The organism is Chitinophaga varians, from assembly GCF_012641275.1.
GTDB lineage: Bacteria > Bacteroidota > Bacteroidia > Chitinophagales > Chitinophagaceae > Chitinophaga > Chitinophaga varians_A.
In genome coordinates this window covers 2,018,498-2,075,683 of the sequence record NZ_JABAIA010000001.1, presented here as the reverse complement: position 1 = coordinate 2,075,683, position 57,186 = coordinate 2,018,498, and the positions used below count along the sequence as shown (strand labels likewise).

At 48.7% G+C, this 57,186-nt stretch carries 59 protein-coding genes and 1 tRNA gene (1 of these 60 running past the window's edge); 30 read left to right on the top strand and 30 right to left on the bottom strand.

From position 1 onward, the window contains the following. On the top strand, positions 1–1,525 hold the final stretch of the coding sequence (locus tag HGH92_RS08430; protein WP_168870281.1) for a DUF6531 domain-containing protein. Its footprint begins 2,579 nt before the window's first position; 1,525 of the gene's 4,104 nt are visible here — the last part of the coding sequence; the start codon falls outside the window, past its left edge; the stop codon is at positions 1,523–1,525. A gap of 9 nt (positions 1,526–1,534) precedes the next feature. Then, entirely contained in the window at positions 1,535–2,656 is a 1,122-nt protein-coding gene (locus HGH92_RS08425; protein WP_168870280.1) for a hypothetical protein, read from the top strand. Here the strand turns inward: HGH92_RS08425 and HGH92_RS08420 are convergent. The 4 genes from HGH92_RS08420 to HGH92_RS08405 all read right to left on the bottom strand — a co-directional run bounded on the left by HGH92_RS08420 (position 2,653) and on the right by HGH92_RS08405 (position 5,455). After that, entirely contained in the window at positions 2,653–3,582 is a 930-nt protein-coding gene (locus HGH92_RS08420; protein ID WP_168870279.1) for a hypothetical protein, read from the bottom strand. The genes HGH92_RS08425 and HGH92_RS08420 overlap by 4 nt on opposite strands. Before the next feature lie 78 nt (positions 3,583–3,660). Next, on the bottom strand, positions 3,661–4,197 hold the full coding sequence (locus tag HGH92_RS08415; RefSeq protein ID WP_168870278.1) for a cysteine hydrolase family protein: 537 nt from the start codon (positions 4,195–4,197) through the stop codon (positions 3,661–3,663). Between the two features lie 202 nt (positions 4,198–4,399). After that, complete coding sequence (locus tag HGH92_RS08410; protein WP_168870276.1) at positions 4,400–4,987, bottom strand: Crp/Fnr family transcriptional regulator; 588 nt, start codon at positions 4,985–4,987, stop codon at positions 4,400–4,402. Positions 4,988–5,035: 48 nt separating this feature from the next. Continuing rightward, positions 5,036–5,455 carry a DoxX family protein gene (locus tag HGH92_RS08405; RefSeq protein ID WP_168870275.1) on the bottom strand — a complete coding sequence of 140 codons (420 nt, stop codon included), beginning with the start codon at positions 5,453–5,455 and terminating at the stop codon, positions 5,036–5,038. A gap of 111 nt (positions 5,456–5,566) precedes the next feature. Between HGH92_RS08405 and HGH92_RS08400 the strand changes: the two genes are divergently transcribed. The 4 genes from HGH92_RS08400 (at position 5,567) to HGH92_RS08385 (ending at position 8,298) form a co-directional block, all read left to right on the top strand. Further along, complete coding sequence (locus HGH92_RS08400; protein ID WP_168870274.1) at positions 5,567–5,950, top strand: winged helix-turn-helix transcriptional regulator; 384 nt, start codon at positions 5,567–5,569, stop codon at positions 5,948–5,950. Positions 5,951–6,037: 87 nt separating this feature from the next. After that, positions 6,038–6,559, top strand: coding sequence for a hypothetical protein (locus HGH92_RS08395; protein ID WP_168870273.1), 522 nt, complete (start codon positions 6,038–6,040; stop codon positions 6,557–6,559). Positions 6,560–6,685: 126 nt separating this feature from the next. Further along, positions 6,686–7,444 (top strand): hypothetical protein, encoded by a 759-nt coding sequence (locus HGH92_RS08390; protein WP_168870272.1) that lies wholly within the window; start codon positions 6,686–6,688, stop codon positions 7,442–7,444. Then, the gene (locus tag HGH92_RS08385; RefSeq protein WP_168870271.1) at positions 7,441–8,298 is read left to right on the top strand and encodes a nucleotidyltransferase domain-containing protein; all 858 of its coding nucleotides are present in this window, start codon (positions 7,441–7,443) and stop codon (positions 8,296–8,298) included. Before HGH92_RS08390 ends, HGH92_RS08385 begins: the two co-directional genes overlap by 4 nt. A 36-nt stretch (positions 8,299–8,334) precedes the next feature. Here the strand turns inward: HGH92_RS08385 and HGH92_RS08380 are convergent, their stop codons facing one another. The 7 genes from HGH92_RS08380 to HGH92_RS08350 all read right to left on the bottom strand — a co-directional run bounded on the left by HGH92_RS08380 (position 8,335) and on the right by HGH92_RS08350 (position 12,195). Then, positions 8,335–9,156, bottom strand: a complete 822-nt coding sequence (locus HGH92_RS08380; protein ID WP_168870270.1) for an SDR family NAD(P)-dependent oxidoreductase — start codon at positions 9,154–9,156, stop codon at positions 8,335–8,337. A gap of 34 nt (positions 9,157–9,190) precedes the next feature. Next, positions 9,191–9,685 (bottom strand): GNAT family N-acetyltransferase, encoded by a 495-nt coding sequence (locus HGH92_RS08375; protein WP_168870269.1) that lies wholly within the window; start codon positions 9,683–9,685, stop codon positions 9,191–9,193. 145 nt (positions 9,686–9,830) lie between these two features. Then, positions 9,831–10,031 carry a hypothetical protein gene (locus HGH92_RS08370; protein ID WP_168870268.1) on the bottom strand — a complete coding sequence of 67 codons (201 nt, stop codon included), beginning with the start codon at positions 10,029–10,031 and terminating at the stop codon, positions 9,831–9,833. 42 nt (positions 10,032–10,073) lie between these two features. Next, positions 10,074–10,454 carry a hypothetical protein gene (locus tag HGH92_RS08365; protein ID WP_168870267.1) on the bottom strand — a complete coding sequence of 127 codons (381 nt, stop codon included), beginning with the start codon at positions 10,452–10,454 and terminating at the stop codon, positions 10,074–10,076. Positions 10,455–10,829: 375 nt separating this feature from the next. Further along, positions 10,830–11,159, bottom strand: a complete 330-nt coding sequence (locus HGH92_RS08360; protein ID WP_168870265.1) for a hypothetical protein — start codon at positions 11,157–11,159, stop codon at positions 10,830–10,832. Between the two features lie 3 nt (positions 11,160–11,162). After that, entirely contained in the window at positions 11,163–11,543 is a 381-nt protein-coding gene (locus tag HGH92_RS08355; protein WP_168870264.1) for a DUF4267 domain-containing protein, read from the bottom strand. Positions 11,544–11,607: 64 nt separating this feature from the next. Continuing rightward, positions 11,608–12,195, bottom strand: a complete 588-nt coding sequence (locus tag HGH92_RS08350; protein WP_168870263.1) for a Crp/Fnr family transcriptional regulator — start codon at positions 12,193–12,195, stop codon at positions 11,608–11,610. A gap of 92 nt (positions 12,196–12,287) precedes the next feature. Between HGH92_RS08350 and HGH92_RS08345 the strand changes: the two genes are divergently transcribed. The 9 genes from HGH92_RS08345 (at position 12,288) to HGH92_RS08305 (ending at position 21,920) form a co-directional block, all read left to right on the top strand. Further along, entirely contained in the window at positions 12,288–13,115 is an 828-nt protein-coding gene (locus HGH92_RS08345) for a helix-turn-helix domain-containing protein (RefSeq protein WP_168870262.1), read from the top strand. A gap of 69 nt (positions 13,116–13,184) precedes the next feature. Then, positions 13,185–13,682 carry a DUF1772 domain-containing protein gene (locus tag HGH92_RS08340; protein WP_168870260.1) on the top strand — a complete coding sequence of 166 codons (498 nt, stop codon included), beginning with the start codon at positions 13,185–13,187 and terminating at the stop codon, positions 13,680–13,682. Positions 13,683–13,768: 86 nt separating this feature from the next. After that, positions 13,769–13,843: transfer RNA gene (locus tag HGH92_RS08335), tRNA-Pro, on the top strand. A 295-nt stretch (positions 13,844–14,138) separates the two neighbouring features. Continuing rightward, positions 14,139–14,978, top strand: coding sequence for a carboxylating nicotinate-nucleotide diphosphorylase (gene nadC, locus HGH92_RS08330; protein WP_168870259.1), 840 nt, complete (start codon positions 14,139–14,141; stop codon positions 14,976–14,978). A 479-nt stretch (positions 14,979–15,457) separates the two neighbouring features. Next, positions 15,458–17,542, top strand: coding sequence for a hypothetical protein (locus HGH92_RS08325; RefSeq protein ID WP_211092562.1), 2,085 nt, complete (start codon positions 15,458–15,460; stop codon positions 17,540–17,542). A 100-nt stretch (positions 17,543–17,642) separates the two neighbouring features. After that, the gene (locus HGH92_RS08320; RefSeq protein ID WP_168870258.1) at positions 17,643–19,106 is read left to right on the top strand and encodes a cytochrome c family protein; all 1,464 of its coding nucleotides are present in this window, start codon (positions 17,643–17,645) and stop codon (positions 19,104–19,106) included. A 414-nt stretch (positions 19,107–19,520) separates the two neighbouring features. After that, the gene (locus HGH92_RS08315; RefSeq protein WP_168870256.1) at positions 19,521–20,339 is read left to right on the top strand and encodes a helix-turn-helix domain-containing protein; all 819 of its coding nucleotides are present in this window, start codon (positions 19,521–19,523) and stop codon (positions 20,337–20,339) included. Between the two features lie 26 nt (positions 20,340–20,365). Then, entirely contained in the window at positions 20,366–21,163 is a 798-nt protein-coding gene (locus tag HGH92_RS08310) for an SDR family NAD(P)-dependent oxidoreductase (protein ID WP_168870255.1), read from the top strand. Between the two features lie 211 nt (positions 21,164–21,374). Then, entirely contained in the window at positions 21,375–21,920 is a 546-nt protein-coding gene (locus HGH92_RS08305; RefSeq protein ID WP_168870254.1) for an SRPBCC family protein, read from the top strand. Between the two features lie 78 nt (positions 21,921–21,998). Here HGH92_RS08305 and HGH92_RS08300 read toward each other — a convergent pair whose 3' ends face one another. From HGH92_RS08300 to HGH92_RS08280, 5 genes are all read right to left on the bottom strand, one after another. After that, on the bottom strand, positions 21,999–22,733 hold the full coding sequence (locus HGH92_RS08300; RefSeq protein ID WP_168870253.1) for a hypothetical protein: 735 nt from the start codon (positions 22,731–22,733) through the stop codon (positions 21,999–22,001). 131 nt (positions 22,734–22,864) lie between these two features. Next, a complete protein-coding gene (locus HGH92_RS08295) occupies positions 22,865–23,410 on the bottom strand; it encodes a hypothetical protein (protein WP_168870252.1) in 546 nt (181 codons plus the stop codon). Between the two features lie 173 nt (positions 23,411–23,583). Next, positions 23,584–24,219 (bottom strand): flavin reductase family protein, encoded by a 636-nt coding sequence (locus HGH92_RS08290; protein ID WP_168870251.1) that lies wholly within the window; start codon positions 24,217–24,219, stop codon positions 23,584–23,586. A 128-nt stretch (positions 24,220–24,347) separates the two neighbouring features. After that, entirely contained in the window at positions 24,348–24,878 is a 531-nt protein-coding gene (locus HGH92_RS08285; protein WP_168870250.1) for an OmpA family protein, read from the bottom strand. A gap of 550 nt (positions 24,879–25,428) precedes the next feature. After that, complete coding sequence (locus tag HGH92_RS08280) at positions 25,429–26,325, bottom strand: glycerophosphodiester phosphodiesterase family protein (protein ID WP_168870249.1); 897 nt, start codon at positions 26,323–26,325, stop codon at positions 25,429–25,431. Positions 26,326–26,469: 144 nt separating this feature from the next. Here HGH92_RS08280 and HGH92_RS08275 point away from each other — a divergent pair, with 144 nt between their 5' ends. Beyond that, positions 26,470–27,684 carry a serine hydrolase domain-containing protein gene (locus tag HGH92_RS08275; RefSeq protein ID WP_168870248.1) on the top strand — a complete coding sequence of 405 codons (1,215 nt, stop codon included), beginning with the start codon at positions 26,470–26,472 and terminating at the stop codon, positions 27,682–27,684. 55 nt (positions 27,685–27,739) lie between these two features. Here HGH92_RS08275 and HGH92_RS08270 read toward each other — a convergent pair whose 3' ends face one another. The 4 genes from HGH92_RS08270 to HGH92_RS08255 form a co-directional block, all read right to left on the bottom strand. Then, a complete protein-coding gene (locus HGH92_RS08270) occupies positions 27,740–28,282 on the bottom strand; it encodes a hypothetical protein (protein ID WP_168870247.1) in 543 nt (180 codons plus the stop codon). A gap of 3 nt (positions 28,283–28,285) precedes the next feature. Then, positions 28,286–28,759, bottom strand: a complete 474-nt coding sequence (locus HGH92_RS08265; protein ID WP_168870246.1) for an RNA polymerase sigma factor — start codon at positions 28,757–28,759, stop codon at positions 28,286–28,288. Positions 28,760–28,907: 148 nt separating this feature from the next. Next, positions 28,908–29,435 carry a DUF1697 domain-containing protein gene (locus HGH92_RS08260; RefSeq protein WP_168870245.1) on the bottom strand — a complete coding sequence of 176 codons (528 nt, stop codon included), beginning with the start codon at positions 29,433–29,435 and terminating at the stop codon, positions 28,908–28,910. Further along, the gene (locus tag HGH92_RS08255; RefSeq protein ID WP_168870244.1) at positions 29,432–30,169 is read right to left on the bottom strand and encodes a DUF4184 family protein; all 738 of its coding nucleotides are present in this window, start codon (positions 30,167–30,169) and stop codon (positions 29,432–29,434) included. The genes HGH92_RS08260 and HGH92_RS08255 overlap by 4 nt, the downstream gene beginning before the upstream one ends. 174 nt (positions 30,170–30,343) lie before the next feature. Here HGH92_RS08255 and HGH92_RS08250 point away from each other — a divergent pair, with 174 nt between their 5' ends. Next, positions 30,344–30,868: a YceI family protein gene (locus HGH92_RS08250; protein ID WP_168870243.1), complete on the top strand. Its 525-nt coding sequence runs from the start codon at positions 30,344–30,346 to the stop codon at positions 30,866–30,868. Between the two features lie 111 nt (positions 30,869–30,979). Beyond that, positions 30,980–32,230, top strand: coding sequence for a DEAD/DEAH box helicase (locus HGH92_RS08245; protein ID WP_168870242.1), 1,251 nt, complete (start codon positions 30,980–30,982; stop codon positions 32,228–32,230). Between the two features lie 6 nt (positions 32,231–32,236). Here HGH92_RS08245 and HGH92_RS08240 read toward each other — a convergent pair whose 3' ends face one another. From HGH92_RS08240 to HGH92_RS08225, 4 genes are all read right to left on the bottom strand, one after another. Beyond that, a complete protein-coding gene (locus HGH92_RS08240) occupies positions 32,237–32,863 on the bottom strand; it encodes a hypothetical protein (protein WP_168870241.1) in 627 nt (208 codons plus the stop codon). Positions 32,864–33,029: 166 nt separating this feature from the next. Further along, the gene (locus tag HGH92_RS08235) at positions 33,030–33,617 is read right to left on the bottom strand and encodes a YceI family protein (protein ID WP_168870240.1); all 588 of its coding nucleotides are present in this window, start codon (positions 33,615–33,617) and stop codon (positions 33,030–33,032) included. Positions 33,618–33,649: 32 nt separating this feature from the next. Continuing rightward, entirely contained in the window at positions 33,650–34,084 is a 435-nt protein-coding gene (locus tag HGH92_RS08230) for a DoxX family protein (RefSeq protein ID WP_168870239.1), read from the bottom strand. Between the two features lie 128 nt (positions 34,085–34,212). Next, complete coding sequence (locus HGH92_RS08225) at positions 34,213–34,665, bottom strand: MarR family winged helix-turn-helix transcriptional regulator (RefSeq protein WP_168870238.1); 453 nt, start codon at positions 34,663–34,665, stop codon at positions 34,213–34,215. A 142-nt stretch (positions 34,666–34,807) separates the two neighbouring features. Between HGH92_RS08225 and HGH92_RS08220 the strand changes: the two genes are divergently transcribed. Continuing rightward, on the top strand, positions 34,808–35,356 hold the full coding sequence (locus tag HGH92_RS08220) for a DinB family protein (protein ID WP_168870237.1): 549 nt from the start codon (positions 34,808–34,810) through the stop codon (positions 35,354–35,356). Here HGH92_RS08220 and HGH92_RS08215 read toward each other — a convergent pair. The 3 genes from HGH92_RS08215 to HGH92_RS08205 form a co-directional block, all read right to left on the bottom strand. Then, the gene (locus tag HGH92_RS08215) at positions 35,353–36,093 is read right to left on the bottom strand and encodes an SDR family NAD(P)-dependent oxidoreductase (protein WP_168870236.1); all 741 of its coding nucleotides are present in this window, start codon (positions 36,091–36,093) and stop codon (positions 35,353–35,355) included. The genes HGH92_RS08220 and HGH92_RS08215 overlap by 4 nt on opposite strands. A 98-nt stretch (positions 36,094–36,191) precedes the next feature. Further along, positions 36,192–36,701 (bottom strand): DinB family protein, encoded by a 510-nt coding sequence (locus HGH92_RS08210; RefSeq protein ID WP_168870235.1) that lies wholly within the window; start codon positions 36,699–36,701, stop codon positions 36,192–36,194. Between the two features lies 1 nt (position 36,702). Then, on the bottom strand, positions 36,703–37,074 hold the full coding sequence (locus HGH92_RS08205; RefSeq protein ID WP_168870234.1) for a transmembrane 220 family protein: 372 nt from the start codon (positions 37,072–37,074) through the stop codon (positions 36,703–36,705). 609 nt (positions 37,075–37,683) lie between these two features. Here HGH92_RS08205 and HGH92_RS08200 point away from each other — a divergent pair. The 6 genes from HGH92_RS08200 to eboC all read left to right on the top strand — a co-directional run bounded on the left by HGH92_RS08200 (position 37,684) and on the right by eboC (position 47,624). Continuing rightward, complete coding sequence (locus tag HGH92_RS08200) at positions 37,684–40,926, top strand: SusC/RagA family TonB-linked outer membrane protein (protein ID WP_168870233.1); 3,243 nt, start codon at positions 37,684–37,686, stop codon at positions 40,924–40,926. A 31-nt stretch (positions 40,927–40,957) separates the two neighbouring features. Continuing rightward, positions 40,958–42,730, top strand: coding sequence for a RagB/SusD family nutrient uptake outer membrane protein (locus HGH92_RS08195; protein ID WP_168870232.1), 1,773 nt, complete (start codon positions 40,958–40,960; stop codon positions 42,728–42,730). 119 nt (positions 42,731–42,849) lie between these two features. Then, entirely contained in the window at positions 42,850–44,367 is a 1,518-nt protein-coding gene (locus HGH92_RS08190; protein WP_168870231.1) for an FG-GAP repeat domain-containing protein, read from the top strand. A 396-nt stretch (positions 44,368–44,763) separates the two neighbouring features. Further along, positions 44,764–45,651: an EboA domain-containing protein gene (locus HGH92_RS08185; protein ID WP_317166382.1), complete on the top strand. Its 888-nt coding sequence runs from the start codon at positions 44,764–44,766 to the stop codon at positions 45,649–45,651. Between the two features lie 12 nt (positions 45,652–45,663). Then, the gene (locus HGH92_RS08180; protein WP_168870230.1) at positions 45,664–46,650 is read left to right on the top strand and encodes a TatD family hydrolase; all 987 of its coding nucleotides are present in this window, start codon (positions 45,664–45,666) and stop codon (positions 46,648–46,650) included. A gap of 53 nt (positions 46,651–46,703) precedes the next feature. Beyond that, positions 46,704–47,624: a UbiA-like protein EboC gene (eboC, locus tag HGH92_RS08175; protein WP_317166381.1), complete on the top strand. Its 921-nt coding sequence runs from the start codon at positions 46,704–46,706 to the stop codon at positions 47,622–47,624. A 68-nt stretch (positions 47,625–47,692) separates the two neighbouring features. On the opposite strand, the gene HGH92_RS08170 is transcribed toward eboC, so the two are convergent. Both HGH92_RS08170 and HGH92_RS08165 read right to left on the bottom strand, forming a co-directional pair. Further along, entirely contained in the window at positions 47,693–48,331 is a 639-nt protein-coding gene (locus HGH92_RS08170) for a response regulator (RefSeq protein ID WP_168870229.1), read from the bottom strand. An 18-nt stretch (positions 48,332–48,349) separates the two neighbouring features. Beyond that, positions 48,350–50,329: a tetratricopeptide repeat protein gene (locus tag HGH92_RS08165; RefSeq protein WP_168870228.1), complete on the bottom strand. Its 1,980-nt coding sequence runs from the start codon at positions 50,327–50,329 to the stop codon at positions 48,350–48,352. A gap of 539 nt (positions 50,330–50,868) precedes the next feature. Here HGH92_RS08165 and HGH92_RS08160 point away from each other — a divergent pair. The 4 genes from HGH92_RS08160 (at position 50,869) to HGH92_RS08145 (ending at position 55,484) form a co-directional block, all read left to right on the top strand. After that, the gene (locus HGH92_RS08160; RefSeq protein ID WP_168870227.1) at positions 50,869–52,026 is read left to right on the top strand and encodes a 3-dehydroquinate synthase; all 1,158 of its coding nucleotides are present in this window, start codon (positions 50,869–50,871) and stop codon (positions 52,024–52,026) included. Next, positions 52,023–53,243 (top strand): metabolite traffic protein EboE, encoded by a 1,221-nt coding sequence (gene eboE / locus HGH92_RS08155; protein WP_168870226.1) that lies wholly within the window; start codon positions 52,023–52,025, stop codon positions 53,241–53,243. Before HGH92_RS08160 ends, eboE begins: the two co-directional genes overlap by 4 nt. A gap of 135 nt (positions 53,244–53,378) precedes the next feature. Continuing rightward, a complete protein-coding gene (locus HGH92_RS08150) occupies positions 53,379–54,743 on the top strand; it encodes an alkaline phosphatase family protein (protein WP_168870225.1) in 1,365 nt (454 codons plus the stop codon). 381 nt (positions 54,744–55,124) lie between these two features. Next, positions 55,125–55,484 carry an MmcQ/YjbR family DNA-binding protein gene (locus HGH92_RS08145; RefSeq protein ID WP_168870224.1) on the top strand — a complete coding sequence of 120 codons (360 nt, stop codon included), beginning with the start codon at positions 55,125–55,127 and terminating at the stop codon, positions 55,482–55,484. A gap of 2 nt (positions 55,485–55,486) precedes the next feature. Here HGH92_RS08145 and HGH92_RS08140 read toward each other — a convergent pair whose 3' ends face one another. Then, a complete protein-coding gene (locus tag HGH92_RS08140; protein ID WP_168870223.1) occupies positions 55,487–56,272 on the bottom strand; it encodes a sulfite exporter TauE/SafE family protein in 786 nt (261 codons plus the stop codon). Positions 56,273–56,486: 214 nt separating this feature from the next. Between HGH92_RS08140 and HGH92_RS08135 the strand changes: the two genes are divergently transcribed. Continuing rightward, positions 56,487–57,182 carry a hypothetical protein gene (locus HGH92_RS08135; protein WP_168870222.1) on the top strand — a complete coding sequence of 232 codons (696 nt, stop codon included), beginning with the start codon at positions 56,487–56,489 and terminating at the stop codon, positions 57,180–57,182. Positions 57,183–57,186: the final 4 nt, after the last annotated feature.

Here is a 57,186-nt window from a genome sequence, read left to right as displayed (position 1 = left end):
GCTGCAACGCAATCCATCCGGTGAAGTGGCCGCCATACAAGCCCATGCTGCCGGCATGGATACCCCCTGGAAGGCGCAGTTTCAGCGCAACCTGCTGGGGCTGGAAATAGAGCGCAGCCTGCCTGGTGGCGTAAAAAGCAGCTGGACCTACGACAAGGCCGGCATGCCTGAAAGCCACCTCGTCACCGCCAGAGAAAATAATACCTACAAACGGCACTACCGGTGGGATGCCAACCGGCACCTCCGACAGCTGGTCAACGGTATCAGCAACGGCGTGGTGAAGTTTAGCCACGATGAGCTGGGGAGACTGGCATGGGCACAATATGAGGATGGACAATATGATTATCGTTTACCCGATAAAGTGGGAAACCTGTACCGCACACCATCCCGCAAGGACCGTAAATACAGCACCGGCGGCCAGCTGCTGGAATCTGACAAGGCCCGCTTCACCTACGATGAGGAAGGTAACCTGCTTCAGAAAATAATCGCCCCGGACGCCGTATGGACCTACGAATGGTATGGCAACGGTCAACTCAAACAGGTGACCCGCCCGGATGGTAAAATAGTGGCGTTCCGCTATGATGCGGTGGGACGTCGTACTGAGAAGCAGTATGGCCACCAGTTGACCCGCTTCGTCTGGGATGGGAATGTTCTCCTGCATGAATGGCAATATCCGGCTAAAGACAGGCCGGAGGTGACCGTTACTGAATTGGGTGACCTGAAACAGAGCCACCTGGAACCAGTGCCTGCCGAAACGCTTGTCTCCTGGATATTTGAGGAAGGAACGTTTGCCCCATTGGCGAGAATAAGCCAGGGAAAACAATATTCCATCATCGCCGACCACCTGGGGACTCCCTGTGAAGCATATGACGAAAAGGGTGAAAAGGTTTGGGCGGTCGAGTTGGATATTTATGGTAAGGTACGTAAGTTAGCAGGAGACCGAGCACTGATACCATTCCGGTATCCGGGACAATATGAAGACATTGAAACCGGATTGTATTATAACCGCTTCCGCTACTATAGCCCGGAAGAAGGAATGTATCTCAGTCAGGACCCGTCGCGCCTGAAAGGCGGTATGCTGCTATACGCCTACGTATCAGACCCTAATGTCTTCGTAGACATATTCGGATTGATTCAGGAGGTGATCCGTACCATGAGCGAAGGGGAAAAAGATCTGACCATCGATAACAAAGGATTGGTACGAGGTCCGAATAATTCCAGAGGTGCTAAATGGGTATCCATTGGAGACACCTTTGACACCGCCAAAAAATCTGATTATAAAGTAGTTTTCCATACAGATGACAGTGTAAAAGATTTCCTGGCCACAGATACGTTGGATTATGAAGAAATGGTAGGAGGAGAAAGCAAGCATACTGATAAAATTTTAGTGAAAAGCAATGAACGCGGTGCCTATGGTATTGGCGTTGACAGGATGGAGGACTTTAATAAAAAGATCCAGAAAATAGAAGTGTTCAAAAAAGAAAAAGGGAAGTGGAAAAAAGTGAAGGAAATCAAGTGTAAGTAAAAATACTATATGAAGGTCAATATCATAGAATTACTCTCCTGGCGCGATAGAAGAGCGGTCGGTCAGGGAGGGGAATTGTTGTCAGCGGATGGACTGTTCATCAACAAACGGCATCAGGGAGCATTCGGACTTTGTTTTGCTGATGCGCCGGAAATAGCCGTTGATGAATTTATTACGCCTGAACGCTACCAGGAAGCCATTGACTTTACAGGGGATGAAGCTACAGAAGATTATTTTTTTCTGGCAGAAATACTGTTGAATACATTTCAATACCAAAAAAAGAAACAGGTAGTCAACCAGCGACTGAAGTTATTTTGCCTGAAGCAAATTATTTTTCAGCAACAACATGATACCATGCAGCTGGCAAGGCTGTTTCATTTTCTGCTGTTCTTTCATCCCTGTTCAGAAGATTATATAGAACGCTTCTCCTTAAGCAAAGACGGTTTTTTATACAAAGGCGCACCGGTCGATATTCCTTCCATCATAGCAACATTGTTTGATTATTTTATCAATCATAAAAGTCAATCCCCATCTCCAGACGATTTCAGTAAAGAACATTTGTCCGTCAGCAAAGCGCTGGTGCTGGATACGCTGAAATTGATGTTGCCTCACGAAACACAAGTGACCTATGAGGTACCCGGAAAAGATACCTCGATACTCCTGGCAACTATCTTTTCGCAACCACAGGCCTTTTTTGATCTTTACCATAACAAAAGAGCTGAATTCTTTCGCCTGTTGAAGGAAAGTTTACCGTTATATTCCGTCAGAAGTTGGGATGATGATCCGGATACACAAGCTTCTACATACTATGGCACCACCAAAAAGGACAGCATCGAAGCTTATTTCAGCAGGCCGGTCCGCGTTATCCGGAGAAAGAAATACCTGGTGGAGTTTTTTGTGGACATGTATGTTTTTTATATTCTCAGTCATCCGGATGGAGTCAGGACAATGTTGGATGTTGTGGAAGAAGGCGATGTTTTCCGCCAGCAACTACTGACGGTACTTTTCTCCCATCCTTTTTTTAATGCTGATGCCAGGGTGGAGTTAATTAAATCAGGAGTGTACAAGCAGCTGCCGGAGGGCCATTGGAAAGATCAAATCAATAAAATGGCTGCCGGAATGAAGGACTAGGAAAGGCTCTTTTCTTTCTCCTTCCTCAAACTGAATATTTCGTTTTCACCTCTTTTTTCACCAATGTGTTCAAAACATTTATCGAGATCATCGATCACTTCCATCGGGATCTCGTTGAGATAGTTTTTTCTTATCTTCTTAAAATCATAAGAACATAAAAAACGACCCAGGCCTCTTCTGGTTTTGTAGTTCCTGTCTGACAGCAGGTAAGCATGAATAATATCCTTTACCTTGTATGTCTTCAGTATATCTTCCGGTACTGATTCATAGTATGGATAACCGCTCCAATATTTGTCCGTTTTGCCAAACGTCTGCAGTAAGGCGATGATGCGTTGACGTTGTTCTGGTATTTCGGCATGTAGATCCTGGATAAGTGCTGAAAGATAGTCAGAGTCCATGTTAATGATCTGTGCCCAATGTTTCCGGAACGTTTCAGGCGCAGTTTGAAGCCAGTTTCTCTGGGCTGTTTCGCCAGCCTCGCTGTCCTTTATCCGCTGTATGTGTTCTTCTAATGGCTGCGTAAGCCCCTGCTCCGAAAGGAATGTCACCAGTTCTTCCGTTTTTGATAGTGCTGCATCGCCGTTCCAGCCGCTATACCGGATGGAGGTGCCGTGGTGCAGTCCTATTATATATTTTATGGTATTATGGGCATGGAGCTCTATGGCATAAGAGCCGAGGCACATACAATGGAAACCGGTCATCGTTTCGTCGATTTCAAGCAGCTGCCCAATCCTGCTGATCGCTTCCGGTGCTGTCAAAGTAAGCAGCACGGTATCTGACATGGCTTTGTCATCATAAACCCCATCATCTTTAAGCAATACTTTGTCGATACCGGCGAACATATGCCGGATAGACGCATTGGTGGCCTTCGGTAGATTATTAATGGCGGCGAGGCGTTGTTCGTTTGTCATGTCAGGGGTAGGCATAGCCGTAAATTACCTGGTAAATATAAAACAAGAAGCATTATATGAGTATAATGCTTCTTGTTTTTTTAGGTAGACAGACTAGCGTAAATACTGCTGCGTATTAACGATATCGGCATAAAAGAACGCAAGCCCGGCCATCATGGCGCGTTGTACTTCAGCTGCCGGTACTTGCTGCTGATTAACTTCCAGGTCCCTGGTAGCGCATGCATCGGCTACTACGGTGCAATGAAACCCAAAGTCTTTGGCAGCCCTGGTGGTGGCGTCTACGCAGGCGTGGGTCATCATACCGGTGATGATCAAACCGGTAACACCTATCTGCTGCAGATGATGCAGCAGTGTTGTTTCCCGGAAACTGTTGGGATAATGTTTGGTGATGATCGTTTCTCCTGCCAGCGGCTGTACGGAAGGATGTATCTCCGCGCCGGGCGTATTGGTGACCAGGAAACCGGCATCTGCCTGATGTTGGATGTAGATGACAGGAATACCTTCTTTGCGGCATTTATCCAGTATCTGCCGGATATTGTCCGCGGCGGCGTCTGGGGCGGACAACTCCATTTTCCCGCCTTTGAAATAATCCTGTTGTACGTCGATGATGAGGAGCGCTTGTTTTTTCATGTTTGTTTTTTTGTTTGGACCTTCCGCAAATATGTTTCCGGCAAGCAACAGTAAAATGATTGCCAGTACGGATACCCCGAGGGGACGCACGTTCATGGGATGATGTTTAAAATGATGAAAGAGAAGTAAAGCGCTTTACAGGACAAAGGTGGGGATAATAAAAAAAACGCCACTTGACCTAGGTCAAGTGGCGGACTAAATTTCAGGAATGACGTTTTGATTTAAGCATGCGGCTGAAGAACGCCGGCGTTACGCCAATAAAGGAGGCAATCTGTTGCTGGCTGAAAGCGCCTGCAATCCGGTGATAGCGCCGGAGAAACTGCTCGTACCGCTCCACTGCCGGAAGGCTCAGGATATCCGTTATGCGCTGCTGGCTGACGGCAAATGCCCGTTCGGTAAGTATCCGGAAATATTGCTCGAAACGGGGTATCCGGGAAAATAACATTTCCCGTTTTTCTTTCGTCAACAGCAGGACAGTGGTGGGCTCCACGGCTTCGATGAATAACTCTGACGGCGTATCAAAAACAAGGCTCTGGTAATCGGCTACCCACCAATCGGCTATCGCAATGGTGAGAATATGTTCATTCCCTTTCCGATCGGGCAGGTAACTTTTAACACACCCGCTGACGATAAACGCCAACTGGTTACAGACACTGCCTTCCCGGAGCAGGTATTCTTTTTTGTGGTACTGCCGCTCCTGTAAAAGTGAACAAAAGAAAAGCTGTTCCGCATCGGAAAGAGGAATATGTTTCGTTACGTTCTGGAGGATGGGCTCGTATCCGGTTATCATACTGTCACCAAAGTAAGCGCTAAGGTAAGTTTTTCAGCCCTTCGTTCCTCATGCCTGCCGGCATTGCGCCCTGGGCGCAACAGGATACTTGCGTGTCCTGCCCCATACCACCAGACCAGCCAGTAAGGTCACTGCCATGTTGAATCCCGTTACGGACGCTTCTCCCCGGGATATATGGAACAGGGTGGCCAGTACCATCAGTACGATGATGCCAATAGCGGCCCATATGGTCAGTATCGGTTTGATACGGAGCAATGATGGCAACAGTAAGCCCAGGCCGCCTGCCAGGTCTATGATGCCAAGCAGCCGCACATATACGGCAGGCACCTGCCCTGTCCAGGGGTATAAGGCCGCTAATTTATCAATGGGATATCCCAGCTTCATCACTCCCGACATAATGAACAGTGCGGCTAACAGTATTTGCACTGCCCACAGCAGGATGTTAAGTACAGACTTTCGTTGTTGCATAAAACTGATTTTTGATGCGATAAAATTAGACTAGCTTTACTATAAAAAGGTAAGTACTATACTGTTGTATAGCCCTATACTACAGTATAGCAGCTCTTCAATCGACCGCATATGAAAAAGCCGTTTGGTGCCTGGGTGGACTTCCGTTTGTCGCCACAGGACTGCCCTAAAGAATACATGCTCGCCTTAAATGATGCCCTGAACGTGCTGACCGGAAAATGGAAGCTGCACGTGATAGGCGCTTTAACGACCGGGAAAAAACGCTTCAGCGAAATTGAACGCTTCATCCCGGAAATTAATCCGCGGATGTTGTCTAAAGAACTGAAGGAACTGGAAGTGAATGGCATCGTGTCCCGCACGGTGCAGGATAGATCGCCGGCTATTGTGGAGTATGAACTGACGAAATCCGGAAAGGAAATCAAACCTGTCTTTGACGCGATGATCACATGGGGGCTGGAGCATCGGCAGAGTAGCATCAGGAACGGTGGAAAATAGCCACCCTGCCCGTTTTTTTAAACAAGATAAGAATGTTTGTTGTAACATTTAGTGACGTGGTCCCGTTCTATGGATAAATCCACACGCATGAAGAACAACCTTTACCCCCTTATGCTGTTGCTGACCTGTGTCTTGTTTGTAGCCTGTAAAAAAGACAAAATAGAACACAAAGGAGACTTCCAGCGAAGCTATAACGCATGGCTCGATTTTAAAAATGCCACCGGCAATACTTACCGCTACAAATCTACTTCCGGCTCCTGGACTGGCTATGGCAGCGAAATGACTGTCACGGTTAAAGACGGAAAAATTGTTCATCGTTCTTACGTGGCTAAACATTACGATCGTAGCAATCCGCCGCAAATAGTGATAGATGTAACATGGGAAGAAGATGAAGCCACCCTCAATACACACACTAATCTGTCTAAATCCATGACGCTGGATGAAATATATGAGAAGGCGCGGTACGAATGGCTGATAAAAAGAGATGATGCCTCGGTGTACTTCGAAGCCAATAACAATGGCATGATTTCCAATTGTGGATATGTGCCGAAGGGCTGTATGGATGACTGTTTCACCGGTATTTCGATCTCGTTTATTGAAAGGCTCTAACATAGCGCCCCGGAACTTTCCGGGGCTCCTTAAATATTCACCAGCACTTTTTTTGATTTGTCCGGCATAAATCTCTCGGGATTTGTGACCGCCTTTCGTACCTTTCGTCCTTTAAAACGGACATCCATGAGTAACTTTTCAGACATCGGTTTTGATATAAATACGGAAGAAGAATTTCAGGATTTACTGGAAAAGACATATCATGAAAGTACCCTCATCAGGGTGCAGGAAGGGGCTTATGCAGTATACGCAGACGAGTCAGGAGCGGAGCTTTGGATACAGCTCAATAATCAACAGGAGTGTATCGGCGCTAACCCGCACTATAAAGGAAAAAGCCGCAGAAAAGTATGCCTGACCGCTACGGTGGAAAGACCGGAGAACCCACTGGATGGCGGATTTTACGCCTGGGCTGCCCCGTCAGAAAAACAGAATCCGCAAAGCGGCCTCTATCCCTTTGTATTTGATGTGCCTGATTTCAGAATCCCGGAACCGTTCTCCTTCCCCGCCGATGTGGAAATCCAGCTGACAGCCTTTGCACAGGACGTACAGCGATACGAAAATGAGGCGGCTTTTGATGCTGCGCAAACGAAGGAACCCAAGTTTTCCGTACAATCATTTATTCCAAGCGGACTGTTTTCTTCTTCGGAAGAAGATAAGCCTGCTACGCCGGAAGCATTCGGTTTTTTTACAGGTGTCATTAAACAGGTGGAAGCCAGGCAGAATACGCTGACGCAACAAATATTCTATGTCCTTCTCGTGGACACTCTGGGCGGAGAAATAGATGTAGTGGCAGATGCCGGCTTCTTTGAAAAAGCACCGGTGGTCAATGAAATTATCCAGGTGGAATGTTGGTTGTCCGGTCAGGTAATTAATCCTGCATCATGAACATACCCGAAAATAAACAACGCCTATTAACACAAATAACGGCCGCTCTGCAACCTGTCGAAGGAGTTGCCGCGGTGGTGCTGGGAGGCTCGTATGCGGCCGGAATGGCATCAGATCAGTCCGATCTGGATATCGGTATTTATTATTATGCAGATAAACCGTTTAAGGTAGATGATATTAAAACAGTAGTGGCGAAATATGCGGTCAGTCCCGCTACGGTGACTGGCTTCTACGAATGGGGCCCCTGGGTGAACGGAGGCGCATGGATGATGACGGAACAGGGTAAGGTGGATTTTCTGTACCGGAATATCGATCAGGTACAGCAGACTATTGACAAGGCGGTGCAGGGAGAATGGGAGAATCATTATGAGCAACAACCTCCTTATGGTTTCTCTTCTGTCATTTACCTGGCAGAGGTGAGTGTCTGTCAGCCTTTATATGATCCTGCCGGTGTGTTGGCCACCTGGAAAAAAACGGTGTCCGTTTATCCGCAGCCACTAAAGGAAACGATTATACGGCAATCGCTGTGGTCGGCGGATTTCACCCTCTGGCAGGCAGCAGGGTTTGCAGAAAAGCAGGATGTGTATAACACCGTCGGCTGTTTGGCCAGGGCGGTGAAAAATATCATGGCTGCGTTGTTTGCCGTTAATGAACGTTATCCGCTGGGAGACAAAAGAGTGATGGAGCAGCTGCAGGGCGCCGCCAAAGTGCCGGTTGGCCTGCGGGAAAAGGTGGACGCGATATTATGTACGTCCCTTGGCACTTTGCCGCAAAACGTAGCGCAACTAAAGGCGCTGCATCAGGAAGTGGTACTGCTGTCGGATGGATTGTATAAACCATTATATCAGCTATAACTGATACGGGAAAGGCAGCCGGTGAGGCTGCCTTTTTTATGATTGAGGAGAGGATGACACATGATGACGGGGCACCCGGTAATTCAGTGCCGCGGTAGTGCCGGCGGTGACGTCGATGGCCACGCCGGTGATTTTGCTGGCCATATCGGAAGCCAGGAACACGGCGGTCTGCGCGATGTCTGCCATCAGGGGCAGTTGCTTCAGCATAGTATCGGCTTCCATTTTTTCCAATGCGTCTTTTACCATTTCAGGGGCACTCTCCATGGCGCGTTTAAATACCCTGGAATCCGGTGAGCCGCCGGAACGGATAGTCAGTACCCTGATACCGTAAGTGCCCAGTTCGGAAGCAAGATTAGTGGAGAGGCTTTCGGTGGCACGGCAGGCGGCGGCAAAGCCGCCGGTGAGTGGATACCCGATTCCTCCGGGGGTAGCGGTGAGGAAAAGAATAACGCCCGATCCCTGGCCTTTCATGACCTGCCCGGCTGCTTTGGCTGTCAGGAAGCGGGTTTGCAGGGAACGGGTGACAGGTGTTACATAATCGTCCACAGAAAGCTCGATGAGCGGAACACCCTGAATAACGTCTACTCCCACGGCATTAAAGGAGATGTCTACGGTGCCGTATTGTTGTTTTACGGCATTGATGTGTTGTGTAACGGCCTCTTCGTTGAAAGCGTCCACTTCTGCGATTTCGACTTGTCCGCCGGCAGCTTTTATACTGTCTGCTGTTTGTTGAACAGATGCCATTCGGTGACCGGTTAGGAACACACGTGCGCCGGCTTGTGCCAGCGCTTCCGCTACGGCGCTGCCGAGTGAACCGCCGGCGCCGTAAACAATTGCATTTTTGTGCTGCAGTAACATAGCATGGAAGATTTATAATGTTAGCGATATTCAGTTACACCAGTAATTTTTCATACAGCAACAGTTCCTCTCCATTATACATGATCGTTTCACTGAAGTGGAGGCCCAGCTTTTCCAGCAGGTGGATAGAGCGCCTGTTTTCCGGCAAAGTGGTGGCGAGGATATGCGTGTGGGCCTTGTCTGTTTTTACTGCTTCCAGCAGGGCGGACGCTGCTTCGAAAGCGTATCCCTGACTGGCATGTTCCGGCAGAAAAGCAAACCCGATATCATGGTGTGGCAAATAAGTCCGCTTGATAAGGGTTACAATGCCCATTGGCTGATGGTCCTGCTGCCGGAAAACAACCCTGAAATCAGTATCAGGATTGTCAATCACCCGCTGTATATAACCAATGGCATCGTTGATATGATGAACATGCCGGTCGCCGATAAACTGTTTCCAGGCAGGGGTGTTTACCAGTACAAAAATAAAGGCAGCTTCATGCGTGGTGATGGGTTCTATGAATAGCCGTTCTGTTTGCAATGTCTCCATCGTGAGAATGCTGTTTCAACGAACTTACAATTTTTAACGAAAAATCGTAAAAAGGATTATATGAGAAGTTGACCCCAGGAGCTTATTAATGGTCCGTTATATTGGAATGAAAAGGTCCGTGCCAAAGCACGGACCTTTTTTATGATCAGTTGATGGCCTGAAAATCAATGGTAGCAGGCTTCTCAGTGTTTTCTTTTTCCGGGTGCACCACTACTTCTATGGGTGCTTCCTCCCTGAATCGGGGCATACTGATAGGCACACCGGCAAACAGGCATAAGCACATGGCCGCGAGCATACAGTACGCAACGATCCGTAATACCCGGAATACGGGTTGCAGACGTTTCATGTTGTAATGTTTACATCAAAAAATAACTAAATAAAAAAATAACTAAATGAATAGTGCGTCCGCCGGAAGGGGTTCAGGAAATATTTTAGGTTGCGGGAGATGACGGATTGTTTCAAAGCACCGGCATGTTTCCGCCGCGCAACGAAGCGCCAGGCAGGTTTGTTGTTCGGTGAAAGCCAGTATATAAGCGACCGGCGGCCTGTAGGAACAGGAAGGGATACATGCGGCCAAAGCCCGGAAATACCCGATACTCTTTCCTTTACAGCAGCGGGCCTGGTAAACAAGTTCATCCTGCACGGAAGGCCGGTCGCAATTGTTACCCTCCAACGGCAGGTAAAAGGCCGTACTGCACAGCAATAACATCGCTACCAGCCAACAGGGCAGGTTGTTCCTGGTAGTAGTAATGGTAGTTGCTGGTATCATCTTCCAAAGATAAAAAAACAGGATGAAGGAATATCTCATCCATAAAAAAGGGCGTCTGTGAAAAGACACCCTGCTGTTTTATTAACTTCTAACATACCTGCGTTCAATATTTAACGCAATATCGTTGTTCGCTCTCTGGTTGTTGACAAGGTTGACGATTGACTATAAAATCATCAACACTGCAAAATAATGGACAATCGGTCAGTTATCAGCACACTTTTATACAGCCGGTCATATTCAGTGTCGGATAACTGACAGGCACTATAACCACTATAGTGCCATTTTCCAGTTCTGTTGATTGTCAGGTAGTTATATTGGAGCGAAAACGTTGGTGCGTTCGGTTTTGATACAGCCATCTGTCCGGTTTTACAATGCCTACACTCTTACCACGGCAATCAGCGCTGCCAGTAGGGTGAGGCCTGTCAACCAGTAGTAGGCCTGCCTGGTAAGCGGTTTATCGGCAAAGAGGCCGTTCAGCACCGCGATCACCAGGAATATCAGCAGCTTCGGCACTACTTTGTAGTAGTTGATGGCCGGGTATTTCAGCGCTGCAAGCCCGATGCCGGTCAGCAGGATAACGATGCCCAGTATCATACCGGTTTTATTGCGTGGCGCGGTGATGTCTTTCCATAAAGAAGCCAGGATAAAGAGATAGCCGGCAAAGGCACCAAAGTGTAATAGCAACAGGATGTTGAAAAGCAGCATGGATCAGGATTTAGCAGTGGTACGGATATAATAGAAGCCCAGTATCAGTGACAATACCACGGCGATGGCATGCGGGTACAGGCGGGCGGTCACATAGTCGGGGTGGCTCATCACCACGGAAAAATCAACCATCGGAATGATACTGCCGGCCAGCAAAAGGAAACCGGCCGCCCGGAATTCGCGCATCAGCAGTAACAATACGATCGCCACACCGGTAAACAGGTCCCGGACGCCTTTGATGTAATGAAAGGAATAGTCGCCACCGGTAGAAGTATGAATACCAAAGGCGGTTTCGGCGGTCATCGGCACCAGTAGAAAACGGGCGCCGATAAAGATCAGCAGCAGGCCGGTGAGCAAAGTGAGATAGTAAGATAGCTGTTTCATATACTTTGTTTTGGATTGATGAAACAAAGCTATGACGACATTAAAACCTGTTCGTTCACCTGGGTTAATAAATCTGCCGGGAAGCCATTCTTTTCCGGATACGGCTCAGGGATGGTGGTTTTACGCCCACAAATGAGGATACATAATATTGCGGGATGCGCTGCTGCAGGTCGGGATAGTCTTCCTGGAACCGCAGGTACCGCTGCTCCGGCGAGTCTGCATACAACGATGCTATTTTTTTGATGGCATGAACGTAGAGCTGTTCACATGCCAGCCTGCCAAACCGTTCTCCGTGTTTTATGCTGCTGTACAGGCGTTGCAGGTCTTCATGGGAGATGAGCAGCACTTCACTGTCTTCCATAAACTGAATGTTGCTGGCAGACGGGGAATGATCAAGGAAGCTGCTGTAGTTGCAGAAAAAATCATTTTCCCTGCCGAAGTCATAAATCTGTTCTTCCCCGTTGGTGTTGGTGGCATAGTAGCGTATCAGCCCGTGGTTGATGAAGCCCACGGCCCTGCACACCTGGCCTTCCCGCAGAAAATAGTCCTCCCTGTTATATCGTTTCAACTGAAAAAGGGAGGCGACGAATTCCTTTTCGGCCGCGTCCAGCGGAATGATGTTTTCGATAGCGTAAATAACCTGTTGATGCATGCCTTAAAGTTAAGAATGTTATCATGTTTGCAGTTAATTTCCTGTTGACATGGAAAACATTTCTATATCACTTTTTATGTACTTTTAGGTAGATGAAAACCGCAGATACCCATATCAGGTACGAACTCATTCCAGCGCCTGCCTACCTGCAGGCTTATATCCGCTATTTCTGGACGCTGGAAGGAGATGATCCGCAGGCGTTGGCCAAAGCCTTTGGCTCGCTGGTGGATGGTTGTCCGGGGTTAATTTTCCAACGTCCGGATGTGGGCGCTTTTGTCCGGGAAAGTAAAAAACTGCCTGAGATGTTCCTCTACGGCCAAACCACGAAGAACGTGGAAATAGCCTCCCTGGGGACCTCCAAAGCTACCGGTGTGATCTTTCAGCCCAATGGCCTGAAATCGGTTTTCGGCATGAATGCCGGGGAACTGACCAATGACTGTGTGGACGTGCAGCTGTTGCCCGGAAACAACCACCTGCCGGAACAACTGGCCGATGCGGGGGCTGCCGGCACCCAGGTAGAGGTCCTTTCTGCCTGGCTGCATAAACGCATCACCGGTAATCCGGCCGCTATAGACCCGCAGGTGGACTATGCCGTGAGGCAGATCGCCAATTCCAATGGTAACACCTCCCTCCGCGACCTACAGGAGAAGCTGCAGCTGACCGAACGCACCTTCGAACGCCGCTTTAAAGAACAGGTGGGCATCACCCCCAAATTATTCTCCCGGATATGCCAGTACCAGGCATCCCTGCATCAACTGAAAAGCAACGACTACAACAAGCTGTCAGATATCGCCTTTGAAAACGACTATGCCGATCAATCCCACTTTATCCGTTCCTTCAGGGAATTTACCGGCTGCTCCCCCTATCAGTTCCAAAAGCTGCTCGACGAAGCCGGAGAAGAAATTATGCTGATTAAATGATCCATGTCGGTTTTGTTCAATTTTAAAAATACTGTCCGCCCTAGCTTTGGGGTATAAATAATCCATCCCATGAACGCAAAACAAATTGTATTAATACTCGCCGTACTGACCACCGGTCTGCTGACCGGCATATTTTTCGGATTCGAGGTCGCCATCAACCCGGCATTTGCCCGGCTGGACGATGCCCAATATATCATCGCTATGCAGGCTATCAACGATGTGATCGTGAACCCGGTGTTCATCTTCGTATTTCTCGGAGCGGCAGTGTTCCTGCCGGTGGCCGCTTTTCAGCAACAGGGCCGGAGGAAAAGCCTGTTGTGGGTTGCTGCTGCTTTATACATCATAGGTGTGCTGGCCATCACGTCTGTTTGTAACGTGCCGCTGAACGATGCCCTCGCGAAAGTACAGGTGGCCGGCGCTTCCGCGCAACAGCTGAAAACCGCCAGGGAAGGCTTTGCCGAGCCATGGAACAGGTGGCATACCATCCGCACCATTGCCGGTATTGTGGCTACCATAATAGCCATCGCCGCCTGCCTGCAAAAAGATGCCGGTAAAAAGAGTGTTTAAGGAATTTTTTTTCGAAGAGTTTGGTTTTGTGAAATTTATACCTACATTTGCATCCCGATTTGCCGGAAACGGTATCCTGTCGGATACGGGGCGTAGCGTAGCCCGGTTATCGCGCCTGCTTTGGGAGCAGGAGGTCGCAAGTTCGAATCTTGCCGCCCCGACATTAAAGGACAAGTCAAATTTATTTTGGCTTGTCCTTTTTTATTTCCGCCTGAATTCCTGTATAGCTGCAGTTTGATGTACTCTGGCCTTAAAAGAATGGCCATCCCGGTCCTTAATGTTTATACTGTTATGAGAAAGCCCGCTTAGGCTGGCTTCTAATTTTTCAACCTTGCGGCTGTAGAACGAGGGATATATTCACAATGCTCTTTTTATTCCTTAACTGCCGACTTGGGTTAACTGTTATCGTTAAGATGGTAGTATTTACTTAATTTTGCATACGAAAATACAGCGCGTATGACAACACAGGAATTCATTGCCGCAGCATTTCTCGAAGATGTGGGTATCGGTGATTACTCTACACTGGCATCCATACCAGCCGATGCGAAAGGTAAGGCGGTACTTAAAATAAAGGATGAAGGCATACTGGCAGGCATGCAGTTGGCACAGGATATTTTCCATCATCTGGAAGAAGACGCAAAATTCACTGTCTATAAAAAAGATGGCGATGCTGTAAATAATGGCGAAACCGCGTTTACCGTTGAAGCCAGCGTGCATACCATCTTAAAAGCAGAAAGACTGGTGCTTAACTGTATGCAGCGCATGAGTGGCATCGCAACGCTTACCCATAAGTACGCCGATAAAATAAAAGGCTACAAAACCAAAATACTCGATACCCGCAAAACCACGCCGCTGTTCCGCGAATACGAAAAACAGGCGGTACGCATTGGCGGCGGTTACAACCTGCGCATGGGCTTGTACGATATGATCATGCTGAAGGACAACCATATCGATTTTTGTGGCGGCATAGAGCAGGCCATACTGAAAACCAACGAGTACCTGGCGACCAATAACCTCAACCTGAAAATAGAGGTCGAGACCCGTAACCTCGATGATGTGCGCCGAGTGCTGGCTGTGGGCAATGTACACCGTATCATGCTCGATAACTGCTCGCCGGAACTATTGGAAGAAGCAATTGAGCTGATTGACGGTAAGTACGAGACCGAGGCGTCGGGCGGTATCAATTTCGATAATATTATTTCATATGCCCGTACTGGTGTCGATTACGTCTCATGTGGGGCTATCACCAATCAGGCTGTGAGCATGGACCTTAGCTTAAAAGCACACAAAATATAGAGCAGATATCATCACCGTTGTTATTATCTCGCCGTCACTGGCCCTGATACGGATATCTTATGACCATGTCCGGACTATGGCCTACAATAACCCTTTCATTCTCCCATGTCTCTTTTTGAAGCCTGGATATTGAGACAGGGTGTTTTTGCTGTGAATTATCTGGCTTACCCAACCCAATGCCTCCGTTTTTTTTAATTAGTCAGGTGTCCGAACAAAATAGGGTAAAAACTTCCTTTGGGATAGCCTCTTTTTGTGTCCGCTATCGCTATAATATACTGAAATTAAATTTCAGCAAAAAATGTTATTCCTGTTTGTTTAATCGACTGATCACCTACATTTGTAACTATAAACGGACCCCTTTAATTTATTCAAACCTCAAAAATTTTATACCTCAAATAACTCGGCATTACTCGAAAGCCCTTGCACATACGTACGCTGCTTCCTCACACATTTTAAATAATCATTTAAAACTAAACGAAATGCAAAGCGTAGAAAAAAAAGCCCCCGAAAAAAAAGCCCCCTCCTCTACATCGGGGTTTCAGTTCAGGACACCGGCAGACATTCAGGATTTTGCAGGTGACCCGTCTAAACAAAACATGATGAACAGTTTGTGGAGTAACAACCTGGATGGCTTCATACAACAAGGCATGTTAAATAATCCATGGAACACGATTAACACACCTCCTACAACCAATTATTACAATCCCATCGACAACAATCCGCCAAGCCAGGCCGCCAATATTCAATGGCTGGCTTTCCCGGGAAGGCTGGAATACAATTTTCCCAATGCCACACAGGACCAGCTGTACCAGATGGCAGATACCGGATCAATGCCCGGCCAGATATCGAATGATCCCTGTGGCACAGGACAGAACGTCGCCTATTTTCCTTATGGCCCCAGAGGCTGGCAGGATGAATATTGTGAATGGGCCGTTACCCGGAATGCCGCAGGAAAGATCACACGGATTGATTTCACCTGCGAAAATCCGGAATACTGGAATACCCTATGGATGGTAGATCCTAACAAGGTGTTGGAACTGTACCGGTCTATCCTGGATAAACCTCAGATCACGCTGGAAGACTTGTCTGTGCCCGGTATCGTGAACCCTATCACCAATCAGCCGGTATACAATCCGCTGAACAAATGGAACGCGGGACCGGTATCAAATGCCTCCACCGGCGGCGCTATCCATCTGACCAGCACGCCTAATACCATACAAACAGAAATAGGCCTGGCCACCACTTCCGGCATACAGCGCTTTAATCCGCCGCCGCCTCCGCCTACTACCAATACCATGTGGCCGTCCGCACAATTCAATAATTTGATTTGTGTGGGCCAGTTTGGTCAGCGGTACCGCAACAGCGACCCCAACATCGGCGGCACGGTGAATAATTTCGTGACACAAGGCTTTATGGTGACCCTGGCAGATCCTCCCGGGCTCTACATTCAGATGCCGAATTTCTCTGCCTACAAAACGCCTGACGGCACCGATCCGTCCACCTTCTGGACAATTAAACGCGGCAGCCAAACATTGACTGACCAGTCTGGTAATACGCTGCCCGGCAATTTTATCCTGCATGCGGTGTATGAAGTGCCGGCCAGTAAGGGTTATACCGTAAGCGATATCACTATTTCCAATCAGCCCATCAACTGGGGATCTCAGGTGGCGTATACCTTCAAAATGCAAATTGTAGCGAGCGCTTACCAGGGCACTACGCCGCAAGGCTATGAACCGGTAGGTGACACTCCTCCGGACCAGACATTTGCACAACCGCTGCAGCTCTTTTACCAGGACTATTTTGATACGTTGTATAACATCAATGTTCCCAATCCGGTTAATCACCCCATTCCTTTATTAAGCAACAGCACTTATGTGCCGTCGTACATTAACGTTGGCACTACGGCCGCCAGCATGGTAATAGTGGTGGGCACATGCACGGCAAAGGCGAACCAGCCGTCCACCTGGCCATCGGTTACTTTCGATGATCCCAATATCACCGCAAAGGTGACCGCTGTAAAAGAGAATATTACCTACGCTATACCGGGCAATAGCCAGCCCAGCACCAATACGGCGGTATACATGACAGTTACTGTTGGCGCCAATGCAACGCCCGGGCAACATGGCGTGTATGTTACCAATGCCGGGCAACAACAAAAGCCTGCCATGCCTGCACTGTTTATGGTATCTCCTGTAACCGTACAGGCCAATATTGCCTGGCAGAATACCGGCGTGGTGCTCACTGCCGCCAATAAGGCTACTATAAAATATGCATCGGGCCTGTGGACAGCCAATCCGCAGGACAATGGCGGCCAGTTGTACAATGCCGCCGGTAATCCTGTGTTCATCGCCGCCAAACAAGGCTACACCATGCCCGGACAGGATGAAGGCGCGCTCATTGGCAGAGTGGGCAATACCGTTTTCCTGGTTGGCATGAGCGCTACCGTTCCCTCCGGTCTCAGCGGCGAGATACAATTATGCATCAATGATGACCTGAACGGACTGTATGGCGCCGGATTAACCGACAACATAGGGTCTGTCACTGTCTCCATCTCCGTGAGCTGATAAGAGACTAACCAACCTGTCAGATTGATAAAAGAGAGGCGCATATACCTTGATGTGTGCCTCTCAAACTATATGTACTCCCTCATTTAAAACCTCAAAAATGAAAAGATCTGTTGCTATCTTCCTGATAACAGCTGCGGTTTTGTTTATCACCCAGCACATCGTCACCGCTTTCAAACCGGGAAATGCGCCACAATCAACAAACACCTGTAACTGTAATGCTAATTCTCCACTTTATAACATCGTTATTAAATTCAACAACCAGGTGCCCGGAGACCTTCCGGCATTTAACAATCAATCCCAGGCGGACTGCTTCGCCTGGCAGGAATTCATCGCTTTGAACTGGCCGGTCAACCCGACAGGGTATTTTGGCCCTCCCGGAGACACCACGCCTGTAAGCTGGGAGGCATATATGCCGCTGGAAGTGTTGTTCCCGCCGGATGGCGCAAAACCATCCTCCTGGGGTACGCTTGTGGCGCCGAAATATGCAGAGAAGTTCAAAACACAGAGACTACTGATGAATCCTGGTAGAACGAAGCTGTTGACTTTCGCCACCAAGTTTGCGGTAGACACCACCTTCGGTCTGGACCCCGATCAGGCGGCGCCCTTTGGCAAACCCAACTGGCTGGGCGCTCAGAATAAAACCAACGTATGGTATGAGATCAAACTCAATAAAGACTATTATGATTTTGTCATCAAAAACGGTTACTACAACGCCGTTATTCAGCACGATTCGGCCAGAAGCGGTGTGCCGCTCAATTTCCCGCAGGGCGTATATAACGGGCCTGTAGGCGCCATAGAAGTGAAAGCCGCGTGGATGGAGGTAGACAATATCAGTTCGCCCAAATGGCAGCGGTACAAACTCTCTCCGGCAACAGTATATGATTCCACCACAGGAAAATTAAGGCAAACTACTGTAGCCCTGGTAGGACTGCATATCCTGCATAAAACACAAAACCAGCCAACCTGGGTATGGGCCACTTTTGAACAGGTAGATAACGTGCCGGATGCCAATAGTAAAACAACGCCGCCCTACGGATACAATTTCTATAACGCTAATTGTACGCCCCAACAGGTAAAACTAAAAAATGGCAGTACGGTAACCGTGAGCTGTACGCCCAATACATCACCGCCGTATTACCTGTCACAGGCCACCCCGGTACCTATACAGGTAACAAGGTCCAATCCTATCGATCCTACCGACGCTGTGCCTATCAATGATAGTATGCAAAGCAATATCAGAAAGTTTTATCCCCAATCTGTTTTTCAGTATTATGAACTGGTAGATGTTATCTGGTCGCAAACACTGCAGCCGGACAAGACGACGCCCATCCAGGCGCCGTTTCCGCTCAATACCTCTGCTATGCTGAGCGGTGCGCATATAGTGGCTAATACCACCCTGGAGAGTTATGTGCAAACCACCAATACCTGCTTTAGCTGCCATAAATACAGCACCATTGCACCTTATCCGGCTGACTCCGCGAACAACAATATTTTCGGTGATTTCAGTTTTGCGATATCTGCGGCCCAGTACCCGCCAGCAAAAGCGGTTAAGAAGAAATGATAATTCTACAGGGATTTTCAATTAAAAATAAAAAGCCTTACAGCAAAGCGCTGTAAGGCTTTTTATTGCTCGTCTCATGCCTCAAAAAGTGAATACATGCCGTAGCAGAAAAGTCCGCTGCACCAATCGCAAAAATATTTTGATATGCTACCGTTCAGCGTATAGCCGTCAGCGATGTTTTTAAAATTTTTCGCGATGGATTTGGTGACGTCACTGACCTGCTATAGGCTTTGATGTAGTTTTGGCTGGCCCTGTTGTAAGATACGTTGATATAGTAAAAGAGGATCTGAAGTGGTTGGGACCTTACGTGGAAAGGCCTTGTCCCGCATGACCTTTTAAACAAACCAAATTGAGCTGTTAAACAAACAGCCGGATCATTAATTGAACGACCTTTGTACTGTAAAATTAAAAGTAATGGTGAATGCCGGTGATATAAAAGGACTCCGAAAGCCGATTATTCTATTTAATAACTATAGCGATAATTTTATGGAAGGAGAAGCATTTGTTTCCGACCATATATTCAGCTATATCGTATCAGGAACACAGGAGGTCTGGTCCGGAAATCAAATGTATGTTTTCAAAGCGGGCGATTATCGCTTTTTTAAACGGAATCAGTTGACGAAGTACATAAAACGTCCCGGCCAGGAAGGCTTTAAATCCATTGCGGTACACATTGACCAGGGTACGTTGCGCGAGATGGCGGAGTTGTATGGGGACCCTCTTTATTGGTCCTTTCCGGGAAAAGATATTGTGTTGCTCAACGCTGATTCTTATCTGGAAAACTATGTAAACAGCCTGGCACCCTATACGAAAGTATCGGCAGTGTATGCAGACGCGCTCGTGGTATTGAAGGCCAAAGAACTGGTGTTGCTGTTATTACAAACAAATCCGGCGCTAAAGCATGCTTTATTTGATTTTGGCGCCCCAGGGAAGATAGACCTGGTGGCTTTTATGAATACGCATTACCGGTATAATGTAGGGTTAGACAGGATGGCCTTTCTCACCGGGCGTAGCTTATCTACTTTTAAAAGGGATTTTCAAAAGACATTCAATACTACTGCCGGCAGATGGCTTACCAGGAGACGGCTGGAAGAGGCTAACTACCTGATAGCCCGGAAGGGTAAAGCAGCTTCAGAGATTTACTTAGACCTTGGCTTTGAAGATTTGTCTCATTTTTCGGCTGCTTATAAAAGAGCTTTTGGGAAAACTCCTTCCCAGGAGAGACGACGATAATTCTTAAGTTTAAAAAATCATATATCATGGATTTCAAATTAGCCGGTAGGCGTGCGTTGGTAACAGGTTCCAGCGCAGGTCTGGGAGAAGCTATTGCCATTATGCTGGCAGGTGAAGGTGTGCACGTCGTGGTGCATGGTCGTAATGAAGATCGTACCAGGGCAGTGGTGCAGCGGATTATTGATACCGGAGGCACTGCCGAAGCTGTGCTTGGTGACCTGGCTACCGATGAGGGTGCAGATCAGGTGGCGGACCAGGCATTGGCTGGTGGTCCCGTACACATACTGGTCAATAATGCCGGTTTTTATGCACATACTTCCTGGTCAAATACAACCAGCCAGGATTGGCTGGAGGTATATAACGTGAATGTGGTCTCTTATGTGCGCATGGTCCAGCGCATCGTACCCACGATGAAATTACAGGGCTGGGGTAGAGTTATCAACATTGGCGGAGGTCTGGGCATACAACCCATCAATGATCTGCCGCACTATAATGCTACGTTGGCTGCGCGGCACAATATGAGTGTATCGCTGGCGAGACAACTGAGCGGTACCGGTATCACCTCCAATGTGGTCGCTCCTGGCGCTATTATGAATCCCGGCGTGGAACAGTGGCTCCGCCAGGAGGCAGCGCTGAAAGGCTGGGGCGCTGACCTGGAAGAAATGGAGCGCAATGCCGTAAAAGTATTGGTGCCCAATGATGCCGGCCGGTTTGGAAGGCAGGATGAAGTGGCGGCCGCGGTGGTGTATCTGGCCAGCCCCTATGCGGATTATGTCAGTGGGGCCGTGTTGCGGGTTGATGCCGGTACTGTTCGCAGTACTTAGACACCAGGGGAAGGCCCGATGTCCAAATCGCCTCGTAAGAATGTCCGATAAGCAAGTGGTACCGTTGATGTTTAGGCCATACCTTCGCGACTATAATCAACTTAAAAAAAAGAATGTGCTGAAATGCGCATTTTTTTTACTTAATTGCGTAACCGATCGGTTACGAATTTGAACAAAAACAAATTCATTAACAAAAACAAATCATATAGTCATGTCAAATCAAAATTTCAGCGTTGCATTATTGTTTGATCAGTCACCGGCAGCAGTATATGAAGCCGTTATTAATCCCCGCGCATGGTGGTCAGAGGAGATAGCAGGAGGAACCGCTAAAGCGGGCGATGTCTTCGATTATCATTTTGAAGATATCCACCGTGCTAAAATGAAATTAACGGAGTCTGTTCCTGACAAAAGAGTGGTCTGGCACGTACTGGAGAACGAGTTTAAGCCAGGGCTTTTTGGAGAGGCCGCCGCTGGCCATGTTAAGGGCGACGGCTTCGAAAACGATAAAGCGGAATGGGTAGATACCCATGTAGTCTTCGATATCATAAAAGAAAATGATAAAACCCGGCTCCGTTTCACACATGACGGACTGGTGCCCGATTACGAATGTTATGATGTCTGTATCAACGGCTGGAAGCATTACATCCAGGAAAGCCTGTATAGCCTTATTACCACCGGACAAGGCAAGCCTAACAAAACAGGTAGGCCCATGACCGTTAATGAGGAGCAGTTCAATGCTGCAGGAGGCAATATGTAATAATGATCTTTAAAATAAATGTCCCCGCCATGGCCGCTGCCTTTGCGCCATAGCGGGGACAAACGAATGATGGTGTGCTTAGAAATTAGACGACAGGTAGTTGCTGCAGTTAGGATCAGAAGCGGCCAATGTGCTGGCATTGTAAGGCGGACGATTGGTGTTGCAGTAGTTAGCTTCTGCTGATACTGCCAGATATTCAGCCTGGTTGCTCAATACATAAGACCCTGCAGGATAAACGTTGGAATAACGACAATTCTGCCACAGGTTATAGATGGTGGAATTGTTGAAACCGCCAGATACCCAGTTGTCGTGCAGGTAGTGGAACAGCTCATGGAAGATAACGTTGCCTGGGCCGGTGTGTACATTCCTATAGACGCTGAAATTTACAATATAAACGTTGCCGTTAGTGTAAAACAGGTCGCCCTGACCGGGAGCATTGTACACGTTGATAGGACAATTGGTCATCCTTGATTTGGTGGTGCTGGTAGTGCTGGTGGTGTACAATTGATCTATTTCGCCATTTACCAGTGCCTTGATGTCATTAGGCACAGTGCCATAATAATTAACAGTGAAAGAACGGTAGGCGGCAGCAGTTACGAGACCAGTGGCTTCGCCTCTGGCATTTTTGTTTTTGTTGAAGAGGTCGATGATCTTTTGCCTTTCTGGTGTGATGGTAAGGTGATCTTCAACAAGTTGTTGGGCGGGTTTTTCAGGAGCTACAGCCGGTTGATCAGCTTTTTTACAACCGTACTGAATGGTGATGGTTAACAGCAGAGCAATAGCTGAGTTAACGAGGGTTTTGGTGCGTCTCATTGGTAAGATTTTGGGTGAAGGTTATTACTCGCCTGAACGGGCCAGACAAGTGGGTTTCAAAAATCACACAATGCTACAAACTAAAACTGCGATTGAGCGTCAATTGCTGTGAGATGACAGCCAGACACTGCTTAAAATGTGACACCCAGAATAAACACGTTGGTACTCACCAATTTGTCGGAAATATTTACTATCTCATCATTTATTTTAATGTCGGGTGGATATTTATAGGTATAACCACGGTATAAATACGACGCATATACGCCAAAATATTTGAAATGCCGGATGATGCCTGCGCCTGCTCCCCAGAAATATTTACCTGTTTCATTAAAGGTGGTCATCTGTTGAACGCCGGATGGGGCCGTCAGACTCTCTATTTTTTTTACGTTGTAATTGTTGTAGCCAAACTGGCCGGCGATGTAGGGAGACCAGTTGCCCATGCGGTGTTTGATTTTCACATCGAGGAACACCGGGATCATCGTATGTCCGTCAAAAGAGGTGAGTTCCACTGCTGGTCCGATGTTGACAAGGTTCCATAGTTCCACGTTGCCGGCGAGGCCGCCGCCGAAAGATCCATCATGTATCATACCATAGGCATAACCATATAGTAGTTTATCGTTTTGTTGCGCAATGCAGAAAGCGGGCATCAGGAGCAGTAAGAACAATAGTTTTTTCATGGTGATCAGTTGTTTAAAATGGTCAGGGAATCCCTTACTTTAACAGACAGCCTGTCGATATTGTTGTTATCCCGTGGTAGGGTAACAGGAGCGCTGTTTCCCGTTATTTTCTCCGAAGATACTACAACAGACCGCAGGCTCCGGTCACCGTTTCTGCTGGGAATGGCTGTGCATTAGCGGTACAACCGCTCCGGAATCTGCGCCAGTGCAGATGGATGTACTTTGGTGCCCAGACCATAAAAATGCTGGAAGCTCATGATCAGCGGGCGCCACTTGTCGGGGTCCACTCTGTCCGGTTCTCCGTCCATCAGGATGGAGGTGTCAAGGTGTACTTTCTCGATTTTCAGTTCAAAGGTGATAATCCTGCCATATTGCGGCGGATCATCCTGGGCCAGCCGATGCTGGGCTATCAGCCTTGCTTCCAGTTGTACCGGGCATTCTGCCGCTCCCGGTGCGGCTACGGTGGAGGAAACGGTTGGTGTAAACCCTGCCAGGGCAAATTTTTCTTTTACATGGCGGTAGCCCCGTTGCAGTTTCTTCTCCGGCACGGGATCGGCTCCGGTAGTCAGCGCCAGCCGGTCAACTGCCGCGGCTTCGGCTACAGATGGCAGGTTGAGCACACATTCCCCGGTACGGACCAGGTTTTGCACTGTCTGGGAAGAGCTTCCCAGCCCGATCATACAACGCCATCCCAGCCAGAAGGCTGATGACATGGGCGCCAGGTTATAACTGCCGTCTTCATTAATAGTGCTGATCAGCACCACGGGTGTGCCAAAATAAAGAATCGCCGGATGACTGTCTATATGCATAACAAGTTGTTTATGCCATCAAAATTGACACTTTGCATCAGCAGTGAAAACCCGTTTCTTGTCTTTTCGGCCAGGCAAAAAAAAGCCGCATCCGTGCGGATGCGGCTTTGGATATCCTGTAAATATTGTTAGTCTTTTACATCGTAAAGGATCACAAATTCTACCCGCCTGTTTCTGGCTTTGCCTTCTTCGGTGCTGTTGGAGGCTATCGGATCGCGGTCCGCCAGGCCCCAGGTAAACATCCGGTCGTTGTTTACCTTGAACTCGTTGAGCAGCTCTTTGGCATGCACAGCGCGTTTCTCAGATAACTCCCGGTTGTAATTGGCAGAACCAGTACTGTCTGTATGGCCTGTTATCAGGATTTTTGTTTTGCTGTATTTGTTCAATACATCCGCAAAATGACCAAATGTCGGCCTGATCTCAGGTTTCAGTTCGTCAGAGGAAGAAGCGAACAATACGTTATTAGGGAAGATCACTTTTAAACTGTCTTTGATAATACTTACTTCCGCTTCGTTCAGCACATTCTTCAGTTCTTTGTACTGTTTGGTCATGTAAACATGCGGACTGGCACTTTTCTTTGATGATGCGCAGGAAGCCATAAAAGTAACGGCCAGCAAAGCGTATACCCAGTAACGTGAGGTCATTAACATTCTTTTCATATCCTGTTTATTTGGCTGCAAAGGTATCTAAAATTCAGATTATCAATTTGTTGTGATGATAATCTTTAATATCTGTTTAAAAATATATGTAAGAGAATTATTTACCGGTTATTATGATTGGTTTCACCTTGATGTCCTTTAAATCGTTATCCGGAGCCCCGGTTAAACAGCTGCAAACAGTCAGACCTCCATCAGTATGTCAAACGGAAACTTTCTCTGTAAGGCGGTCGCTTTATTTGAATATTAAAAAGGTGAATGACTAGATAACAATATCAATATGCATTTTGTTGCAGCGGGGTAATGGAAAGAGGAAACTTGCTGAGGCCGGATGTTTTCTGTAGACGAGATGACGGATACATCACCTGTGGAGAATATCATTTGTCGGGCATCAGTGGGGCACATGAAGGAGGATGTCTGTTGTACACAGGGTGCCGCATTCAGCATATGTTAAGACATGGTGCGGCTGCAGGGCATATTACTTTGGGCTATTACTGCGTATCTCCTCTGGTGGCGGGTTCCGGGCGAACCCGCCACCTCAAAGGAAAAATATTTAGCGTTGATAGCTGCCTACGATTTTAATCAGCCTGTCGGGGTAGTTGGTGATGATGCCATCTACGCCCAAAGACAACAGCTGTTGCAGATCGGCCTCTTCATCCACTGTCCATGGCAGCACCTGTACTTTTTTTGCATGTGCTTCTTTGATCAGCTCCGGTGTTACCAGCTTGAAATTAGGACTGTAGATATCCGGTACAAATCCCAGTTCCGCAATGTTGGCGGCAAACGACTGCTGGTTGCCGATGAGCAGCGCGGTCTTTTGTTTGGGCCATTTTTTATGCAGTACCTGTAACGTCCTGATGTCGAAAGATTGTATAGTCACCCTGGCAGCGATTTTTTTCTGGTTGATCACGGCCATTACCCGCTCAACAAATACGTCCGGCGTAGGGTTGTAAACACCATCGCCATCCGGAGAGGATTTAGTCTCCATATTGTAATACACCGGTTTCAGGTGATGTTGTTTCACATATGCCTCCACGCTGTCGATAAGATCCGCCAGCAGCGGACGATGTACCATCATTTTCTGCTGCTGCGGAAAACGGGGATGCGGTTTGGTGCCGGCATCATATTTACGGATGCTGTCGTAGGTCATGGAATACAGCGCCAGTTTTTTCTGTTCTTCTTTGGTGATATCGCTGCCATCGGGTTTGCGCATGAACTCTGCTGACATATAGGCGTCGTGTGATACAACCACCTTATTGTCTGCTGTGATGATACAGTCCAGCTCCAGCGTGCGTGCACCCAGTTTGACAGCATTCAGCATGGCCGGGACCGTATTCTCCGGCATCAGCCCCATGCCGCCACGGTGGGCCTGCACATCCGTTTTCTGTTGGGCTTTACTGCTAAGGCCGAGAAGGCTTCCTCCCAGCAATAAAATAAGGATACGTTTCATCTCAATTATGTTTTTTAAATCTGTTCCACAAGATACAATATTCGTTTTCGTCATAACAGCCTACTGGTCTTATCAGCATCAATCATAAACTAAATTTAACCATGCACGGCACTTTTCAGTACCTTGGTATGATAAAAATGGACGATGTTAGGTTGTTTAGTATTGGCTGCAGGCCTATGGTTGAATGAATCGATAAAGGCGACAGAAGCCGCACGGCCGGAGCCGCGGGAAAACAAACAACATATTTCTGTGGCAGCGCCACCTGACACTTCACACACTGGCACCGCTGCATTACCTGCCGGTATACCGAAAGCTGACCGTATCTTCAACGCTTTCATGAAAAAATACCATGTGCCGGGAATGGCCGTGGCTATTACCCGCAACGGTAAACTCGTGTATGCCAAAGGGTTTGGTGTGGCCGATCGCCGTACCGGTGAAAAGGTGACTGCGCACAGTCGTTTCCGTATTGCCAGTGTCTCCAAGAGTATAACGGCCGTGGCTATACTAAAACTGGTGGAAACCGGAAAACTCTCTTTACAGGACAAAGTATTTGGCGCCGGTGCCCTGCTGGGCACTACTTACGGCAGCAATCCCTACGACCACCGTTTGCAGGCTGTCACCGTACAACACCTGCTGCAACATACCGCCGGTGGCTGGTCCAATACAGCCAACGATCCTATGTTCAGCCACCCCGGATGGTCGGTCGATACGCTGTTGGCCCGCACAATAGACCAACAGCCGCTGGAGTATGACCCGGGCACGGTATACGCCTATTCCAATTTCGGCTACTGTATCCTGGGACGGATCATCGAAAAAGTGACGGGTAAAAGTTATGCTGACTACGTACAAACGGCGGTATTACAACCTGCCGGTATCCATCATATGGAAATTGGCGGTAACACCCTGTCGGAAAGAAAACCCGGCGAAGTGGCGTACTATGGCCAGCAGGGGCAACAACCCTATAATTTCAACCTTTCCCGGATGGACGCCCATGGCGGCTGGATAGCCTCCGCTACCGACCTCGCCCTGTTCCTCACCGCCATCGACGGTTTTAATACCCGCGCGGACATATTGTCTCCCGCATCTGTAAAGACGATGACCACCGGATCGGCAGCGAATACCGGCTATGCGCTTGGATGGGCGGTCAACGCCTGGAATAACTGGTGGCACGCAGGCTCCCTTCCCGGTACCGCCAGTGAAATAGTGCGCGCTGCCAATGGCTTTAACTGGGTGGTACTGTGTAATACCCGCACCGATAAAGCTTTTTTCAATGATCTGGATGGGCTGGTGTGGAAGGTCGTGAACGACCGGCAACTGGCGTGGCCGGATACAGACCTGTTTCTCCGTCTCAACCCGTAAATGCCTGTAAGGTTTCGTTTCCCCGATTGCTCCGCGCTGGATACCTGCCGCCGCCTCAATCCCTAAACGCCAACAAGGTCTCGTTTATCCGGTTGATCCGCCTTTGCCATAACTGCCACAGCAGCCCCATTTGTATGGTCATGATCACCGTAGCCCCGGCCAGTAGCCAGTATTTGGGCGTTGTCCACGTAATGCCGGTGCAAAAGAACAACAATATACCAGCCCAGCCCAACACCCGTGAGCCCACCGACAACCAGGCATATTGCTTCAGCTGCCGCATCTTTTGCTGTAAAGACTGCAATATGTCCGGCTCCCTCATTCTCCCTGCAGCCAGCAGATAGCCGTTGATATGCTGTACCAGCATACAGGCCACAGACAACACCAGAATGATGTTCAGGTACAGTGGCTTGGTATGGCCATCAAAAAAATCGTAATACACCAGCAGGAACACGGTGTAACTACCACCTTCCAGCAGTAACTGCCGGCGTATACGGGACATCACGGGATGTCCGCCCTTTGCACGTACCAGCGCCTGCAAGTCGTGATGCACCGGTGGTGTGCCCTGTCGCCAGGCTGCCTTCAACGGATCGTTTGTCATGGGTCATGATTTTAGAATGGTCTTCAGTTTACCTTTAATACGATTGAGTTTTACACCGACATAATTCACATCAATGCCGGTAATGGCCGCTATCTCCTGGTAGCTAAGATCTTCCAGGTACAGGGTGATGATCGCTTTCTCGGCATCAGAAAGCTGTTGCAGGGCCTGAAACAGCTGCTCCTGTTGCTCGGTCGGCACCGGAGCAGGAACAACAATATTGTCTGGCAGGGAATCGGGATAGCTGACCCGCGGCTTCTTTTTCCGGAAAGAGGCCAGCGCAGTATTCAGGGCAATGCGGTAAATCCAGGAAGACAGCTTGGCCTGGCCCTGGAAAGACGGATACGACTTCCAAAGCTGATAAATGATTTCCTGAAAAAGGTCTTCCCGGTCTTCCGGCGTGTCACGGTACAATCGGCATATCTTATGAAGAATGCTCTCATGTTGCCGCAGTATGCCTAAAAATATTTCCTGATTCATGGACAGCAGCTGTTTGGGTATATTAGTTGCTGCCGGAGGGCAAAAACTTACAGCCCGGGGGAAATTTAGAAATTTTCATATTTATTCATTCAGGGGCTGTTACTTATAAATAACTCTCTCAATGCCCCAATAACTAAATAATCAAATATCAAAATGTCAGCATTTTACTGACGGTGGCCAGGTTTCGCGTAGTGGCCACAAGGCCCAGTTTCTTTTCGAGGTAGTTATTGGAGAAGGGAGGCGCGCCTGTATTTTTTTTCATCAGCACATATACTTCCCTGTTGTGCATCCGGTAGGTTTCAATATCATTCTGCATGGTTTCCAGGACCGCCGCAGCCTCTTTGCCGGGGTGGGTTTGCAGGAAGGCGATATATATCTGCAGGTCTTTGTCCGGAACAACGCCCGGATAAGGATTGTTGTCAAGCACTGCCTGTATCTCTGCCATACTTCTGATACAGGTGGGGACATCAAAGCCCAGGTTTTTCTTCAACAGCTGTTCTATTTTGGGTTCCAGTGCTATGCCCTTGGCGCCGGAGTCGAAGATGACATTGCCGCTCTGAATGTATGTCTTTACGTTTTTTAGCCCTGCCTGCTCCAGCAACGCTCTGAGTGCCTCCATTTTTACCTGCCGGCCCCCTACATTGACGGCCCGCAGGAATGCAACATACCTGGTCATAACTTCGTTAGTTTTTGACCCAATACTACTGCAAAGAATCCATAAAAAACAGCCGCCATCACAATGGCAAGATAGTCCATGCTCTTGTGGAACATATGTGGCTGCTGCCGGTAAAACAACAGGATGGCACTGGCGATAACGATAATGAACAACCAGAATACCGGCTTATGACGGCCCTGTACTTCCGCTGGCAGATAAGGCCGCGGAAGACGCATGAAAAACCAGAACAATAACAACAGTCCCACAGCTGAAGTGAGATATTGCATCACGTACCAGATCTCCATCGGTTCACCGAAAAGGACGGCTTCTCCCTGCAAAAAAGGAAACAACTGCACAAAATATCCATGCCCGTGGGTAAAACCATCCAGGAAAAAATGTGTAAGCGTGCCGGCTATGATGGACAAAATCACCACGAGAAAATTTTTCCGGAAATAACTGCTCCACTGGAAATACCTGAAATGATGCAGCCGCGCAGCGGCCCAGGCAGGCAAATAACGTATCAGCGCAGGTTTGGCCAGTTCATGGTATAAAAACGCCAGTAACAGCGCCAACGGAATGTCATATAGGAAAATGCCCCACCACTGGTGACCATCATCGAAATAAGGATCAAAGAGGACAAAATAAAAAAAGTCAGGCACCATCGCACCTATCATCAGGCCGGTCAGAGAAAGGAAAGGGCGCTGTCTGCAGGTGAATGGCAAAACAATGGCTATATGAGAGATCGTAAAAGGCATAGCGGCTAGTTGTCGCTAAATTTAATGCATCTGTTGATATTATGTTAAAATCCGAAAAGTTAAATTATGGCGTTTGTGCAATTTGTCCATCATTTCCAGTGTTTTATCCAACTATAAAAGACAGACCGGAATTAAATTTGTTTAGTCTTTGAAAACATAAAAAAACAATGTGCTATGACTAACTGGAAAATTGATGAATCACACAGCGAAATAGGATTCAAAGTAAAACATCTCATGATCACCAACGTGAGCGGCTACTTTACACGCTTCTCCGGCAGTATTCAGACAGAAAGCGAGGACTTCCACGATGCGACGATCTCTTTCGAGGCCGCCGCCGATAGTATCGATACTCAAAACCAGCAACGTGACGAGCATCTGCGCAACGGCGAGTTTTTTGATGCTACCAACCACCCTAAAATCAGCTTCACGTCAACAAAAGTGAAAAAGATAGACGGCGAAAAATATAAACTGCTGGGAAATCTTACTATCAAAGGCCAAACCCACCCGATCGAACTGGACGTGGAACATAGCGGCGTTACTGTTGATCCGTGGGGCCAGCACAAAGCCGGTTTTGCCCTGAAAGGCCGCCTGCACCGCACTGATTACGGCCTGCGCTGGAATGCCACTACCGAAGCCGGAGGCATCGTTCTCTCCGATGAGGTGAAACTCAATATGGAAATACAGTTGGTCAAATCCTGATAATATCCTCCTTCAGACGCGTGGCGCCGGAGCATAGAAATGCCGGCGCCAGCGTCTGTTCTTCTTTGCGTGCGGTAATTGGTTTATCTTCGCGGCAGATAACCAGCGCAAATGAAATTTGAACAGTACCATATATCTTCTGAAATTAAGGATAGCCTCGCGGAATTGGGCTTTAAACGTCCTACGGACATTCAGTTCAAAGCTATTCCCTCTATCCTGAAAGGAGATGACGTGATGGCCATTGCCCAGACAGGTACGGGCAAAACGGCCGCTTTTGCCATTCCGGTGCTGCACCGGCTCCAGCAACAGGACCGCTACCAGCGGAAAGGCAAATATGAAGTGAAATGCCTGGTAATGGTGCCTACCCGTGAACTGGCCATTCAGATCGCGGAAGTGTTCCAACAAATCGGTCAGTATACGGAACTCCGCATACTCGCCCTCGTGGGCGGCGTGGACCAGGGACCACAGATCAAATTCCTGGAAAAGGGCGTGGACGTGCTCATTGCCACGCCCGGCCGCATGTTTGACCAGCTGAACCAGCAACACCTGGACCTTAGCAAGGTACAGACACTGATCCTCGATGAGGCCGACCATATGCTGGACCTGGGCTTTATCCGCGATATCCGCGATGTGATCAGACATATCCCCCGTCAGCATCAAACCCTCTTTTTCTCCGCTACGCTCGATAAAGACATCAAAGACCTCGCTTATTCCGTGGTCAATAACCCCATCCGTATACAGATCTCCCCTGAAGATCCGGTGTCTAAAAATGTCACCCACTCCGTGGCCTACGTGGAAATGGATGATAAACGTTTCTTCCTGGAGCGGCTGGTAAGGGAATTTCCGGACAAAAAAATACTGGTATTTGTACGTACCAAAGTACGTGCGGAAAGAGTGGTGGCTGCCATGGCCCGTGTGGGGATCAGCTCCCTGGCCATGCATGGCGGCAAAGAACAGGACGATCGCCTGCAGGTAATGGAAGAATTCAAAAAAGGCGATGTCCGTGTACTGATCACCACCGATGTAAATGCCCGCGGCATTGATATCCCCAACGTGGATTATGTGGTCAATTACGATCTGCCGGACGTGCCGGAAAACTATGTGCACCGTGTAGGCCGTACCGGCCGCGGCGTACAGAAAGGCCGTGCTGTCTCTTTCTGTGCCACAGAAGAAAAACCCCTGCTGGACGCTATTCAGAAGTTTATCGGTAAGGAAATCACCGAAATGAAGATTAATAAAGGGGATTATGAAGATACCATCCGTTTTTCTGAAGAAGCGCCTAATGATAACTGGCAGCTGCTGATAGACCAGCACCAGGAAGAAATGGCCAAACTGGGCAAGAAAAAGAAGAAAAAGAAATAATAACGGTTACCCGTATACTTTTTTCATCCCGCGATAGAGCATCTGCGCTTTGTTACGCATGGCCCTGCTGTCTGCCGACGGGTGCAGTGCTGCGTGGAGGATGGCCATACCGTACAACAGCGGTATTTTCCCGAAGTTGATATTGTTGCTGTGCAGGTCGTTTTGCCAGTTATTGCCTGAATAGTTGTCTTTGTAACTTTCTTCCATGGCGTCGTACTGTACCTGGCAGCTTTCCTCGTCAAACCAGCCGGCCATGGCGGCAATACCGGTCAGTTCTTCCATCAGCGCCCTTTCTTCCTGCTCTTCAGGTCGTGAGCGGCCATAGAACAGCACCATGTACAAGGCTGCGAGTGCGAGGATAACGGCAACGGCTATAGATAGTTTCCCGGGCCTGTCACCTGCAATGAGAATGGCCGCGATGCTGCCTGTTACCAGCGGCGCACGCAGATAACCGGCGATAATGCTTTCACGGTTCAGTTTAATGCGGAACCCTTCTTTTTCCTGTCCGTGCCTGCCCACTACTATCATGGAGTAAAGCGGCTTAACAGGAAGTATGATCAGGGCGAACCTGGTTTCGATTTGCTGATGGTTGAATTTTTTGACTGCGCCGAGGAAAATACTGCCAATGGCCATTATGAAAGGGTTTGAACAAATCTAAGATAATAATTTAGGAATTTTTTGATTTACGGTTCCCCGATTTCGGGGTTGATAAAAAGCGAAGATCGAAGCGATGAACTAACCCGCTTCGATCTTCGTTATTCTTATTCCTGAAATCAGGAAATCCTAAATCAAAAAAATCCTACTTTTTAACGATTTCAGCGTTTACCAGGATATCAACAGTAGGAGCTACTGCGTATACGCCGGAAGGCAGCTTGTCTGCATATTTCACGCCGAAGTCCAGACGGTTGATGGTAGCTTTGGCGGTAAAACCTGCTCTCCACAGTCCCCATGGGTCTCTTACAACGCCATTGTAGGTAACGTCGAAGGGTACACGTTTGGTAGTGTTACGGATGGTAACATCAGCCAGCATGATGTATTTGTTGCCGGCAACTTTTTTGAAGGACACGCTTTTTACGTTGATGTCCGGATATTGCGCGGCATTGAAGAAGTCATCTGATTTCAGGTGACCGTCACGCTGGTCTATACCGGTATTGATGCTGTTCACATCGGCAGTGAAATCTACTTTTGCATTCTGAAAGTTGGTGCTGTCTGTAGTTTCAATGGCGCCGGTGAATTTGGCGAAATGGCCTTGCACATAGTTAATGCCGAGGTGTTTTACGCTGAAAATGATAGCAGTATGGGCCGGATCGGCATTCCATTTTACCTGTGCAAAAGAGGCGATGCTGGCTAATACCAGGAGGGCGGTAGAAAAAAACGCTTTCTTCATGTGTTGTTGTTGTTTTATGGAAAGAAATTAAATTATTTAGTCAGTTGACGGTCTGCAGACCAGCGGCCTGCACCTTTGATCAGCAGTGCCAGCAGGATGCCCAGCACCAGGATGTGATATTCAAACCCTTCGCCGGCCTGTGTGCCGCCCCAGTTCATAAAGAACCCGTTGGCTGCGTGCATGGAAATAGCTACCAGCATCACGGCAGACAACATCAGTGCCCACAGACGAGTGGCAAAACCGAACAATAGCAGCAAAGAACCGATGCTTTCGGTGATGATCACCAGGAAGGCGAGGAAAGCAGGCGTACCGTTGGAGGTGAAGAAGTTCATGGTGCCTTTGAAACCATGGCCGCCAAACATACCCAGCAGTTTCTGCAAACCGTGTGGCAGCATAACAATGGCCACAGTCACGCGGATAATAAAGGAAACAATGTTATCATCTGTTTGCAATAAGCGTTTAAGCATAAAAGGTGTTTTTGTTGTGTGTTTAGGTGTTTATTTTGGATAATACAAAGTCCAAACAAATATTGTATATACAATGATTAGGGCAAAAAATAATCTCCGTATTCAGGAGAGTTCAATGGCCATCATCGTCAATCACGCAGCTTGTCCAGCATATCACCCAGCAGCTTCACTTCCGCTGCGGTGAGTTTTTTGGCCAGCAGCTCATCACTTTCGTCCATTAAAGGGTCCAGTTCTTTCAGTACTTCCATGCCTTTGTCAGTAATTTCGATCTCTACCTTACGGCGATTGGTAGGGCATTGGATACGTGTCAGCAACTCTTTCTGGCGCAGTTTCTCCACCAGTCGGGTAGCGTTGCTCATCTTGTCCATCATGCGCTCCTGGATATCCAGCAGATTCAGCGGATTAGGCCGGCTGCCCCGCAGGATACGCAGTACATTGTATTGCTGGGAAGACAGATCATACTTCTTCAATAAGTGCGAAACGCCCACTTCCAGCCAGTTTGCCGTAAATATGATATTCAACATGGCCCGCTGATAGTCGTTAGCAAATTTTACCTGTTTTATTTCATCCTCCAGTCTCATAATTACAATTACTACTGTTGTATATACAACAAAGGTAGGTGTATTTTTTATTCCGGCAAATTTTTTTTGAAAAAAGTAAAAAGCTGCTGACATAAGGTTGTCACGAGCGGGTGTTTTCTTTGTATTATAAAACAAACACACTATGATAAACACTATTATCACCCCTGCAACTGCCACTACAGAACTGGTTAACTACGCTAAAGGTTTTGCTGCTTATGAATTATGGGCTGTTAAAACTACCGTGGAATGGTTAAAAACGAAAGATGCCACCCTGTTGGAAACACCAGTGACTTCCAGCTATGGAACGATTAAGGAAACACTGAAGCACATGTGGGCCACTTCTGCCTGGTGGGTAAAAAACCTCCGCGGCGAACATCCGTCACTCTCTTTTGGTCCGTTGGAGTGCAATGAGTCCGTCGCAGAGGTGTTGGAAGGAGTAGTGAAACAAGCTGAAGAATTGCTGGAACTGATCAGCGCGATGACGCCGGAGCAACTGGTACAGGCTTATCCTGTAACCATCCCGTTTACCGGCGATTTTAATATTCCGGGTTATGAAATGCTGTCGCAGATTACACATCATACTACCTACCACCGCGGACAGATAGTAACCATGGGACGCCATCTTGGTATTACCGACGCTTCCAATACAGACTATATGTTTTACCTGCTGGTAGGTGAAAAACGCTACTAGCTGTTAGTGCCGCCGTCTATAGTAATAGCGGTACCGGTAATGTAGCCGCTTTCCGGCGAAGCCAGAAAAGTGACCAGGGAAGCGATATCCTCTACTTTACCATATTCTCCCAGTGAGATATTTTTCCTTTGTGCATCGGCATGCGCGCTGTTGGCAGGGTTCATGTCGGTGTCAACCGGGCCGGGCTGTACCAGGTTAACGGTAATGCCTCTTGGGCCCAGGTCACGGGACAGGCCTTTGTTGAAAGCTGTAAGCGCCGATTTGCTCATGGCGTAAAGCGTGCCATACGGACCAGAAACCCTGTCAGCCATGCAGCTGCCGATAGTAATAATACGGGCGCCTTTGCCCATATGTTTGGCGGCAGCCTGTGAACCTACAAACACAGCCCTGGCATTGATGTCCATCGTCTGGTTGTATTCTTCCAGCGTATAATCTTCAAACGGCTTCATCACAGCGATACCGGCATTGTTAACGAGTATGTCTATACGCCCGAACTCGGCCACGGTTTTATCTACTGCTGCTACTACAGCAGACGGGTCTGCGCTGTCAGCTGCTATCGCTAGGCTGCGCTGCCCTTTGCTGGTAAGCTCCGCCGCTACGCTGGCTGCTTTTTCAGCTCCCTTGTTATAAGTGAATGCCACGGTTGCTCCTTCTGCTGCCAGTTGTTGAACAATGGCCGCACCCATGCCGCGGCTGCCTCCTGTTACCAGGGCTATCTTGTTTTCCAGACGTTTCATATGATTTGATTTTATGCCTGCAAAGCTAGATGGGGCGCGGGGAATAAAGAAGAGGAGATGTAATTGTTAAGGACTAACATAAATGTTAGTCCTTATTACTATAGATATCTTTCGCGGAGAATACGGAGATGGTGTATCTGGTGGCCCACCATCGTAAAGCCCATTGCCAGCACGCTCATCTGGTATTTCCAGCAGGTGCCGTACCTTAATAACCCTTCATCAGGAAGACTGCGGAAAAACGCCAGGGTGGATTGCCGGATGAGCATCAGCTCCTGCAATACGTCTTCAAAGCTACGCTGTGCAGTAAAGGCTTCGGCTGCATAGAGGTCCTGGTCAAAGCCCGGTGCCGTGTTTTTATCATTGCGTGCAAACAGTAACGCCCGGAAGGAAAATACTCTTTCCGTGTCGGCAATATGCTGGAACACGTCTTTAACGGTCCATTTGCCAGGCGCATAGGCATAGTTGCCCAATTCCGACAGCCTGGCCTTGTCCAGCGTCTGCAGCTCCTGCAGCGACTGCTCAAGGGCTTCCAGAATGGTGACGTCGGGTACCTGGTCAATGTACCTGCCAAAATACTCAGGGTCCGGGTAGATAGCCTGCTTTTTCATATTATGCTTTCTTTTTGCCGTAAAAATAATTGATGCCCAAAACTACGATACAAATGAATAACCCGAAAAATTCACGGGTGTCCTCTATCCACGGCTTTTCTGCTTTCATGGTCTGTGCAATATTCTCCGCCTGGTGTTGCGATACCCAGTCCACTACCCCGTCTTTGGTGAAGAATAAATAGACCGCATATACGAAATAAACAGCGATGCCTGTCAGGTACCAGCGGGGATAAAACCGCTGCCGCGCTGCCAGCCAGCAGCATACGGCTGAGAACAAATAAATAGGCATCCAGACGTAAGGATCAGGGTCATTGTATTGCAGCCCCGCAAAAACAATAAAAAGGAAACAAAAGATAATGTTGAAAATTTTCATGGCCCGGAATAATTGAGACGCTAAACATACATAAAAGATCAAGTGCTTGTACTTTTTTAGCCGTAAACTATTGTACTTTTTTATCCCGCCGGTGTGGATTACTGTAAGAATGGCCCCGTAGAAATCTTTTATTTAGAGAAATGTTAAAAGAACACTTGTCCAGGCTAATTTATTGTTATATATTCGACGTATTGTAAGAAAAATTCCACGTGAGAACCAAAATCTGGAAAGGGGAAGTGTTAGTACTTATTTGAGCCGATTCTCACTAGATCATTGTCAGCAAATCAATTGTTTACTAAAAAACGTTGCTTTATTCCATGTAGTTAAACCTTGGTGTAAACATGTCCGCATCCATGTCTTGCATCTTCAAGTTTGTGTTTTTTAATTGTTGAACAGACAGTTATTGTTTGTGCTGCTTCACTGTAACGCATCATACAGGGAGGCCGGGACAGATAATGCCTGTACATGACACCTCTTTTTACCGGCAGTCACACATTATCGCCGGAACGGGATTGTTATGTCTTACACTGTCTGATGGACAAGGAACATACAAGACAGGTACTTTATTTTTTAACCGATTTTTCTAAAACGTTACCCTTCAACCACGTTATGAAAAAACATTTTTACCAGGGACTGGCCGTTCTTCTATGCGGCATACTGCTATTACTGGGCAGTAGTAACGTATTCGCACAAACGAAAGTTACGGGAAAGGTGTCTGATAAAGCATCAGGCAACCCGCTACCCGGCGTTACGGTATATGTAAAAGGTACTAACCGCGGTACCGCTACTGATCCCACCGGCAGTTTTACCATTCAGGCTAAATCAGGAGAAACATTGGTGTTCTCCTTTGTTGGTTACGATCCGCAGGAAGCGGTGGTCAGCTCGGGCGCTGTCAACGTACAGCTGGCCGAGAAAGTCGGTTCACTCGAAGAAGTCGTAGTGACCGGTTATGCCAGCCAGAAGAAAAAAGACCTCACCGGCGCAGTAGCCGTAGTGAAGGTGGAAAACATTACCAAACAACCTACCTCCCAGATCGCTAATCAGCTGCAGGGACAGGTTTCCGGTATCACCATCGTAGGTACCGGTCAGCCCGGCCAGGAACCACAGGTGTCCGTACGCGGTAAAAACACCTTCGGTAACAACACGCCGCTGTATATCATCGACGGGGTGCCCATCTCCAATCTGGCAGATGTAAACCCTAACGACGTGCAAACCATGCAGGTACTGAAAGATGCAGGCGCAGCCTCTATCTATGGTGCCCGTGCAGCCAACGGCGTTATTATCATCACCACCAAAAGAGGCACCGGAAAAGTAAAAGTGCAGTACGACGGTTACTACGGTACACAAAGGCCTCAGGGAGGTAATCCTTTCCACATCCTCAATCCACAGGAACAGGCCGACCTGCTGTGGATGGCTACCCGTAACAGCACCGCCGCCGGCAGCACGCCCGTATTTGACGATGTGCTTTATGGTAAAGGCGATAAACCGGTACTGCCGGACTATATCTATCCCGAAGGAGCCATGGAAGGAGATCCCCGCGTAGATCCCTCTAAATACTATCTCATTCCGGACTATAAAGATCCAGGCCTGCTGAACAGCTTCTATCGTATCAACAAAGCCAACAAACAAGGCACTGACTGGTACCACGAGATATTCAAGCCCGCCCCTATCACCAGCCATAATATATCTGTGGCCGGTGGCGGCGATATCGGCAGCTACTTCTTCTCCATGTATTATTTCAATCAACAGGGTACGCTGACCAATACCTATAACAAACGTTATGCGGTAAGGGCCAACAGTAGCTTCAATATCACAGACCATATCCGTGTGGGTGAAAATATGGAGTATTCCATTATCCAGAACCCGCAAATCGGTATCCTCACAGAAGGCAGCGGTATCGGTATGGCTTTCCGTGAACAAAGCATCATCCCGGTGTATGATATCAAAGGCAACTATGCCGGTACCTGGGGCGGCGCGCTGGGCAATGCCCGTAACCCGGTGGCCATACAGGACCGTTTCGGTAGCACCAAAGCGCTCGCCAGCAGATTGCTCGGTAGCGTGTACGCTGAAGCAGACATTATGAAAGACTTCACCCTGCGTACCTCTTTCGGCGGTGAAATCTATTCCTTTAACAACCACAGCTTCACCTATCCGGAATACGAAAACAAGGAAAATACCAGCGTAAACTCCTATACGGAAACTACCGGTAACGGTTACGACTGGACCTGGACCAACACCCTCAGCTATCATAAAAAGATAGCCCGGGATCATGACCTGAAAGTGATGATCGGTACAGAGGCTTTCCAGCAGGTAGACCGTACACTGACAGGTACGACCACTAACTATTTCTCCTTCGATCCGAACTTTACGTCCCTCTCTTCCGGCTTCGGAACACCTGTAAACGGCAGCGGCTATGGCTCCAATACACTGTTCTCCCTGTTTGGCAGAGTAGATTATTCCTTTAAAGACAGGTACCTCCTGGGCGCCCTGATCCGCCGTGATGGTTCTTCCCGTTTCGGCGCCAACAACCGCTATGGTAACTTCCCTGCGGTGAGCGCGGCATGGCGTATCTCCCAGGAAGAGTTCATGAAGAACATTACCTGGCTCTCCGACCTGAAAATCCGTGGTGGCTGGGGTATTATGGGTAACCAGATCAATGTGGACCCAGCCAACGCCTTTACCACTTTCACATTTAACAAGGCCACTTCTTTCTATGACATGACCGGCAGCACCTCCAATCTGGCCACCGGCTTTATGCAGGGAAGGATCGGCAACCCAAATGCCAAGTGGGAAAGCAATACCAACTCCAATATCGGTATCGATGCGACCCTGTTCAGAGGCGCGCTGGAGTTCTCTCTCGACTATTATAACAAACGGATTAAAGATTTGCTGTTCAATCCTGAACTGCCCGGCGTATACGGTGCCGCTGCCCCGCCTTATGCCAACGTAGCAGAAATGAAAAACCATGGCTGGGATTTCTCTGCTACCGGCAACATACAGCTGGCTTCCAAACTGAAACTTACCCTCACCGGAACCTTCACCAGCTACAAAAACGAGATCCTGAAAATATCTGAATCTGCTCCCTACTTCGAAAGAGATACCCGCCGCTACGGTGTAGCGATTATCCGTAACGCAGTAGGCCACAGCATCAGCGAATTCTTCGGATATCAGATCGATAAATTCTGGGACAGCCAGGCAGAAGTGGATGCTGCCAACAACGCGGCCAAAGCCAAATATCCGGGCCTCTCAGAATATCAGCAGGCAGCTGCCCCCGGCCGCTTCCGCTATAAGGACGTTAACGGCGACGGCAAAATCGACGCGCAGGACCGCACCTATCTCGGTAGTCCCAACCCAGACTTTACCTATGGCCTGAACATCGGCCTCACCTATAAGAACTGGGATTTTTCCATGTTCTTCTATGGTGTGCATGGCAACAAGATCTGGAACCAGGTAAGATGGTGGACCGATATCTACGGCTCTTTCAACGGCGCAAAAAGCAAAACAGCCTTATACGATTCCTGGCTGCCTGACCGCAAAAACGCCAAAGCGCCTATTCAGGAGCTGAAACCTAACTTCAGCACTTCCGATCCTCCAACATCCTACTATGTTGAAAACGGCTCTTATCTCCGCGCTAAAAACCTGATGATAGGGTATACCTTCCCTGCCTATATGCTGAAGAGAGTAGGCGTGGAAAAATTCAGGATATATGCACAGGCTGCCAACCTGTTCACTATCACCAAATACACAGGTCTCGATCCTGAAATCACCGGTAATACAGACTCCTTCGGTATCGACGAAGGTGCTTATCCTAACCAGCGTCAGTACCTGGTGGGCGTTACACTGAATTTCTGATCTGATTATCTGAATTGTTAAACTGAGAAAAATGAAAACATTACGATATACTAGTGCAATATTGCTCGTGGCTGCGCTACTGAACAGTGGTTGCTCCAAGAACTTTCTTGAAAAGCCTGCGTACAGTTCCCTGTCGGAACAGATCGTAGCCAACAAGGATGGTGTGAACTACCTGCTTGTAGGTGCCTATGCAGCGCTCGACGGCTCTGGTACGCCTACCAGCTCCCTCGGTGGCGGTAACGCCTGGGAAGCGGCATCCACCAACTGGGTGTACGGCAGCGTGGCCGGTGGCGATGCTCATAAAGGCAGTGAAGGTACCGACCAGACGCCTATCAATGAAATTGCCATCTGGCAGCCGAACGTCGCCAACTCTTTCTTCAATACCAAATGGAGAGCGGTATATGAAGGCGTGGCCCGTTGCAACAATACCCTGAGACTGATGGCGCAGGCTAAAGACATGTCTGATGCCGATAAACTAAAGGTGACGGCAGAAGCACGGTTTCTCAGAGGGCACTATTATTTTGAGCTGAAGAAAATGTTCAACAACGTGCCTTATGTGACGGAAACTACTACCGATCCGCTGGTACCCAATGATGTGGACATATGGCCCAATATTGAGGCCGACTTTAAATTTGCACAGGCCAATCTGCCGCCTACACAGCCGCAGGTTGCCCGCGCCAACAAATGGGCCGCACAGATCTATCTGGCTAAAACCTACCTCTATCAGAAAAAGTATGCAGACGCCCTGCCGCTTTTCAACGACGCCATCGCTAACGGCGTAACATCTAATGGCCTGAAATACCAGCTCACGGACAACTTCGAAGACAACTTCGATGCGTCCAAAAAGAATAATTCGGAATCCGTATTTGCCATCCAGATGTCTGCCAACGATGGCACCAACGGTATCGCCAACGCCAATATGGGAGACATGCTGAACTTCCCGGCCAACTTCAAATGCTGCGGTTTCTACCAGCCAACTTTTGACCTCGTGAATTCCTATCGCGTAGATGATAACGGATTACCTTATCTGGACGATTATAACCAGCATGCAGTGAAGTCTGATATGGGCATCAAAGCCACACAGCCTTTTACGCCGGATAACGGACTGGTAGACCCCCGTCTGGACTGGACCGTTGGTCGTCGCGGCCTTCCATATCATGACTGGGGATACTTTGCGGGTTCCACCTGGATACGTGACCAGTCACAACGATATGCCGGTCCGTTTGCCACCAAAAAAATGGTGTACTGGAACTACAATAAGGACAAATACATGGACAACAACTCCTGGGCGCCCGGTACAGCCATCAACGTATTGCTGATCCGTTTCTCTGATGTGTTGCTGATGGCCGCGGAATGTGCTGCCGAAACAGGTGATCTGGGAACAGCAATGGGCTATGTTAACCAGGTACGCAGCCGTATGAAAGATCATCCGGAAGGATGGGTGCACGATTATAAAGATCCTGCCAATCCTATTCAGGGCTTCGATCCTGCCAAGCCACTGCCGTATTACAAGATCGGCTTGTATACCGCTTTTCCGGACGTGACTTATGCGCGTAAAGCGATCCGCTTCGAGCGTAAGCTGGAACTGGCGATGGAAGGGCACCGCTTCTTCGATCTGTCCCGCTGGGGCATTGCAGACCAGGTGTTGAACGCTTATTTTGCTTTTGAAGGCGCTATCACAGATGACGTGAAAGGCGGCCATTTTACGAAAGGCAGAAATGAGTATTTCCCTATTCCGCAACGCCAGATAGATCTGACGTTGAAAAATGGTCAGCCGGTATTGAAACAAAATAACGGATACTAATCTATACCGCGTATATTACAGGACAGGCGCAAAGCACCGTACGAAATTTTTCGCGGTCGCTTTGCGCCTGTCCCGTAATGTTTAATTTGTAACTTGTATTTTATACCAAAATCCAACAGATGAAAGGAGTTGTTCTGGCTACGTTATGTGTAGTGTTTACAGGCCTCGCGATCTTTAGCAGTTGTTTTGCCCCGTCAGCCAAAGAGAAAGGGAAAATGCTGGCCGATAAATATTGTTCATCCTGCCATCTGCCGGTAGATCCGTCCATGCTGGACAAGGAAACGTGGACCAAACATGTGCTGCCGGCCATGGCGCCGAAGCTGGGCATCCGGGTATGGTCCGGCGACCAGTATTATCCGGTGGAAGGCCAGCGGCAGGAGGGCCAGATATCTTTTCAGGAATGGGTGGAACTGGTGAAATATTACGAACAGCAGGCGCCTGAAAAACTGTCGCCCGCCAAACCGCCGGTGCCATTGCAACATGACTGGTTCGGCTTCTCCATTAAACGGCCTGTTGGTGTGGATTCGCCCGGCGTGGCAACTACGACGATGGTTTCCTTTGACACAACAGCCGCCCGCATTTTTACCAGCGATGGATATAAGAGTACGCTCAGCGCCTGGGACAGTTCCCTGCGTAAAGTCAATAGCTGGCAACTGCCTTCCGCGGTGGTAGATATGCTCTATACAAGGGATAGCGGTAAATCATCACCTGCAATCATCACCCAGATCGGTAATATGAGAGCCGTCGATGAGCCAGCGGGCATTATAAGCAGACTCAACATTAATGACCCTGCCAGTAAAAAAACGGACCTCATGCCTTTTCTTAAGCGTCCTGTGCAAACACTGCAGGCAGATTTTGACAAGGACAATCTGGTTGACCTGTTAGTGTGTGCCTTCGGTCATAACCAGGGCGGTTTATATTGGCTGAAACAGTTGCCAGACCACCGTTATGAGCAGAAGACCATCACAGAGATACCGGGTGCCATACATGCAGAAGTAGGAGATTTTAATGGGGACGGATGGCCGGATGCCATGGTCCTTTTTGCTGCAGCGGACGAAGGGATCTGGTTATATGAGAACGACCGGCACGGCGGCTTTAAATCTATTAACCTGCTGAGATTCCCGCCACTAAACGGTTCTACCGGTTTTCAACTGGTGGATTTTAACCAGGATGGTAAGCTGGATATTCTATATACCTGCGGTGATAATGCAGATTTTTCTATGGTGCTTAAACCTTTTCATGGTTTGTACGTCTATATGAACGAGGGTAACAACAGCTACCGTCAGGCATGGTTTTATCCCGTGAATGGCTGTACAAAGGCTGTAGCAGCAGATTTTAACCTGGACGGTAAAACAGATATTGCGGCGATTGCTTTTTTCGCAGACCTGAAAAATAATCCTGCAGAAAAATTTATTTTGTTTGAAGGAAAGGACCATCAGCTGAACTTCACGCCCCATGCGCCTCCTATCGAAAAGGAAGGGCGATGGATCTGTATGGACGTAAGAGATATGGATGGTGACGGAGACCAGGATATTATACTAGGAAACTATGGAAAAGGATTTAATATACTGGATGGATATACGCCTGATTGGAAGGAGTATCAACCCTTTATAGTGCTGGAAAACAAACGGAAGTGAAAAGTGTAACGTAAAAATCGATGGTTTATTTGGAGAAGAAGTAGAATAATATGTATATTACAGCCGGTAAATATTTCCACGAACGGGTACTTATATATGTCGGGTCGCACATTGCAAATAATTGCACCAGTTGTTACGGATGTAACGTACCTTTGCTCTTTTAATTCAGCTCATCATTATAGCAAGATATTTTCATGGTGCTATAGCCAGGCAGCATGAATAAAGATATCCTGATGCATAATCAGGTTTTAGAATGGCGGAAGGAGAGGCAGCAATGCCTCTCTTTTATTTTAATAACCACCTATCAAATATTAGCCCTGTAATTCGGAAAATCTGCCCAATCCTGTTTATTTTTAATCAGAAATCAGTGTTCTCATTTTAAACAGGAGTGTTCAAGTGGCGGAATATGTATATGACAGGCAGCAAATGAGCGAAGGGCTAGCTGCCATTATTGCCGGCAATAGTAGTGATGCAGCCAGAGAATGGCTACAGCAGCGGTTACAGAAGGCCGCTTCCATCCCGCAGTTTAACCAGACTTTCACCGCGGTCCCCAGGTTCACCGGAAAAAATATCATTGTCGTGTCGCCGGAACAGGCTGCAGTACTGCAACAGCAGGTGCCCGGCTTCTTCGTACACGGGTGGACGTTAGACCGCCTCATACGGGCATGGTGGCTGTTGCAACTCGATACTTCCGATAAAGCCGTTTACCTGGACACCATCGAAAAACTGTTCCTCTCTGCCGAAATGAATGAACTGGCAGCACTCTACAGTGCGCTGCCCTTGCTCGCATGGCCGGAAGAATGGAAACTTCGTACAGCCGAAGGCGTTCGGTCCAATATCGGTGTGGTACAGGAAGCTATTATGCTCCAAAATCCCTATCCCGCCCGTTATCTGGACGAACCCGCCTGGAACCAGCTGGTCATGAAAGCGATTTTTACAGATAAACCGCTGCACCTCATTTCCGGCCTCGATGAACGCAGAAATACCGCATTGGCGGCTATCCTGACTGATTTTGCACATGAGCGCTGGGCTGCCGGCAGAAAAGTATCGCCGATGCAGTGGCGGCTGCTGACAACCTTCATCACAGCAGATAATATGGCAGACCTCACCCGGGTATGGCACTCTGCTGACCAGACAGAAAAAGCGGCGGCGGCCCTCGTGTTTGCCAATACAGATTATGCACCGGCCAAAACATTACTGGCCTCAGACCCGGCACTGACTGCCGAAATACAAAGTGGCGCCCTCTCCTGGGACGTCATCGCAGCTAAATTATCCCAGAACTAAATCTGAAAAATTATGTGTGGTATTCATGAACTGACCGAAAAAGATCTTCAACCGTTAACGTATACTCCGGCTTATCTCGATAAAATCAAAGGCATGCGCTTCTTTGATCCGCATGTACACATGACTTCCCGGACTACCGACGATTACCAGGCGATGGCCGACGCAGGCGTGGTAGCCCTTATTGAGCCCGCTTTCTGGCTGGGACAGCCCCGTACCGGAGTAGACACCTTCCGCGATTATTTTAACAGTATCCTCGGCTGGGAAAGGTTCCGCGCGTCTCAGTTCGGCATTAAGCACTATTGCACCATCGGACTCAATTCCAAAGAAGCCAATAATGAAGCGCTGGCAGAAGCTGTTATGGAAATACTGCCGCAGTTTATTTACAAGGAAGGCGTGGTAGGTGTAGGGGAAATCGGTTTCGATGACCAGACACCGCTCGAAGAAAAATATTACCGCGCCCAGCTGGAACTGGCTAAAGAAGCCGGTTTGCCGGTACAGATACACACCCCTCACCGCGATAAGAAAAAAGGCACACAGCGCAGCATGGACATCGCCATTGAACATGGACTGGCGCCTCATATGGTCATTGTAGACCATAACAATGAAGAAACCGTGAAGGAAGTGCTGGACCGTGGCTTCTGGGCAGCATTTACCATCTACCCCTTTACCAAAATGGGCAATGAGAGAATGGTGGAGATAGTGAAGCAGTACGGTAGCGAGAGGATTATGGTCAATTCAGCGGCCGACTGGGGTATCAGCGATCCGCTCGCCGTTCCCAAGACGGCAGCCCTCATGCACGAAAGTGGTATTGACTTGAATGACATTCATTTGGTAACTTACATCAATGCTGTAAAGGCGTTTGCGCAAAGCGGCCAGATAAATGAAGCGGATTTTGATTTAGCCGGAAATATTGACCAGCGTGAGAAATTTAATGGAAGCACCGTTTTACGCGGAGGCCAGCAGCCCAGAATTAATAAAAATACAACCATCATCCGGTAAAGGCCTGGCAGTTTCGTTACTGCTGGCAATGAACCATGAAAACCTGTTATTCGGTGAGTTATATTGTTAGCAAAGTAATCGGATACCTGCGCCTGATGCGCCCGGCCAATATTGTCACCGCCATTGCGGATATCCTGGCGGGGGTGGCCATTTCCGGCTATTTCCTGAGTGTGACCTTTGAAACACTGACACTGGACCTGACACTTCCGGTGGTATGCCTGTGTCTTGCCACCGCCGGCTTATACGGCGGCGGCGTTGTATTCAATGACGTATTTGACGCGGAGCTGGACAGCAAAGAACGGCCGGAACGGCCTATTCCTACTGGTGTCATCTCACTTACCCAGGCCATCATCCTGGGGAGCTACCTGTTGCTGGTGGGCGTCCTGGCGGCCTTTTCGGTAGGCGGCATCAATGGCCTCGCCGGCTGGCTCGCCATTGCCACAGCGGTTTCCGCACTCGTATATGATAAATGGGGAAAACACCACGCCTTCCTCGGTCCTGTTAATATGGGCCTGTGCCGTGGCCTCAACCTCCTCCTGGGCATCAGTATTGTGCCCGGGGCCGTGGCCACCTGGTGGTGGGTAGGACTGGTACCTATCCTTTATATCGCAGCAGTGACCAATATCAGCCGGGGCGAAGTATATGGCGGCACGGCCAACAGTATCCGGATTACAGCCGTCTGTTATGCTATTGTGTTGCTGACAATTGGCACTGTGGCCATTTTCCACCACAACGGCTGGAAAGTGCTGCCCTTCCTGCTGTTGTTCGCATGGATGATTTTTAGGCCGCTGCGGAATGCCTGGAAAAATCCCATCGGGCCTAACATCGGGAAAGCGGTGAAGGCCGGGATCGTAGCGCTGATCGTCATGAACGCCTCGTGGGTGGCCGCTTTCGATGCGCTCAGTTATGCTTTGGCAGTATTGTTGTTATTGCCCGTCTCTATGTCGCTGGGCAAAGCATTTGCCGTTACCTGAGCAGGTCACGCATCAGCATCCCCTGACAAACAGCCGCTCATTCGTAATGCGTAATTTATAATTCGTAATTAATCTACGAGTCCTCTTTTGATGGCTTCTTTCACCAGTCCGGCGGTATTTTTTACGGCCAGCTTTTGGGTGAGGTTAAGCCGGTGTGTTTCCACGGTACGAAGACTGATAAACAGCTTCTCTGCGATCTGCTGATTGGAATGTTCTTCTGCAATCAGCTTCAGTATTTCTTTTTCACGCCGGGTAAGCGGAATCTCGTAACCGGATGATCGTTGCCCGGTAAGCATTTCATGGAGCAGCTGTTGTTTGATGCCGGCATCAAGATATTGTTCTCCATGGTACACCTTCTCAATGGCTGCCACCAGCGTTTCTTCATCGGTATTTTTCAGCAGGTAGCCGCTGGCGCCGTTGCGCAGCATCTGTTTGATGTAATGTGATTCCATGAAGTTGGTCAGTGCAATGATTTTGATCTCTGGATGATTTTTATGCACCTGTTTGCACAATTCCAGTCCGTCAATATCAGGCATTTGGATGTCTAACAGCAGTACATCCGGTTGTGCTGCGGGCAATGCTTCCATCAGGGCGGTGGCGGCATTGCTTTCATATACGATCGTAATGTGCGGATAAGGTGCCAGCATGGCTTTTAACCCATTGATGACCAACAGATGATCGTCGGTGATGGCTAGTTTTATCTTCATAAAAAATAATTGGGGCAGCTATCCAATTTCTGCCAGTTGCATAATCGCGATATTAAATTCTATATAGGCGGTAGTTCCTTGTCCATGTGCGGCTGCGATCTCCAGGTTGCCGTTCAGCGCCCTGATCCTTGATTGCAGGGCGTTCAGTCCCATGCCCGGCGCGGTGTTGCATGTTTGCTGGAACCCGATGCCGTTATCTTCTACAGTGATGCTCAGCAGATGGCCTTGCCGGGTGAGCTGTACCAGTGCTTCGGTGGCCTGCGAGTGTTTGATGATATTGTTGACCAGCTCCTGAACGATGCGGTAAACGGACAGTTCGAAATTACCTTTGAAGCGGCCGATGTTATCGGGCGCATAACACGAAATGGTCAGGTGCCGGGAGTGGCTTACATTACGACAATAGAAACGTACGGCGTCTGCCAGGCCCATTCTGGCCAGCAGTTCCGGCATCAGGTTGTGGGCGGTCTTGCGTACTTCGCCGATGGCATCGTCCAGCATGCCCATCGCGTGGCTGAAGTCCCTGTCTGTTTTCAGCGCCGGCTGCTCATGTTTCAGCGCGCCGAAATGCATTTTCACGGCAGACAGCAGTCCGCCTACGCCGTCATGAAGGTCTTTCGACAGGCGGGTGCGTTCTTTCTCTTCGCCCTGTATCATCGCTTCCAGTACCTGCACGGTTTTCTCCGCCTCCATGGTATGCAGCTGCTGCTCCTGCAGGTGGGTACGGTGCTTTAACCGCTGCCAGATGAAAAACGCGGTGGCCAGCAACAGCCCGGCGGCAATGAGGAAGAGGAATAACCACATATTTTTTTGTTGTATCTGGAGGTCCTTCCGTGCCAGTTGCAGTTCTTTGGCGGTAAGCTGCCGGTCTTTTTTCTCAGACTCGTACTGCATTTCCAGCAGCATTACATTATTACGGGCAGCATCGCCGGTGAGAGAGTCGTTGAGCACTTCAAATTTTTCCCGCAGGGTGAAGGCCCGCTGATAGTGTCCCATCGTGGCTTCCAGGTTGGAGGCTACCAGGTAGCCCCATCGGAGCTCATTGATGGCTTTGTATTGCCGGGCCATGGCAATGGCCTGCTCTACATAGGACAAGGCCTCTGTATATTTTTTCAGGTTAAACAGTTCACGGCCATAACCCAGGTATATGTATGTCAGCAGTTCAGGTTCAGGGAATTTGCGGGACAGTTCCAGTGACCGGGTGTATTGCTGATAGGCTTCCGGTCTCTTTTCCTGCTCGAAATACAGGTTGCCGAGGTTCACGTGGGCTTTCAGCACAAAGGCGCTGTCTTCCAGCTCCTGCCCCATGCGGATGGCTTTCCGGTAGTACTGTTCACCTTCTGCATAACGTTTCAGGGATACCATACAAGATCCCATATTGATCAGCGCGGCAGTGGCCCGTCGTTTATTGTCAATGGAAATCGCATGCCGGTAAGCCTTCCCCGCATACTGGAACGCTTTGGCACCATCTTTTAAATTGATGAAGATGCCTGCCAGGTTGTTGTTCATCAGGCTGGAGAAAAGCGTGTCCCTGGCGGCGTCGGACAGCTTAAGCGCTTCCAGGTAACGGCTGGCCGCGCGAGTATAATTCCCCAGCTGATGGTGTTCATTACCGCTGAAGCTCAGGGCCCGCATCAGGTTGGCCGTATCCCGCAAACCGGCGTAAATCTTCACGGCATTGTCTACCATGAACAACGATTCTTCATACCGGCCTGTCATATCCTGTATGTACATATAGTAGCAGGCGAAATCAGCCACTCCTTTGGGATAGTTCAGCTGCCGGCTTAAACGAAGGGCTTCCCGGAAGATGCCGTCAGCTTTCTTCATGCTGTCAGGCATATAGCTCATGCCGTAGGCAAACAGGGTGTTCACCCGGCCGGTATCAGCTTTCTGATGCTGCAGTACCCTGAAAAGGCTGTCCTGCGCTGCTGTATTGAATGCCCATGCAGAGATACCCTGCACTACAATCAGACAGACAGCAAACAATAATTTTTTTAACATCGCTTAATGCGCTTTCCTGTTAACAATCAGACCTAAAAATGCAACAAGAGAAGTATGAAAAAACATCCGTGTTACAGGGTTAACAACATGGGGGGCATATGCCAGATATCGATCTAAAACAAACAAATTTGTTGGCCTGCAACAAGCCCGGAGGCCGCCGCAACGAAGGGTAAATATCTTCATTTCCTGTATTATACGCAATAGGCGGCTGGATGAGCGGAAACCGGTGCCACCCGTGTTTATCCCTATATGTGACCATGATGGGCTGCTGGTAAGGCTTTGCGCCCCCGGGGAGGCCCTCCGTAGAAATACGCAATTTTTAAAATAATGGTTTGTACCGTTAAATTCCCCCTGTAAACGGGGTTTCTTTACATCCGGTAATGAACCGTTTCTCTATTGCATACCGATAACAACAAACAGGTAGAACCTCAAAAAAGGCTCCGTTCACGGAGCCTTATTCTTTATGAAAATATCTCATTTTTATATGTACTTTTAAAGGCTATTGAATTTTTTTAGATTGATGCAAGCGGAACAATGCCATGGAGTACATTCAACAACAATTCGACGTTAACTTTTCGTTCAGGGTCTTTTTTTCAAGAGATTTATTTGATCCGGCTAATACCTGTTTGTCAGCCTTCCTGGAGTCCAAAGCTGAAGCGGCTTTCCAGAAAAAACTGCTGGTGGTCCTCGATGGAGGCGTAGCCGCCAGCCATCCCGGCCTCGCCGAAAAAATCACTTATTATCTGATGCAGGTGCGCGGTTTCCGGCTGGCGCCGGAAATAGTCACGCTCACCGGCGGCGAAAGCGTGAAAAATGATTTGTCACAGCTGTTTTCCCTGGTAGATGCCATCGATCAGCATGGCATCGATCGCCACTCCTATGTGATTGGCATTGGCGGCGGCTCCCTGCTCGACCTCGTCGGTTTTGCAGCGGCCATCTCCCACCGTGGCGTGAAACATATTCGTATACCCACTACCGTATTATCACAAAATGATTCCGGTGTGGGCGTAAAAAACGGAATTAACTATAAGGGCAAGAAAAATTTCCTTGGCTCCTTTGCCCCGCCGGCGGCCGTGTTCAACGACAGTACTTTCCTGACCACGCTGGACGGGCGCGACTGGCGCTCCGGCATGGTGGAAGCGGTAAAGGTAGCCCTTATCCGCGACGCTCCTTTCTTTGAATGGATGGAGAAAAAAGCGGAGGCCCTTACCGGCGGCGATATGCCGGCCATGGAGGAGCTGATATACCGCTGCGCGGCGCTGCATATGGCGCACATTGGAGGTGGCGGCGATCCGTTTGAAAGCGGCTCGGCACGCCCGCTCGATTTCGGGCACTGGAGCGCACATAAGCTGGAACAGCTGACCGATTTTTCGCTCCGGCACGGGGAAGCGGTGTCTATCGGCATTGCCCTCGATAGCGTGTATTCCTTCCTGTTAGGATGGATCGACGAAGCGGCGATGCTCCGTATTGTCCATGTGCTGAAAGCCATGCAGCTGCCCATCTGGCATCCGCTGCTGCAAAAGCAGGACAACGAACCATCTCCGGTGATCGCAGGACTGGAAGAGTTCCGCGAGCACCTCGGCGGGCAACTCACGATCTCGCTGCTGCGGGCTATCGGAAGAGGCGCGGAGATACACCATATAGATCTGGATATGCTGTACAAAGCAGCAGATATCTGCCAAAAACTACAGTCATGAAAACAGCATACGGACATCTGACTTATTGCACCAATATCCATCCCGGAGAAAAATGGGAAGACCATTTCGCACAACTCCGGAAATATATACCCGCAGTCAAACAACAGGTGGCGCCGGACCAGCCTTTCGGCATCGGTCTGCGCCTGGCCAATACCGCCAGCCTGGAGCTGACAAAGGAAGAAAACCTGAACGCTTTCAAAGCATGGCTGCAACAGGAAAACTGTTACGTATTTACGATGAACGGTTTCCCCTATGGCGGCTTTCACGATACCGTAGTCAAAGACCAGGTACATACGCCCGACTGGACGCAAGCCGACAGGGTGGCCTATACCGTCCGGCTGTTCCGCCTGCTGGCGGCGCTGCTGCCGGAAGGTATGGAAGGCGGTATCTCTACGTCTCCTTTATCATACAAATACTGGTGCAACCGCTGTGAGGAAGAAAAAAATTCTTTCACGGAGAGCGCCACCCTGAATATGTTGCTGGTAGTGGAACAGCTGGCACGCATCCATCGTAGCGGCGGCCCGTTGATGCACCTCGATGTGGAACCTGAACCAGACGGACTGCTCGAAAATACGGACGAATATATCAGCTGGTACATGGGATCGCTGTTGCCGGCGGGCATTCCGTTTATCATGGACAAGCTGCGTGTGGACGAAGCGGAAGCGGCGTCCATCATCAAAAACCATTTACAGCTTTGTTATGATGTCTGCCACTTTGCGCTTGAATATGAAGTGCCAAAGCAGGTACTGGAACAGCTGCGGCTTTACGGCCTTAAAGTGGGCAAATTGCAGATCAGCGCGGCCCTGAAGGCAGACCTGCCCGCAGCGGCGCAGGCACGGCAAAAAGTAATAGACGCCTTCCGTCCGTTCAACGAGCCCGTTTACCTGCACCAGGTGATCGGCCGGAAAACAGACGGCTCCCTGGTACGTTATCCCGATCTGCCGCAGGCGCTGGAAGATGCCGGTAATACGGACGTAGTGGAATGGCGCTCCCATTTCCACGTGCCGGTATTTGCCGACAGGTTTGAGGTGCTGCATTCCACGCAGTCAGATATTGTGGATGTGCTGACATTACAACGGCAACAGCCTTTTACCGCGCATATGGAAGTGGAAACATATACCTGGGACGTACTGCCACAGGGCCTGAAAGAGGAAATGGCGGTGTCTGTGTCGAGGGAATTGAACTGGATTAAAAAAATAATAGCAAATAAGGACTAATGAACTGGCGGTTACGGGTCACTATTACGAACTAAAAAACGCAACAGCGCACCGGCCTGAAGGCCCTGCCCGTTACAGAACTTCCAATTCGTAATTCGTAATTCGTAATTTGTAATTGAATTTAAGGTTGTATCTATGAGAAAAACAGTCGTATTGGACGTTGTAGGATTATCCTCCGCACTGCTGGAGCACATGCCTTTCCTGAAAGCATATGCGCAGCAAAGGCATGTGGCCACCGTGGCCCCTATGTTGCCTGCTGTGACCACCTCGGTGCAGAGTACCTATCTGACCGGTAAATGGCCAAGTGAACACGGTATTGTGGGTAACGGCTGGTATGACCGTACCGACTGTGAGGTCAAATTCTGGAAACAGTCCAACAAACTGGTGGAATCTGCCAAAATATGGGAAAAAGCGCGCCGCCTGGACCCCTCCTTCACCTGTGCGCAAATGTGCTGGTGGTACAATATGTACGCTGATGTGGACTTTTCCCTGACGCCCCGTCCCAACTACCTGTCGGACGGCCGTAAGATCCCTGACTGCTATACTTCGCCAGGTGAGCTGCGGGATTACCTGACGCAGGAACTGGGGCCTTTCCCGTTGTTCAACTACTGGGGGCCTACTGCCAATATCAAATCCTCCCAATGGATCGCTGATGCTACCATCCTGACCGATAAACGCCACGATCCCACGCTGACATTCGTTTATCTGCCTCACCTCGACTACTGCCTGCAGAAATTCGGGCAGGACCCTGCCGGCATCGCCAAAGAGCTGCAGGAGATCGACGGAGTATGCCGGCAGTTGATCACTTACTACCAGCAGAAGGGCTGCGATCCCATCGTGTTGTCGGAATATGGTATTACCAATGTGAATAACCCGGTGCATATCAACCGTATCCTGCGCCAGGAAGGGTTGATCGCCGTGCGCGTGGAAAGAGGCCTGGAACTGATGGATGCCGGTGCGTCCAAAGCTTTTGCCGTGTCTGACCACCAGATAGCGCATATTTATGTAAATGATCCTTCCTGTTATAAAAGAGTACGGGACCTCGTTCAGAAGGTGCCTGGCGTACAGCTGGTACTGGACCGTGAAGGCAAAAGACAGCATCACCTGCACCACGAACGCAGCGGCGACCTGGTGCTGATGGCGGATGCCAACAGCTGGTTTACCTACTATTACTGGCTGGATGATAACAAGGCGCCGGATTTTGCGCGTATCGTGGATATTCACCGTAAACCGGGATATGATCCGGTGGAAATGTTTATGAACCCGGCTGACCCGCTGATCAAGCTGAAAGCGGCCGCCAAACTGTTGAAGAAAAAGCTCGGGTTCCGGTACCTGATGAACGTTATTCCGCTGGATGCCACGCTGATCAAAGGCTCACATGGCCGTTTGGAGGAAAACCCGGTAAACCATGCAGTGGTCATCAACAAACAACCTTTCAAACAAAACCAGCTACAGGCGACTGATGTATATGAGGTGATATGGAACCAGTTGGTTGACTAAACCATCCCCGCATATACAGATCCGGCTGTATAATGATCTGTTGACTGCTGCTGGCCGAAAGGCTGGCAGCACGCCATCATGGAAAGAAACTGTACAAACGCCGGGAGGGTATAGAGGTCTCCGTTGCCCCGGGGCGTGTAGCCCTGGCGTATGGTTTGTAGGTTTTTCTATTAAAATCTGGTTAATTCCTTGCTTCTGCACGTTTGAAGTGCGTTATTTTATCCAATTAATTCGCTATTTTTATATAGCAGTTTCATTTCTATTTACAGCATAAACCCATTCCACATATGTGACATATTTTTATATGTTTATTTGTGGCCAGATTCTAATTGAGGTATCCGTTCAGGAACGGGAATATAAACTATGTTTAAACCTGCCGCTATGTTTGACAATGCCCTTGATTTTTGCCAGTCTTTACCGGCTGTTACCACTGATAAGAAGTGGGATAACGAACTGCGTTTTTTTGTAGGGGAGAAATTGTTTTGTATGATTTCTCTTGATCCGCCGCAACGCGTTTCTTTCAAATGTACGCCCAATCAATATCACCAGCTGATAGCCAAACGTGGTATTGTGCCTGCGCCGCATCTGGCGCGTTACCACTGGGTGCAGCTGCAACAGGAGGATATTTTGCCTGGCCCTGAGCTGGAGCATTTCCTGCATGACGCATATGATCTTATTTTGCGTTCTTTACCGCCATATGAGCAGGAAGAGATAGAAAAACTTCGTAAGCTGAATGCCTGATATTATTTCCAGATCGTGAAGAATATATCGTATAAGCCGAAGATAACAAGGGTGCCCGCGAATAATTTTTCAAGTAAGGGAGTCTTCATTTTTATTGCTGTTTTGGCTCCAAGATAGGAAGCCGGAAAAGCGGTGAGCGACAGCAGCAACGCGATGTTCCAGTCAATATGCCCGAGGCACCAATGTGTAATGGCGCCGGGAACGGAAAGCACCGCAGACAAAATAACCGCGCAGGCCAATGCCTGCTTGATCGGCATCTTTAGGCGGCGAATAAAGAAGGTGCTGAACAGAATACCTCCCGCATTGGCCAGCAGGCCGGACAAAAAGCCGATGAACAAAGCTGCGCCCACAATTTGAGATGCCCTGATGTCGTCGCTGTTGACCGGTGTTTCCACAGAAGACCCTTTATGGCGGAGGTAGGAGTACAGCAGGGAGCCTCCCAGTGTTACGATAAACAGTGCTGTCAGCAACATCAGTGTTTTCCCCGGCAGGTAACTGCTAAACCAGGAGCCCACTACGGTGGCAGGTACCCCAAATACAGCCCCTAATAATACCACACGTTTGTTGAACAGCTTTTCACGGCTATAAACCGCTGTGGCAGACAGTGTGCTGGAAATAGACGCCGGTAGGGGCGATGCGAGGGCAAAAAAAGGATTGACGCCCGCAAAAATCTGTAGCGCAGGAGTGCTGATAGCGCTGCCGCCTTTGCCTAAAAGGCCCGATAAATAACCGACTACTACCCCTATGACCAATACTGGCAGGTAGTTGGATTGTTGTAAATACTCCATTCAATTTATCCCTCCGGGAATGTGCAAACTAATGGTTGGTGGTTGGTTTGTCTCAATTACAGGTTTATCAAAAATAGGGGGCATTTATTAATATGGGTGATAACTATAAGTTATGGGAGATAACAATATATTATATTTATTGCTAGTCTATAAAGCTAATGAACTGAATATTCGTTATTTTCATACCGCTAACGAATAGCAGTTAAATTGTGATATGACAAAGAAAGTGGATTTCCCCAATGCTGATTATTCCTTACAATGGCTGTACAGGGACCCGGACCAGCATATCTATGAAGATTACAATACAATCGGCGTTCCCGACGAACGGATTTTTGAGGATATCCACCGAGTGCTTGAAATATTGCATGCGGCACAGTTGCTAATACCTGTCAACCTCAACCGGTCGAAGAAATTTGAGTTCTCTGGCACCAGCATCGATGACATCGTGGCGGAAATCCGGCAGTGGGTGCGTTCGCGGGTGATCAAGCAGAAATTGTCCATCTATGGCCATGGGATAGTGAAGCTGCCCAATGGAGAGGAGGCCGTACAAAAAGATCTGGTACAGCTGGCAGATGTGCGTTTTACAGAGAGAAGTTTTAAGATCACTACCGCCAAAACCATCTGGGTGCCGGTAGTGCTGGACGATACAGATAACTACAACTGGCAGATTGGACTGGCAGAACAGAATGCACCAAGGTTGGAAAACTGCCTCGCTGCCGTATTCCACAAGCTGAAACTGGAAGTTACTCCGGGCCTGGAAGAAGAAGACCGTTCCAAACCTGTGTGGCAGAAAGGGTTTAAGCTGTACCCATCCCGCGAAGCTATTGAAAGCGCTTATATAGAAGACCCACCCCCGCCCAGTTTTGATATCGCCAAATACCTGTTGCCTAAAACGCAGGCAAACCAATAAACCC

Bases quoted from the DNA above. Each gene is read 5' to 3' on its own strand.
- HGH92_RS08425 (WP_168870280.1), top strand. From the start codon at position 1,535: ATGAAGGTCAATATCATAGAATTACTCTCCTGGCGCGATAGAAGAGCG.
- HGH92_RS08420 (WP_168870279.1), bottom strand. From the start codon at position 3,582: ATGCCTACCCCTGACATGACAAACGAACAACGCCTCGCCGCCATTAAT.
- HGH92_RS08415 (WP_168870278.1), bottom strand. From the start codon at position 4,197: ATGAAAAAACAAGCGCTCCTCATCATCGACGTACAACAGGATTATTTC.
- HGH92_RS08410 (WP_168870276.1), bottom strand. From the start codon at position 4,987: ATGATAACCGGATACGAGCCCATCCTCCAGAACGTAACGAAACATATT.
- HGH92_RS08405 (WP_168870275.1), bottom strand. From the start codon at position 5,455: ATGCAACAACGAAAGTCTGTACTTAACATCCTGCTGTGGGCAGTGCAA.
- HGH92_RS08400 (WP_168870274.1), top strand. From the start codon at position 5,567: ATGAAAAAGCCGTTTGGTGCCTGGGTGGACTTCCGTTTGTCGCCACAG.
- HGH92_RS08395 (WP_168870273.1), top strand. From the start codon at position 6,038: ATGAAGAACAACCTTTACCCCCTTATGCTGTTGCTGACCTGTGTCTTG.
- HGH92_RS08390 (WP_168870272.1), top strand. From the start codon at position 6,686: ATGAGTAACTTTTCAGACATCGGTTTTGATATAAATACGGAAGAAGAA.
- HGH92_RS08385 (WP_168870271.1), top strand. From the start codon at position 7,441: ATGAACATACCCGAAAATAAACAACGCCTATTAACACAAATAACGGCC.
- HGH92_RS08380 (WP_168870270.1), bottom strand. From the start codon at position 9,156: ATGTTACTGCAGCACAAAAATGCAATTGTTTACGGCGCCGGCGGTTCA.
- HGH92_RS08375 (WP_168870269.1), bottom strand. From the start codon at position 9,685: ATGGAGACATTGCAAACAGAACGGCTATTCATAGAACCCATCACCACG.
- HGH92_RS08370 (WP_168870268.1), bottom strand. From the start codon at position 10,031: ATGAAACGTCTGCAACCCGTATTCCGGGTATTACGGATCGTTGCGTAC.
- HGH92_RS08365 (WP_168870267.1), bottom strand. From the start codon at position 10,454: ATGATACCAGCAACTACCATTACTACTACCAGGAACAACCTGCCCTGT.
- HGH92_RS08360 (WP_168870265.1), bottom strand. From the start codon at position 11,159: ATGCTGCTTTTCAACATCCTGTTGCTATTACACTTTGGTGCCTTTGCC.
- HGH92_RS08355 (WP_168870264.1), bottom strand. From the start codon at position 11,543: ATGAAACAGCTATCTTACTATCTCACTTTGCTCACCGGCCTGCTGCTG.
- HGH92_RS08350 (WP_168870263.1), bottom strand. From the start codon at position 12,195: ATGCATCAACAGGTTATTTACGCTATCGAAAACATCATTCCGCTGGAC.
- HGH92_RS08345 (WP_168870262.1), top strand. From the start codon at position 12,288: ATGAAAACCGCAGATACCCATATCAGGTACGAACTCATTCCAGCGCCT.
- HGH92_RS08340 (WP_168870260.1), top strand. From the start codon at position 13,185: ATGAACGCAAAACAAATTGTATTAATACTCGCCGTACTGACCACCGGT.
- nadC (WP_168870259.1), top strand. From the start codon at position 14,139: ATGACAACACAGGAATTCATTGCCGCAGCATTTCTCGAAGATGTGGGT.
- HGH92_RS08325 (WP_211092562.1), top strand. From the start codon at position 15,458: ATGCAAAGCGTAGAAAAAAAAGCCCCCGAAAAAAAAGCCCCCTCCTCT.
- HGH92_RS08320 (WP_168870258.1), top strand. From the start codon at position 17,643: ATGAAAAGATCTGTTGCTATCTTCCTGATAACAGCTGCGGTTTTGTTT.
- HGH92_RS08315 (WP_168870256.1), top strand. From the start codon at position 19,521: ATGGTGAATGCCGGTGATATAAAAGGACTCCGAAAGCCGATTATTCTA.
- HGH92_RS08310 (WP_168870255.1), top strand. From the start codon at position 20,366: ATGGATTTCAAATTAGCCGGTAGGCGTGCGTTGGTAACAGGTTCCAGC.
- HGH92_RS08305 (WP_168870254.1), top strand. From the start codon at position 21,375: ATGTCAAATCAAAATTTCAGCGTTGCATTATTGTTTGATCAGTCACCG.
- HGH92_RS08300 (WP_168870253.1), bottom strand. From the start codon at position 22,733: ATGAGACGCACCAAAACCCTCGTTAACTCAGCTATTGCTCTGCTGTTA.
- HGH92_RS08295 (WP_168870252.1), bottom strand. From the start codon at position 23,410: ATGAAAAAACTATTGTTCTTACTGCTCCTGATGCCCGCTTTCTGCATT.
- HGH92_RS08290 (WP_168870251.1), bottom strand. From the start codon at position 24,219: ATGCATATAGACAGTCATCCGGCGATTCTTTATTTTGGCACACCCGTG.
- HGH92_RS08285 (WP_168870250.1), bottom strand. From the start codon at position 24,878: ATGAAAAGAATGTTAATGACCTCACGTTACTGGGTATACGCTTTGCTG.
- HGH92_RS08280 (WP_168870249.1), bottom strand. From the start codon at position 26,325: ATGAAACGTATCCTTATTTTATTGCTGGGAGGAAGCCTTCTCGGCCTT.
- HGH92_RS08275 (WP_168870248.1), top strand. From the start codon at position 26,470: ATGTTAGGTTGTTTAGTATTGGCTGCAGGCCTATGGTTGAATGAATCG.
- HGH92_RS08270 (WP_168870247.1), bottom strand. From the start codon at position 28,282: ATGACAAACGATCCGTTGAAGGCAGCCTGGCGACAGGGCACACCACCG.
- HGH92_RS08265 (WP_168870246.1), bottom strand. From the start codon at position 28,759: ATGAATCAGGAAATATTTTTAGGCATACTGCGGCAACATGAGAGCATT.
- HGH92_RS08260 (WP_168870245.1), bottom strand. From the start codon at position 29,435: ATGACCAGGTATGTTGCATTCCTGCGGGCCGTCAATGTAGGGGGCCGG.
- HGH92_RS08255 (WP_168870244.1), bottom strand. From the start codon at position 30,169: ATGCCTTTTACGATCTCTCATATAGCCATTGTTTTGCCATTCACCTGC.
- HGH92_RS08250 (WP_168870243.1), top strand. From the start codon at position 30,344: ATGACTAACTGGAAAATTGATGAATCACACAGCGAAATAGGATTCAAA.
- HGH92_RS08245 (WP_168870242.1), top strand. From the start codon at position 30,980: ATGAAATTTGAACAGTACCATATATCTTCTGAAATTAAGGATAGCCTC.
- HGH92_RS08240 (WP_168870241.1), bottom strand. From the start codon at position 32,863: ATGGCCATTGGCAGTATTTTCCTCGGCGCAGTCAAAAAATTCAACCAT.
- HGH92_RS08235 (WP_168870240.1), bottom strand. From the start codon at position 33,617: ATGAAGAAAGCGTTTTTTTCTACCGCCCTCCTGGTATTAGCCAGCATC.
- HGH92_RS08230 (WP_168870239.1), bottom strand. From the start codon at position 34,084: ATGCTTAAACGCTTATTGCAAACAGATGATAACATTGTTTCCTTTATT.
- HGH92_RS08225 (WP_168870238.1), bottom strand. From the start codon at position 34,665: ATGAGACTGGAGGATGAAATAAAACAGGTAAAATTTGCTAACGACTAT.
- HGH92_RS08220 (WP_168870237.1), top strand. From the start codon at position 34,808: ATGATAAACACTATTATCACCCCTGCAACTGCCACTACAGAACTGGTT.
- HGH92_RS08215 (WP_168870236.1), bottom strand. From the start codon at position 36,093: ATGAAACGTCTGGAAAACAAGATAGCCCTGGTAACAGGAGGCAGCCGC.
- HGH92_RS08210 (WP_168870235.1), bottom strand. From the start codon at position 36,701: ATGAAAAAGCAGGCTATCTACCCGGACCCTGAGTATTTTGGCAGGTAC.
- HGH92_RS08205 (WP_168870234.1), bottom strand. From the start codon at position 37,074: ATGAAAATTTTCAACATTATCTTTTGTTTCCTTTTTATTGTTTTTGCG.
- HGH92_RS08200 (WP_168870233.1), top strand. From the start codon at position 37,684: ATGAAAAAACATTTTTACCAGGGACTGGCCGTTCTTCTATGCGGCATA.
- HGH92_RS08195 (WP_168870232.1), top strand. From the start codon at position 40,958: ATGAAAACATTACGATATACTAGTGCAATATTGCTCGTGGCTGCGCTA.
- HGH92_RS08190 (WP_168870231.1), top strand. From the start codon at position 42,850: ATGAAAGGAGTTGTTCTGGCTACGTTATGTGTAGTGTTTACAGGCCTC.
- HGH92_RS08180 (WP_168870230.1), top strand. From the start codon at position 45,664: ATGTGTGGTATTCATGAACTGACCGAAAAAGATCTTCAACCGTTAACG.
- HGH92_RS08170 (WP_168870229.1), bottom strand. From the start codon at position 48,331: ATGAAGATAAAACTAGCCATCACCGACGATCATCTGTTGGTCATCAAT.
- HGH92_RS08165 (WP_168870228.1), bottom strand. From the start codon at position 50,329: ATGTTAAAAAAATTATTGTTTGCTGTCTGTCTGATTGTAGTGCAGGGT.
- HGH92_RS08160 (WP_168870227.1), top strand. From the start codon at position 50,869: ATGGAGTACATTCAACAACAATTCGACGTTAACTTTTCGTTCAGGGTC.
- eboE (WP_168870226.1), top strand. From the start codon at position 52,023: ATGAAAACAGCATACGGACATCTGACTTATTGCACCAATATCCATCCC.
- HGH92_RS08150 (WP_168870225.1), top strand. From the start codon at position 53,379: ATGAGAAAAACAGTCGTATTGGACGTTGTAGGATTATCCTCCGCACTG.
- HGH92_RS08145 (WP_168870224.1), top strand. From the start codon at position 55,125: ATGTTTGACAATGCCCTTGATTTTTGCCAGTCTTTACCGGCTGTTACC.
- HGH92_RS08140 (WP_168870223.1), bottom strand. From the start codon at position 56,272: ATGGAGTATTTACAACAATCCAACTACCTGCCAGTATTGGTCATAGGG.
- HGH92_RS08135 (WP_168870222.1), top strand. From the start codon at position 56,487: ATGACAAAGAAAGTGGATTTCCCCAATGCTGATTATTCCTTACAATGG.